This is a genomic window from Mycolicibacterium parafortuitum (genome assembly GCF_002086815.1).
Classification (GTDB): Bacteria; Actinomycetota; Actinomycetes; order Mycobacteriales; family Mycobacteriaceae; genus Mycobacterium; species Mycobacterium parafortuitum.
This window is the reverse complement of the sequence record NZ_MVID01000039.1, coordinates 1-45,703: the sequence shown is the minus strand read 5'-3', so window position 1 is coordinate 45,703 and position 45,703 is coordinate 1. Positions and strand designations below refer to the sequence as shown.

Below are 45,703 nucleotides of genomic sequence, written 5' to 3'. Positions count from 1 at the left end.
TTCCGCTGCCGCTACCTCCTGTTCAAAGGCGACTTCGCCCACAACACACCCAGCACCAGCCCGTTCGCCCGCTTCGTCAACAACCCCCTCGAACCCGAAACCCTCCCACCAAACTGGCAACCCCCACCACCACCAAACAACAACCCCGACGAACCACCACCCTTTTAGTACACCGCTGCCCAAGCGCGACGCCGGTCCGCGTCCGGGTCGGGCGCGATGACATCGCGGGTCGACGTGATCAACCGGGTCAGCCGCTGCTCGGCCGTATAGAGCGGCCAGTCGGTCTCGCCGCCGTGGGCGAAGTCGAGCCAGGCCCGCTGCATCCGGCGGCCCACCCCGGGTTGGATCCGCCGGCCCAGCGGATGGAGTTTGCGCCCGACGAACGACTCGTAGCTGTGGTGGATGTGCACGATCTCGCTCCCGTGGGTCGCGCCCAACCCGAGCATGCGCAGGCTCAGCCCGAAGTGGTCGAACCGGTACATCCGGGTCGGGCCGTTACCGCTGTACGCGTCGGCGAACGCCCAGGTGGGACCGCCGAACATCGCGTCGGCACCGAATTCGACCAGCGCACTGCGCCGTGGATACCTCGGATATGCCTGCAGCACTTGCGCTTTTGCATCTGGAGCGGTCCGTTCGAAGAACCCGTCGATCGCCGCCCTCGTGGTCGGCAGCATCGGCGGTTTGGTCCACGCGAACATCGACGCCTCGTGGCTGTTGGTCCCGATGATCAGCGGCACCGGCGCCATCGCGCCCTCGCGGGCGGCGTCGATCGGGTGCAGCGGCAACAGCTCAGTGCCGTGCGTCAGTCCGTACGCCAGCGTCGGGGTGGTCCCGGCGCTCGTGAGCTGGACCAAGCCCGCGGCGCGGCGCAACTCGCGTTGCGGAAGCGCCTTCACCGCGGAGGCGTCGACGCCGAGGCGACGCAGGAACTCCTGACTGTTGGCCGCGCGCAACTCACGGTCGGCGATCAGCGGCAGCGCCGGGCTCTGCGCGATCGCGCGGCCGAACAGTCCGTGCGCGGCCGGCGAGGCCATCAGAGCCAGCACCGACGTCGCACCGGCCGATTCCCCGAACACGGTGACGCGGTGAGGGTCGCCGCCGAACGCCGCGATGTTGTCGCGCACCCACCGCAGCGCGGCGATCTGATCGCGCAATGCCAGATTGTCGTCGAAGCCGTCCCCAAGATCCCCGAGCTCGAACCCGCCGAACACCCCGATCCGGTAGGTCACGTTGACGACCACGACATTCCCGTTGGCCGCCAGCCGAGATCCGTTGTAGAGCTGGAATTGGCCGGCTCCATAGACGAACGCGCCGCCGGGGATCCACACCATGACCGGAAGCGATGCGGTGGTGTCCGGGGACCACACCGTCAGCGTCAGACAGGCCTCGTCGCGGGCCTTCGGATCGTCGCGCCCACCGCCGACGAACGACTTGGTCTGCGGGGGCAGCGGTCCGTGCTCAGTGGCGTCGCGCACCCCGGTCCACCGCGTGAGCGGTTGCGGCGCGCCGAACCGGCGTTCCGCGACGGGCTGCTCGGCGTACGGCACACCGCGCCACACGCCGACACCGGCCTCGACCGTGCCCCGAAGGTCACCCGACGGGGTGTGCAGGATCGTGGGATCTCCGGCGACGACGGCCACGCCCGAAATCGTAGTGTGCGAAGCTTGACCAGCCCGCAGACACGGGACCCGGGTCGACTCACACGGAGGTGGCGCGATGACCTTCAACGAAGGCATGCGGATCGACACCAGCACCACATCCTCCGGGGGCGGTCGCGGGCCCGGACGGGGCATCGCGGTCGGCGGCGGCCTCGGCGGACTGCTGATCGTGGTGGTGGCGCTGTTCCTGGGCGTCGACCCGAGCACGGTGGTCCCCGAGCAGCAGATGGACACCCAGGGTGTCGATGCGCCGGGATTCGACCTGAGCCAGTGCCAGACCGGTGCCGACGCAAACAGCATCGTCCAGTGCCGGGTGGTCGCGACGGGCAATTCGCTCGACGGGGTGTGGGCGGAGCTCATGCAGGGGTACACCCGCCCACATGTCAGGTTGTTCACCGGCGGGACCAACACCGGTGGCTGCGGATATGCCAGCAGCGCCGTCGGCCCGTTCTACTGCCCCGGCGACAAGACCGCGTACTTCGACACCGACTTCTTCGACACGCTGGTCACCGAATTCGGCTCCAGTGGAGGTCCGCTCGCCGAGGAGTACGTCGTCGCCCACGAGTTCGGCCACCACATCCAGAACCTGCAGGGGGTCCTCGGCCGCGCCCAGCAGGACCCGACCGGCCCGACCGGCGGCGGGGTGCGCACCGAACTGCAGGCCGACTGCTACGCCGGGGTGTGGGCGCACTACGCATCGATCACCAAGCAGGAGGGTACGGACGTGACGTTCCTGAAGCCGTTGACCGACAAGGACATCGCCGATGCGCTGTCCGCCGCGTCCGCGGTCGGCGACGACCGGATCCAGGAGCAGGCCACCGGCCGGGTCAGCCCGGAATCGTGGACGCACGGGTCGTCCGAACAGCGCCAGAAGTGGTTCACCACCGGTTACCGGACCGGCGACCCGGCCAAGTGCGACACTTTCGCGACGAACAACCTTGGCTAGGCCGACCACGGCCGTCGACGCCGTCGCCGAACGTTATCTGGACGTCTCAGCGGCGCTCGATCCCTGCGCGGCAACGGAATCCGGGATCAGCGGCTTCGACGACCAGATCACCGACTACTCCCCCGACGGCGTCGCGGCGCGCGTCGACGCGGCGAAGGCGGCGCTGCGCGAACTCGACGCGACCGAACCGGCCGACGCCGCCGACGTCGTCACCGCCGCCGCGATGCGCGAACGCCTCGGCGTGCTCGTCGAGCTGCACGACGCGGGCCTCGACGTCGGCGAGCTCAACGTCATCGCGTCACCGCTGCAGACGATGCGCGACGTGTTCGACCTGATGGCCACCGACACCGACGAGGACTGGGCGGTCATCGCGCGGCGGCTCGATCAGATCCCGCAGCGGGTGAGCGGGTACGCCGAGGCGTTGCGCCGGGCCGCGGCCACCGGGCACGCGCCGGCCGCGCGGCAGGTCCGCCGCGGCATCCAGCAGGCGGGCCAGATCGCTGAGTTGTTCGTCACGATGGTCGCCGGCGCCGCTCCCGACAACCCCCCGCTGCGTGCCGAACTTCAGCAGCGGGCCCAGGATGCCGCGAACGCGTACGCGTCGCTGACCACGGTGCTGCGCGACGAGATCGGACCGCACGCCCGTGACACCGACGGGTGCGGGCGGGACGCGTACGCGGTGATGTCGCGGTTGTTCCTCGGTGCCGCCGTCGATTTCGACGAAACCTACGCGTGGGGCATGGATCTGCTGGCCCGCATCGTCGCCGAACAGGACGAGATCGCCGAGCGGCTCTACCCCGGCGCGTCGGCGGCCGAGGCGCTGCGCCGGCTCGACGGCGAGGAGCGCTACCTGATCCACGGCACCGACGCACTGCAGAGCTGGATGCAGGAACTGTCCGACCGGGTGGTCGACGCGCTGGCCGACGAGCATTTCGACATCGACCCGGCGTTACGGAACCTGGAATGCCGAATCGCGCCGACGCAGACCGGGGGCATCTACTACACAGGCCCTTCGGAGGATCTGAGCAGACCGGGCCGAATGTGGTGGTCGGTGCCGCCGGGCGTGCACACGTTCCACACGTGGCAGGAGATGACGACGGTCTTCCACGAGGGAGTTCCCGGGCATCACCTGCAGATCGGCCGTGCCGTCGTGCTGGCCGATCAGTTGAACCGGTGGCGCAGGCTGGGCTGCTGGGTGTCCGGGCACGGCGAGGGGTGGGCGTTGTACGCCGAGCGCCTGATGGCCGAACTGGGTTGGCTGGAGGATGCCGGTAACCGGATGGGAATGCTTGACGCGCAGCGTTTCCGGGCCGCCCGCGTGGTGATCGACATCGGGGTGCACTGCGGCCTGAAGGCACCCGACGGCGGCACCTGGGACGCCGACCGCGCGTGGACGTTCCTGCAGACCCACAGCGCGATGGCCGAGGAGAACCTGCGCTTCGAACTCGACCGCTATCTGGGCTGGCCGGGCCAGGCGCCGTCGTATGCGATCGGCCAGCGGATCTGGCAGCAACTGCGCGACGACACGCTGGCCCGGGGAGTCTCACTCAAGGAGTTCCACAGCCGCGCATTGGATCTCGGCGGTCTCCCACTGGAGGTTCTGCAGTCGGCGGTGGCCGCGGCCTGATTCGCCCCTATCTGTCCCGCCGCTGCGGGGCTACCATCGGGCCAGGCCATGCGAAGGAGGCCGACGATGCGCATCGCAGTCGCAGGAGCAACGGGCAACATCGGTGCCCGCACCGCCGCGTTCCTCGGGCGTGACGGTCACGAGGTGGTCCCGATCAGTCGATCACAGGGCATCGACCTGTTGACCGGCGACGGCCTGGACGCGGCACTGACCGGTGTCGACGCGGTCGTCGACACCGTCAGCGCTCCGCCCACCGACCGGGACCGCACCGCCGAGTACTTCGGCACCACCACCGCCAATCTGCTGGCCGCCGAGCAACGCGCCGGGGTCGGTCACCACGTTCTGCTCTCGATCGTCGGCATTCACGGCATCGAGGGCAACGCGCACTATGCGGGCAAACGCGAACAGGAACGCCTGGTCGCCGCGCCGCAGGTGCCGTGGACGATCGTGCCCGCCACCCAGTTCCACGACTTCGCGGCGATGGTCGCGAGTTGGACCGAACAGGACGGGGTCGCCCCCATCGCCCCGCTGCTGGTGCAACCGATCGCCCCCGACGACATCGCCGAAGTGCTCGCCGAGGTCGCCGCGGGCCCACCTCGGGGCCGCCACGTCGACGTCGCCGGACCCGAGACGCAGGACCTCGTCGACATGGCCCGCCGGACGCTGGACGCGCGCGGGCACCCGGTCAAGCTGGTGCCGACGTGGTCGGGGATGTTCGGCGTCGCGATGGCCGGGAATGTGTTGCTCCCCACCGAGGATGCCCGCATCATGCCGACCACGTTCGAGCAGTGGCTCGCGGCGGAGGCCGGCTAGCAGCTCGGATCCTCTACAGCCGCGACTGCTCCTTGATCGCGGTGTCGGTGGTGCGCAGCGGGCGGATCAGCGCGTCCTGGGTGAACGACGCGATCAGCTCGCCCTCTTCGGTGTGCACCGCACCGCGCACGTAGGACATGCCGGACCCGACCTGGGTGCTCTCGTGGGTGTAGAGCAGCCAGCCGCCCCAGGTGACCGGCTCGTGGAAGCTCACCGACACCGTCATCGGCGCGGTCGACACGGTCAGGTGCGCCTGGGCGGTCCCGATCCCCTCGTGCGCGCGCATCGTCGTCGAAATGCCAAGGTGGCCGGTGAAATACGCGACCAGCGCCTTGGCGAGGTCGTCGCGTTCCGGGATCGGGTCGTAGCGCAGCCAGGCGTAAAGCTCGGGCGGCCCGACCTCGTCGGGGCTGTTGACGTCGACCACGTCGACCAGGCGCAGTTCACGCCCGGTCATCGGCATCGGTGACTCGTTGGCCTCGGCGGGGCCGGCCACGTCGGGTTTCGGGAGGTGATGGCGGATCACGTCACCGGTCGGCACGTCGGCCAGGATCGTGGTCGTGATGCAGCGCTTGCCATTCTGCTTGGCCGTCACGATCGCCGTTGCCGTGGAGCGGCCTTCGCTGACCACGTCGATCTCCAGCTCGACCGGACCGGCGGCCACCATCACCGCGCGGGCGAACACCGAGTACACCGACCGGATCGACTTGTCCGGAAAACGCTTGGCGGCGGCGACGATCGAGGCCGCGAGGATCTGGGTGCCCTCGACCACCTGTCGCTCGTCCTCACCAGCGGGCCCGGTCTGGGCGGTGAACGCGTTCTCTCCCGCGGGTTGCGCGTCGAACAGGTCGAGCAGCCCCTGAACCGTCCACTGCACCGACTCCGTCGTCTGCGCCGATTCCGTCGTCATCTGCCCAACCCCTCCGCTAGGTGACCGTCGTGGGAACAGTAACCGAGGTTCGCCGAAAGCGGTAACGTCATTACCATGTCTGCGAGGGCTCAGCCGAATGCCGCGGCGCCGCGCGACGCTGCGACCCGGGAGTCCCGCGCTTCTCGCTTCATGCGCTCCGCATTGGACATCCTGGGCGAGACGGGCAGAACCGATTTCACCGTGCTCGAGGTCGTGGAACGGTCGAAGACCTCGCTGCGGGCTTTCTACCAACACTTCTCGACCAAAGACGAACTACTGCTGGCTCTCGTCGAGACGATCATGGCCGACTCCACCGAGCGCTGGCGCGCCGAGACCGATCCGCTCTCCGGCGACGACGCGCTACGCCTGTTGATCGATCGGATCAGCGCCCCCGCGCAGTCCAGCACCCAGGACAGCATCAACCGGGGCCTGACCTATTACAACGACCACCTGCTGGAGAGCAGGCCGAAGGAGTTCGCGAAAGTCCTGGCGCCACTGCACCGGCTGGTCGGCGACATCCTGCGCCGCGGCATCGCCGACGGGACGTTCCGCGCCGATCTCGACGTTGACACCGACGCCGCGATCCTGATGCAGACCGTGCTGGGAACCCGTCGGCTGCGCGACCTCGGCGCCGACCTCAACGGCGTGCCGATCGAGGGCGACCATGTGTACGAGTTCTGTCTGCGCGCCATCCGGCGATGACCCTCTGAACTGGGAAAACACCGGCGATCCGCGATCTGGTGTCGTTACACATCTGCGTGGTAATGTCGTTACCACCGAGCCGGTAATGTGATTACCGTTTAATGCAAACACGCATGTCAGGAGCAGGCTTCATGCCGTCACGCATACTCGACTATCCGGTGTTCGACGCCGACAATCACTTCTACGAGCCCAAGGAAGCGCTGACGAAGTTCCTCCCGGACAAGCGCAAGGGCGTCATCGACTACATCGACGTGCACGGCCGCACCAAGATCATGGTGCGCAACCACATCAGCGACTACATCCCGAACCCGACGTTCGAGGTGGTCGCGCGCCCGGGCGCCCAGGAGGAGTACTTCCGCCACGGCAGCGGCGGCAAGAGCTTTCGCGAGATCATGGGCAAGCCGATGAAATCCATCCCGGCGTTCCGCGATCCACAGGCACGGCTTGAGGTGATGGACGGGCTCGGCCTGGACTACACGCTGATGTTCCCGACGCTGGCCTCGCTGGTCGAGGAACGCCTCAAGGACGACCCCGAGCTGATCCACGACATCATCCATGCGCTCAACGAATGGATGTATGAGACTTGGCAGTTCAACTACGAGGACCGGATCTTCTCGACGCCGGTGATCACACTGCCGATCGTCGACCGCGCGCTCGAAGAGCTCGAGTGGTGCCTGGAGCGCGGCGCCAAGACCGTGCTGGTGCGGCCGGCCCCGGTGCCCGGCTACCGCGGCACCCGCTCGTTCGGCACCGAGGAGTTCGACCCGTTCTGGCGGGCCTGCGTCGACGCCGGCATCCCGGTGGCGATGCACGCCTCCGACAGCGGATACGCCCAGTACCTCAACGACTGGGAGCCGGCCGACGAGTTTCTGCCGTTCCGGCCCACCGCATTCCGGATGGTCGCGATGGGCAAGCGGCCCATCGAGGACACCATGACGGCGCTGGTGTGCCACGGCGCGTTCACCCGCAACCCGGACCTGCGCATCCTGTCGATCGAGAACGGTGCATCCTGGGTGCCGTACCTGTTCTACCAGTTCAAAGACGTGTATTCGAAGATGCCGCAGGAGTTTCCGGAAGATCCGGTGGAGGCGTTCCGGCGCTGCGTGTACGTCGCGCCGTTCTGGGAGGACGATTTCAAGAAGATGGCCGACCTGTGTGGGATCGACCGGGTCATCTTCGGCTCCGACTGGCCGCACCCGGAAGGGCTGGCCGACCCGATCAACCTCGTCTCCGACCTGGAGGCTCACGGCCTCGACGACGAGGGCGTCCGAAAGGTGATGGGCAAGAACATGGTCGACCTGTTCGGAGTCGAGAACAAGGTCGTCTACAAGCCCGACGTGCCCGCGCTTGCGCTCACCTGACCTGCCGACGAGCGCTTGCGCGAGGAGCAAAAAATGACCGACCTGGCCAATCCAGAACAACTGCTGTTCGTCTCGACCACCCAGACGTTTCTGGAGAAGCAGGCGTCGCTGACCCACGTGCGCGGGCTGCACGCCTCCGGCGTGGCGTTCCAGCCCGAATGGTGGCAGCGCGCCGCCGAGCTCGGCTGGACCAGCCTGCTGGTACCCGAAGAGCTCGGCGGCGGAAGCGTTTCCGGCGACGGGGTGGCGGATCTGGCGCTGGTCGCCGAGCAGGTCGGCCACACCGTCGCCCCCGGGCCGCTGCACCCGGTCAGTGTGGTGCTTGCCGGGCTCGTCGAGGCACCCGAGGGCCACGAGGAGTCCATCGAGGCACTGATCTCCGGTGAGCTGGTCGCGTCCTGGGCCGTCTACGAACCCCGGCAGCCGTTCACCACATCCGCAGCGGCGACCACCGCGACCCGCACCGGATCCGGGTACCGCATCGACGGTGTCAAGGACCGTGTCGAGGCCGGCGCCGACAGCGGCGCCGTGCTCGTCGTCGCGACCTGCGACGGGCAGCTGCGCCAGTTCCTGGTGCCGACGGACGCCCCCGGCGTCACCGTCACCCCCCAGGAGTCGGTCGACCTCGTCAAGCGATATGCCCGAGTGCAATTCGACGGCGTCGAGGTTCCAGAGTCCGCGGCGGTGGGTTCGGCCGGGCAGACCGCTGCGATCATCGAGCGGCAGCGTCAGATCGCACTCGTGCTGCAGTGCGCCGAGATCGTCGGCATCCTCGACGCGGTGCTGGCCATGACCTACCAGTGGCTGAACGACCGGCACAGCTTCGGCCGCCCACTGTCGTCCTATCAGGCGCTCAAACACCGCGCCGCCGACATGAAGACATGGTTCGAGGCGTGCCGCGGCACCACCGCCGGTGCGGTGCGCGCCGTCGCCGACCGCTCCCCCGACGCCGAGAAGCTGGTCAGCGTCGCGAAAGCCTATGTGGCCGAACGCGCCCCGGTGATGCTGCAGGACGCCGTGCAGCTGCACGGCGGGATCGGCGTCACCTGGGAGCACGACCTGCACCTGTACCTGCGCCGGGTGGCGCTCTACCGCGCGGTCTTCGGATCTCCCGAAGACCATCATCGCGCCGTCTACCGGCTGAGCAAGAAGGCAGGGGTTCCGGCATGACCGACACCGTGACGTCGACCGAGACCACGGAATCCGTCGCGGATTTCGCCGCGCGGGCGCGCGCGTGGCTCGCCGACAACATGCCGCAGATCGATCCTGACAACCCGCCGTTCTCCGTGCGTGCCGACCAGGTGTCCTGGGATCGCGCCAAGGAACTCCAGAAGCGGTTGTACGAGGGTGGATTCGCCGGCATCTGCTTTCCCCGCGAGTACGGCGGGCTCGGGCTGGACTACGCCTACCAGCGTGCGTTCAACGCCGAATGCCGCAGCTACGAGATGCCGTTGATCCTCAACGTCCCGACGTTCACGATCTGCGCGGCGACCATTCTCGACATGGGCACCGAAGAGCAGAAACGCGAACGCATCTCGGCGGCGGTCCGCGGTGACGAGATCCTGTGCCAGTTGCTGTCCGAGCCCAGCGGCGGCTCCGACCTGGCCGGAGTGATCACCCGCGCGGACAAGCAGGGCGACAAGTGGGTCATCAACGGCGCCAAGACCTGGAGCACCAGTGCCTTCGCCGCCGACTACGGGCTGCTGCTGGCCCGCACCGACTGGACCGTGCCCAAGCACGAGGGCCTGACGATGTTCCTGGTGCCGCTCGACGCGCCCGGCATCACGATGCGCCGCATCAAGGAGGTCAACGGTAACGAGGAGTTCTGCGAAGAGTTCTTCGACGGCCTCGAACTCGGTGACGACGCGGTGGTCGGCGAGGTGAACAAGGGCTGGGAGGTCGCCACCCAGCAGCTGCACCACGAACGCCGGGCGGTCGGCGGTGGTTCGGAGTTCGCCAGCGGTACCGCGGCCGAGAACGCCAACGAGATGCCGCCGGACCATGTCGGGCTGGCCGAGGCCACCGGGCAGGGCGACGATCCGCGCATCCAGGACCTGGCCGGTCGCGCGCTGACCCGCCGCATCGTCAAGGAACAGCTGATCGACCATGTGTTCCGCAGCATCGGCACCGGCGCGCTGCCGCCCAACGCGGGCACGCTGATCCGGCTGTTCCACGCCGAGACCACCGAACTCGAGGTCGACACCGCGCTGGCGATCGCCGGCACCGCCGGGGTGATCGACGAGGGCCCCGGCAAGGACTTGAATGGCGCGCCGGAGCTCGAGGGCCTGCTCGACATCGGTGTGCGCTATCTGTCCCGCCAGACCGGGTCGATCGGCGGCGGCACGTCGGAGATGGCGCGCAACGTGATCGGTGAGCGCATCCTCGGGTTCCCCCGAGAGTTGGCCGCCGACAAGGGTGTTCCGTTCAACCAGGTCAAGCGCAACAAGAGCTGAGTTCTGCCGCGGGCGGCTAGTTGTCGGCGGGGAGCTCGAACTCGCGCAGTGGCGCGTCCTCGCGGGCCCGCACTTCAACAGCGAGCATCGCACCGCAGCCGGGGCAGGCGTAGCCGTCGGCACGCAGGCCGGGGTGCAGGCTCACCTTGGCGCCGAGATCCTGCTCGCCCAGTTCGGTGTGGCAGGCCTGCGGCTTCCAGTTCCGTGCCGCGGGGGCGAGCACGGTGCCGCAGTCACACGCCCACACCGCGGATTCCAGGCCGCGGGCCAGCACCAGGTGATCGCCGACCTTGATCGTCTTCTCCGGCAACACCGCACGCAGGTCGTGCGCGCCCGAAATCCTCGGCCAGCTCCTCCGCTCGGCCCGGGTCTGCGTGCGCAGCGTCTCGGTGGCCTCGACATCGACGGCGTCCCCGTCGATCACGACCCGGTAGTACCGCAGAGCAGCGTCGGCCGTGATCCGGCCGGCGCGCACGTCGGCCAGCACCGACTTCGGGTCGGCGTCGAGCGGATCGCCCCAGCCACCGCCGCCGTGGAAGCTCCAGTCCACGACATCGCCCGCGGAGAACATCAACTCGCCGGGTGAGCCGGTGAACACCTCCCGCTGACCGTCCAGCCCCGCGGAGGTGACCGGGCTGTGTCCGGCGGCCATCCTCTCGGCGGCGTCGGAGCCGCGCACGATGGTGATCTGGTGGGTGGAGCCGGGCAGGCCGCCGTGCACGCCGTAGGTCGACGGCATCGACACGCTGTGGCCCGCCATCACCGCGTGCATCGCATCGGTGTGGTGCAGCATGAAGCTCGACGCGACCGACATACCACCGTGGTGGCGTCCCGCTCCCCCGCCGTCGGTGTTCGCGTAGCGACCGAGATAGAGCACCGGGAAGATCGACTCCTCACCCTCGACATTGTTGAACTGCGCGGTCAGGATCTCGTGCGGCCCACGGTAATCCACACCGTCGGCGCCCACGTTGGCACCGCCGCCGCCGGCCAGCACCTCGGTCATCGCGCCGCCGAACGGCTCGCCGTACTGGTTGCGCCCGGCGATGTGACACACCATCAGCCCGCCGGTGGTGCCGCCCCGGGCCTCGCTGCGCAGCGCCGCGTCGGCGCTGACCAAGGTCGACACCGCGGCGCTGGCGGTGTTGCACACCATCGCGGTCGCGCCGACGGTCGCGGCGCCGCATGGCGCCGGGTGCCTGGCGTTGACGATGCTGCCCTCGGGCGCGGTCACCTCGATCGCGCGCATCACACCGCTGTTCCACGGGATGTCGTGGGCCAGCAGCGGCAGGATCGACGAGAACACGCCGCCGCGCAGCCCGGACATCGTGCAGTTGAAGAAGCCGGGGAGCTGTTCGGCGGTGTTGCCGTAGTCGAACACCAGCCGGTCGCCGTCCTTGCGCAGCTCGACTTCGATTCTGGCCAGGGTGCTTTCGTGGCCGTTATGGTCGAAGTAGCTGCGGGCGCGGGTCACCGCGTCGGGCAGGGCAGCCAGCCGCTCGCGCACCAGCGCCTCGGAGCGGTCCAGCATCGTCGTCATCACCATGCGTACCGTGTCGGCGCCGTACCGCTCGACCAGTTTGAACAGCCCCTGCTTGGCGTGGGTGTTCGCGGCGATCATCGCCTTGAGGTCCAGCCCCAGGTTGGCGGGCAGCCGGGACGCGGCCAGGATCAGATTCCACACATCCTGGCGGGTGCGGCCACCCTCGACGATCTTGGTGGGCGGTAGGACCAGGCCCTCCTGGTAGATCTCGCGGGCCGTCGGCGACCAGCTCGACGGGGTCATGCCGCCGATGTCGAGCACGTGCGCGCAGGTGCCGACCCAGCCGATGCGCTCACCGTTGGAGAACACGGGCTCGAGCATGGTGACGTCGGGCATGTGCAGCGCACCCTTGTACGGGTCGTTGGTGATGAACACGTCACCCTCGTCGATCCCGATCGTGTCGGTGCAGTCGGCGATGATGTGGCTCACCACCGTTTCCATCGAGCCGGAGTGAAAGAGGTTGTGCGGACCCATCGCAACGACCTCACCGCCGGCCAGGTACACGCCGGTGTTGCAGTCGTTGGCCTCGGTCACCAGCGGGGAGCCGGACACGTTCTTGAGCACGGCGGACTGCTGGGCGACGATCGCGGTGAGCCGGTTGCGGATGACCTCATAGGTGACGACGTCCACCTCGGGGGCCGCCTCGGCACGGTAAGCGGTGGTGGTCATGGTCAGTTGCCCTTCGGGTCGTTGTTGATGACGGTGTTCTCCAGGTCGTCGATGACCGCGCTCTGGCCGAGTCCGACGAAGATGGTGGTGCCGGGGTGCTCGATGACCGCCGGTCCCCGCACCCGGTCCCCCGGCCGCAGCTCGGTGCCCCGCACGACGTCGGCCATCACCAGGCCGTGGTCGCGGCCGAGGTACACCGGGCGCGACGCCGGCATGTGACCCTGTCCGGCACCGGCGCTGACGACGCGGGTGACGCGCGGCTTGTCGAGTGCACCCTTGGCCTGCACCCGCAGCGACACGATCTCGACGCCGGCGCCCAGGAACAGCGCCTCGCTGCCGTAGAGCTCGACGAACTGTCTCTCGAACGCGGTCAGCAAGCGAGCGATCGCGTCGGAGTCGACGCGGCCGGGTTGCACTGGGACGCTGAGGGTTTTGTTCTGCATCCGGAACCGGACTTCGGCGAAACGGGCGATGCTGATCCGCTCGGGGGCCGCGCCGCCTTCGAGCAGTTCCTTGCCGACCTCGGCTTCGAGTTCGGCGAAGTGCCGGTTGAAGCGTTCCGGGTCGAACGCGTCGACCGTGCCGTGCCAGGTGGTCGAGTGCATCGGGTCGGAGATCTCGGCCGAGGTGTGCAGGTCGCTCATCGCGGCGCCGAACGCGGAGTGCACGGTCGCGGTGGCGGGCACGATGATCGACTGGGCGCCGAGTTCGGCGCCGAACTGGTGGCAGTGCGATCCGCCGGCACCGCCGTAGGCGAAGACGACGAAGTCGCGGGGGTCGTGGCCCTGTCCGACGGTCAGGGTGTCCAGCAGGTCGGCCATCCGGTGGTCGGCGATGGATTTGATGCCGGCCGCGGCTTCCTGCACCGAAATGCCCAGCGGCGCAGCGATCTTGTCGTGCATGGCGCGCTCGGCGCCGTCTCGGTCGAGCTCGAAGGATCCGCCGAGGAAGTAGGCGGGGTCGATGATGCCGAGCACCACGTCGGCGTCGGTGACGGTGGGTTCGGTGCCGCCGCGGCGGTAGCAGACCGGGCCGGGCATCGAGCCGGCGCTGGTCGGGCCGACGACGAGCTGGCCGCCGATCACCCGGGCGATGGATCCGCCGCCCGCGCCGATCGCGGTCACCTTCACGGCGGGCTTGAGCACCCGGTAGCCGTTGACCTCCTGGTAGGTCTGCACGACGGGCTCGTAGTCGGTGATCATGCCGACGTCGAAGGAGGTGCCACCCATGTCGGTGGTCAGCACGTTCGGGGTGCCGATCTGGCGGGCCAGCTGCGCGCTGGCCAGCACGCCCCCGGCCGGGCCGGAGGTCAGCACCGACACCGCGGTCTCGCCGCAGCGCTGCGGGGTGATGACGCCGCCGCCGGAGTCGAGGATGCGCAGCGAGCCTTTCAGCCCGCGCTCGCGGAGCGAGGCGTCGAGCTTGGTCATGTAGTCGCGCACGGCGGGTCCGAGGTAGGCGTTCAGCGCGGTGGTCGCGGTGCGCTCGTATTCGCCGAGCACCGGGGCGAGCTCGCTGGAGATGGTCAGGTACACGTCGGGGGCCATCTCGCGGACGATCGCGGCGACGCGCTGTTCGTGGGCGGGGTTGCGGAACGACCACAGCAGGCACACCGCGATCGCGCGCACGTTGTCGTCGAGCAGCGTCTGCACCTGCGCGCGGACGTCTTGTTCGTCGAGGGCGACGATGATGTCACCGCGATAGTCGACACGCTCGGTGACCTCGCGGATCAGCGGCCGGGGCACGACGGGTTCAGCGACGCTGCGCTGTGAGTCGTGCATGATCTCGTGCAGTTCGCGGCCGATCCAGTGGCCGTGCGCGCGCTGCATCAGGATCGCGTCGCCGAAGCCCTTGGTGGTGATGATGCCGGTGCGCACGCCTTTGCGTTCGATCAGCGCGTTGGTCGCGACGGTGGTACCGAGCCCGAAGTAGACGACCTCGGCCAGGATGGCACCCGGGGCCAGGCCGAGCTCCTGTTCGGCCAGCGCGAGCGCGTTGTTCACCCCTTCGGACGGATCATGGGGTGTGGTCGGCGTTTTCAGCAGCCGCGCGGTTCCCGAGTCGTCGAGCAGAACGGCGTCGGTGAACGTGCCGCCGATGTCGATACCGACGGAATAACGAGTGGACGCCGACATGGCGAGTAACCCCTGTTCTGAGATGGATTCCGGCCCGCAGATGTACGGCCGATAAACTCACTTTACATGCTGTTGCGCGAGTTTCCCCAGTGTAAAGTCAGTCACATGGCCACCCTGCGAGAGGCGCAGAAGCAACAAACCCGTCGCCTGCTACTCGACACCGGCCTCGCCCTGATCGGCGAAAAGGGTTACGCCTCAACGACCATCGATGACATCGCGGCAGCCGCGGGCACCACACGCACGACCTTCTACCTGCACTTCGCCTCGAAGGCGGCGCTGATCAAAGAACTTCTCGCCGAGGCCGACGCGATCCTGACCGCCGAAGACGACCCATCCCTGGCGGCCGTGGTGAAGTCCGGTGACCCGGAACTCGTACGGGACTGGCTCGGCCACAAGTTCGATCAATGGTCGACGGTGGGGCCCTACCTGCTGGCGGCACACCAGGCTGAGGCGAGTGAACCGGAGGTCGCGGCGACCATCGCGTCGTGGTTCGACGGAACGATCGCCGCGATCCGCTCCGGGCTGGACGAGGCACATCGCTTCGACGAACAAACCCGTTGGGCCCGAAGCGCTTTGGCGTTCGGGCAGTTCGAGTTCGTCTCGCGGCGGTTCTTCAGCAGGGGCTGGGAAGTCGACCGCCAGGTCCTGCTGACCACGCTCACCGACTCGTGGTGCCACCTACTGGTACAGGACTGAGCACCTGGGGGTCGTCGGCTTTCGCCGCGCCGCGGGCCAGTCCGAACAGTGCGGCAGCGGCCAGCACGGCACCGACGAACATCATCACGCCCATCGGGACGGCACTGTGCGAACCCGCCAGGCCCACCAGCGGCGACGCGGCCGCACCGGTGGCGTACTGCAGGAAGCCCAGCACCGCGGACCCGGTGCCCGCGGTGTCGCGAGCCTCACCGATCGCCAGCGTGGTCGCGTTGGCGTAGATGAACCCGAGGGTTCCCATGAAGCACGCCATCAGCGCGATGGTCGCCCACGGTGTCACACCGCCGACGGTGACGTTGAACAACTGCAGGGCCGTGATGACCAACATCGCGCAGATTCCGCCGGTCAACAGAGCCCGGGGCGCCACGGTGCGCACCAATCGCGCGTTGATCACCCCGGACGCCGCCACCGCCAGCGCGCATGCGCCGAAGGTCAGCGAGTACGCCCGCGGCGACATGCCGAGAATGTTCTGCAACACGAACGGCGACGCCGAGATATAGGAGAACATCGCACCCGACGCACAGCCCAGTGTCAGCGTGTATCCCATGAACCTGCGGTTGCCGAGCACCGAGACCGCGCTGCGCCCAAACGCTTTCAGCCCCGCCGGCCGGCGGCGGTGGGCGGGCAGCGATTCACCCGCCATGAAGTACGCGCCGAGCAGCATCAACACGTTGAGCATCGCCAGCGCGACGAACACCGCCCGCCAGCCGAGCGTGGCCACCACCTGCCCGCCCAGCACCGGCGCGATGATTGGAGCCAGCACGCCGATCACCATCATCACCGAGAACAACTGCGCGGCGCGGGCACCCTGGGTGCGGTCGGCGATGATCGCGCGGGCGATCACCACTCCCGCCGCGCCCGCGAAGCCCTGCACGAAGCGCAGAGCGATGAGAATCTCGATCGACGGGCTGATCGCGCACAGCAGGCTGGCCGCGAGGCAGATCACGATGCCGACCAGCAGTGGCGTGCGCCGGCCCAGCCGGTCCGACAGCTGACCGATGAACAGCTGTCCGCTGGCGAGCCCGATCAGAAAGGACGTCAGGGTGAGCTGAACCACCGAGGCCGAGGTGCCGAATTCCTCGGCGATCGCCGGAAACGCCGACATGTACATGTCGACGGAGAACGGGGTCACCGCGGTCAGCAGGGCGAGAATCAGGACGAGCGGGATCGTCGGTGGCGTGGTCGCCGGAGCAGGCGTGCGCAAGAACAAGACAACCTCGTGGTATCGGGAAGACAAATAGTTATCTTATGATACATATAACGACATAACTTCTGGAGTGTGAGATGGCCGACGATCCTCCGCCCGGTGCCGAGCAGCTCCGCGAGCTCGCGCTGGCACTGCACGACGTGTCCTGGCGCATCGCCCGTTTCGGCCCCGCCCAGGCCGGCGTCGATCCGCTGCCCGCCTCCGAACTCGCGGTGTTGCGCACGGTGATGGATCACCCCGACCGACCGATGTCCGAAGTGGCCCAGACGCTGTCGATGCAGCCGAGCAACGTCAGTGCCGCGGTGCGCAATCTGCTGGAGCGCGGACTCGTCGAGAAACATCCCCATCCCCACGACCGGCGGGTCAGCCTGCTCTCCCCCACCCGCAAGGCGCTGCGCAACCGCGACCGGATCGAGGAGACGATCGCGGCGACGGTGTCGGCCGCCCTCGGGGCGATCCCCGCCGAGCACGCCGAGGCATTGACCGGCGCCCTTCCCGCCCTGCGAGCATTGGCAGCCGCGCTCGGATCCCAGACCTGGCGGCTCTAGCCGGCCTCAGAACAGCGTCGGCTGGAGCGGTTCGACAGCCGCCGGCACCGCATCCAGGGCGGGGGTGCCCATTCGCGGCGCACCGACCAGGCCGTGCTTGGCCATCAGCGGTGCCGCCGTGCGCGCCAGTTCGGCGCGGTACTCGGCGGGCAGGTAGGCGCCGCGGCGGTAGAGCCGGCGGTACTCACCGACCAGATCCGGATAGGTCCGCGCCAGCCAGTCCATGAACCAGCCGCGGGTACTGCCCCGCAGATGAAGGCCGAACACCGTGGCGCTGGTCGCTCCGGCCGCCGCGATGCGACCCAGCAGGTCATCGAGATGATCGGCCGAATCGGTCAGCCCCGGCAGCACCGGGGCCACCATCACATGGCATCGCAGGCCCGCCTCGCGAATCGCCGAGATCAGCTGAAGCCGCGCCTCCGGGGTCGGGGTGCCGGGTTCCACGCGGCTGTGCAGTGTCGGATCCCCGACGGCCAGCGACACCGCGACGCTGACGTCGACCCGGCGCGCGGCATCTCGCAACTGCGGCAGGTCCCGGCGTAGCAGGGTGCCCTTGGTCAGGATCGAGAACGGAGTGCCGAAATCGGTCAGGGCGCCGATGATGCCCGGCATCAGCGCATACCGCCCCTCGGCCCGCTGGTACGGATCGGTGTTGGTGCCCAGAGCGACGGTCTCGCGCGCCCAGGACGGACGGCGCAGTTCACGGCGCAACACCTCGGCGACGTTGGTCTTGACCACCACCTGGGTGTCGAAGTCGCGACCGCTGTCGAACTCCAGGTACTCGTGGGTGGGCCGGGCGAAACAGTACCGGCACGCGTGCGAACACCCGCGGTAGCCGTTGACGGTGAACCGGAACGGCAGCATGGAGGCCACCGGGATCTTGTTCAGCGCCGTCTTGCACAACACCTCGTGAAAGGTGATTCCGTCGAATTGCGGGGTACGCACACTGCGCACCAGTCCGACACGCTGCAGGCCCGGCAACGCACCGTCGTCGACCGCGATGCCTTGACCTGCCCAGCGCATACGCTATGCGAACATACGTTCGATCGAGTGTCAAGTATCCGCTTCACCCTCCACCGTACCGCCGGGACCGGGACTTGCGGCAAGGCCGGGGTCATGGCGCAGAATCTCACCCTCAGCGCAAAACCGTAAGGGGCACATGTCAACTCAGAACCCGACTTCCTACCAGGCCGAGCTGCAGTCCGAACGCGAGTACGTCGACGGGCTCTACGCCCGGCTGGATGCAGAGCGGGCCCGGGTCAAGAAGCGGTACAGCGAGGCCCTGCGCGGGGACGTCGACACCCAGAACGGCGCGACCCTGCTGGCCCGCGATGCCGAGGTGCGCGCCACCGCGGCCCAGATGGACCGGCTCAACGTCGCCGATGCCGGGCTGTGCTTCGGTCGGCTGGACACCGTCGACGGTGAGCGCCTCTACATCGGCCGCATCGGGTTGCTCGACAGCGCGAACGAGCACGAATCGCTGCTGCTGGACTGGCGGGCGCCGGCGGCCCGGGCGTTCTACGTCGCCACCGGCGCCCACCCCGAGGGCATGCGTCGGCGCCGGCAGTTCCACAGCCTCGGCCGCCGGCTGCTCGACTTCACCGACGAGGTGTTCGGCCGCCCGCTCGACGGCGACGCCGGCGCCCAGCCGGACGGTTCCGACGTGGCCCTGCTCGCCGCGGTCAACGCCCCGCGCGGCGACGGGATGCGCGACATCGTGGCCACGATCCAGGCCGAGCAGGACGCGATCATCCGTCTCGACCACCCCGGTGTGCTCGTCATCGAGGGCGGGCCGGGCACCGGCAAGACCGTCGTCGCATTGCACCGCGTCGCGTATCTGCTCTATACCCAGCGCAAGCGGATGGAGAGCCACGGCGTCCTCGTCGTCGGACCCAACACCGCGTTCCTGCGCCACATCGGCCGGGTGCTGCCGTCGCTCGGTGAGACCAATGTGGTGTTCATGACGACCGGCGACCTGGTACCCGGCCTGCACGTCAGCGCCGAGGACGACCCCGACGCGGCGCGGGCGAAAGGCTCGCTGGCCATCCTCGACGTGCTCGCCGCGGCCGTCGCCGACCGGCAGTGCGTGCCGGACGAGCCGCTGCCGATCGACCTGTCCGACGTGTCGATCGCGGTCACCGCCGACATCGCGGAGTGGGCGGTGCAGGAGGCCCGTGCCACCGAGCAACCCCACAACGACGCGCGCACCACCTTTGTCGACGTGCTGACCTGGGCCCTGACCGAACGGGCGGTCGCCAAGATCGGCCGCGGCTGGCTCACCCGGCAGGACCGCGCGGCGTGGGAACATCTGCGCGCGGACCTGATCGACGAGCTCGAGGACAATGCCGCGTTCAAGGCCGCTTTGGATCGGCTGTGGCCGGCGTTGACACCGGAAACACTTCTCGCCGAATTGTATTCGTCACACGAGCGACTGAAGGCCGCAGGCGCGGACCCGGCGCTGTATCGCGAGGACGGCGCCGCCTGGACCCTGTCGGACATCCCGCTGCTCGACGAACTCGTCGACCTACTGGGCCGGGACCGGACCGGCGAGGAGGCCGCAGAACAGCAGCGCCGCGAGGAAGCGGCCTATGCCGCAGGCGTTCTCGACCTGATGATCGGGCGCGAGGACATCATGGACGACGAGGACCAGCTGATGGCCCAGGACGTCATCGCCGCCGAGGACCTCGCGGAACGCTTCCTGGAGCGCGACAACCGCGAACTCGCCGAACGCGCTGCCGCGGACCGGGATTGGACCTACGGGCACGTGGTGGTCGACGAGGCGCAGGAGCTCTCGGAGATGGACTGGCGGGTGCTGATGCGGCGGTGCCCGAGCCGGTCGTTCACCATGGTCGGAGATCTCTCACAACGACGCTCCCCCGCCGGGGCGACGTCATGGGACCCGGTGCTCGAACCCTATGTGCCCGGCCGGTGGGTATACCGGACGCTGACGGTGAACTACCGCACCCCGGCCGAGATCATGGACGTCGCGGCCGCGGTGCTCGCCGAGTTCGCGCCGGCCGTCGCCCCACCGGAATCGGTGCGCTCCACGGGTGTTCCGCCGTGGGCACGGCAGGTCGGCGACGACGAACTGGCCTCGGCGATCGACGATTTCGTGCGCGAGGAGCAGACGCGCGACGGCACGCACGTCGTCATCGGACCCCCGGGGGTGCCCGGCGCGGTGGCGCCGACCGAGACCAAGGGGCTGGAGTTCGACGCCGTGCTGGTGGTGTATCCGGAACGCATCCTCGCCGAGGGGTCGCGCGGGGCGGCCGACCTGTACGTCGCCCTGACCCGCGCGACACAGCGCCTCGGCGTGCTGCACCGCGATCCGTTACCGCCTTCCCTATCCGGGCTGCGGCGGGTCTAGATCGGGTCTAACTCTGGTCTAACTCACCACTGGCCGAGCTGGCAGCGCACGTTGTACGGGTCGTTGTGCTCGCTCTGGACGGCGCCGTCGACCGCGATGTCGCAGTGCGCGTTCGGGGCAGCCTGCCCGCCGCGGGTGGTGCTGCTGACCTGAAGGATCGCCCAGTTCGGGTCCTCCAGCGTGGTCTCGAACACCCACGGCGCGCCGGGGGCCACGTTCACCTTCTCGCGCTTGGCGTAGGCATACGCGTCGGCGTTGAACGCCTCCATGCTCGGCGGCTGGGTGGTCAGATAGAAAAGGTCGAACTCGTAGGCGCCGCCCGAGGTGAGCGTGTACCGGACCTGGTGCCCGGTCGGCTCCTGGGCGTACGCGGTGGCCTGACCGACGATGACCGAGGCAGCGGCCGCCAACAGTGACGCACCGACCGCCGTTCCTACCTTCGCTGAAGCTGATCGCATGTTGGACACATCGACCGACGCTACCGAAGCGTTACTCGCGGACACCCCGCCCGTCGGCACCCGGCATCGGCGGCAAACGAACTGTCGCGCCCGACAACAGGTTAACTTGGCCGTCACACACAGACATTTGGCAGAAACACGGGCGCTCTAACGTCCGGATTCGACACCGGGGCGGTGTTGAAACTTCGCCGTGCAGACCACCCTGACACGTGCTGAAATGCCAGAAAGGCCGTACATGCAACAACCTCGACGCCATTCCTTATCACGCTCGGCGCTGACCGCGGGAACTGTCGTGGCGGCGGCCAGCCTGCTGTTGGCCGGCTGCGGAAGCAAAGCAAGCGAAACAGACACAGCAAATGCCGAGTCATGCGTGGACACCTCCGGCGAGACCATCAAGGTCGGCGCGCTGAACTCGCTGTCGGGCACCATGGCGATCTCCGAGGTCACCGTCCGCAACGCGATCGATCTGGCCGTCGAGCAGATCAACGCCGACGGCGGTGTGCTGGGCAAGCAGATCCAGCTGGTCGGCGAGGACGGCGCGTCCGAGCCCACGGTCTTCGCCGAGAAGGCCGAGAAGCTGATCAGCAGCGACTGCGTCGCCGCGGTGTTCGGCGGCTGGACCTCGTCGAGCCGCAAGGCCATGCTCCCGGTGTTCGAGAGCGCCAACTCGCTGCTGTACTACCCCGTGCAGTACGAAGGCCTGGAGGCCTCCCCCAACATCTTCTACACCGGCGCGACCACCAACCAGCAGATCGTCCCGGCGCTGGACTACCTCAAGGAGAAGGGCGTCAAGTCGCTGTACCTGGTCGGTAGCGACTACGTCTTCCCGCAGACCGCCAACCGCATCATCAAGGCCTACGCCGAGGCGAACGGCATCGAGATCAAGGGCGAGGACTACACGCCGCTGGGCTCGACCGACTTCTCCACCATCATCAACAAGGTGCGCACCGCCGACGCCGACGCGGTGTTCAACACCCTCAACGGCGATTCCAATGTCGCGTTCTTCCGCGAGTACAAAAACGTCGGCCTGACCCCGCAGGACATGCCGGTGGTGTCGGTGTCGATCGCCGAGGAAGAGGTCGGCGGCATCGGTGTGCAGAACATCGACGGCCAGCTCACGGCGTGGGACTACTACCAGACCATCGACACGCCGGTGAACAACGAGTTCGTCAAGGCCTACAAGGACAAGTTCGGCGCCGACAAGCCCACCTCGGATCCGATGGAGGCCGCCTACGTGTCGGTGTTCCTGTGGAAGAACACCGTCGAGAAGGCCGGTTCGTTCGACGTCAAGGCCATCCAGGACAACGCCGACGGCGTGACGTTCGAGGCCCCCGAGGGTCTGGTCACCATCGACGGCGAGAACCACCACATCACCAAGACCGCGCGGATCGGCGAGATCCGGCCCGACGGCCTGATCTACACCGTCTGGGAGTCGCCCGGCCCGATCGAGCCGGATCCGTTCCTGAAGTCCTACCCGTGGGCCGCCGGGCTGTCCGGCTAGGAACACGTGGATGTCGTAATCGGGCAGCTGGCAACAGGATTGAGCCTCGGCTCAATCCTGTTGCTGGCCGCACTCGGACTGTCTCTGACCTTCGGCCAGATGGGCGTCATCAACATGGCGCACGGCGAGTTCATCATGGCCGGCTGCTACACCGCCTACGTGGTACAGCAGATCATCTCCAGCGCCGGTGCGTCGCTGCTGATCTCGCTGGTGGTCGGGTTCTTCATCGGCGGCGCCATGGGTGCGCTGCTTGAGGTCACCCTGATCCAGCGGATGTATCACCGCCCACTGGACACCCTGTTGGTGACCTTCGGGGTCGGCCTGATCCTGCAGCAGGTTGCCCGAGACATCTTCGGTGCTCCCGCCGTCAACGTCATCGCCCCGCCGTGGCTCTCCGGAGGTGTGGAGATCCTCGGCGCGGTGGTTCCCAAAACCCGCATCTTCATCCTGGTCCTTGCCGTCGTGTGCGTCGCGGTGCTCGCCGCGGTGCTCAAGATGAGCCCGATGGGACGACGCATCCGCGCCGTCGTGCAGAACCGCGACCTCGCCGAGACCAGCGGGATCTCGTCGCGCAAGACCGACATCACCACGTTCTTCATCGGCTCGGGCCTGGCCGCCGTCGCCGGGGTCGCGCTGACCCTGATCGGGTCGACGAGCCCGACGATTGGACAGAGCTATCTGATCGACGCGTTCCTGGTTGTCGTGATCGGCGGGCTCGGCCAGATCAAGGGCACCGTGATCGCAGCGTTCGCCCTCGGCTTCCTGAACTCGTTCATCGAGTACAACACCACCGCATCGCTGGCGAAAGTGATCGTGTTCGTGATCATCGTGGTCTTCCTGCAGGTGCGGCCGCAGGGTCTGTTCACCGTTCGGACAAGGAGTCTCGTATGAGAACCGTGCTGGGACGGTGGCAGACCTGGGCCGGCTTCGGCGTCGCGGCGCTGGTGCTGTTCGTGGTGGCGCCTGCCGTGTTGTCGGACTTCCGGCTCAGCCTGCTGGGCAAGTTCCTGTGCTTCGCCATCGTGGCGGTCGGCATCGGATTGGCCTGGGGCCGAGGCGGAATGCTGGTTCTGGGCCAGGGGGTGTTCTTCGGCCTCGGCGGCTACATGATGGCGATGCACCTCAAGATCGCCGACGCGGAACTGCGCGGCGACGCGGTACCCGACTTCATGCAGATTCAGGGCGTCCGCGAACTGCCCGGATACTGGACGCCGTTCGCCTCCCCCGTCGTCACGCTGATCGCGATCGTGGTGATCCCGACCGGGATCGCGGTGGCACTCGGGCTCGGCGTGTTCAAGCGCAAGGTCAAGGGCGCCTACTTCGCGATCCTGTCGCAGGCGCTGGCCGCCGCGCTGGCCATCCTGCTGGTCGGCCAGACCAGCCTCGGCGGCTCCAACGGGCTCAACAGGTTCCGTACGTTCTTCGGGTTCACGCTCAACGACCCGGTGAACCGCAAGATGCTGTACTTCATCGCCGCCGCGGTCCTGCTGATCGTCGTCGCCGTCGTGCGTCAGCTGATGCAGAGCCGCTACGGCGAACTGCTTGTCGCCGTCCGAGACGGTGAGGAACGCGTGCGGTTCCTGGGCTACGACCCCGCCAACATCAAGGTGGTGGCCTACGCGGTGGCGGCGCTGTTCGCGTCCATCGCCGGTGCGCTGTTCGCCCCGATCGTCGGGTTCATCGCACCGTCGCAGGTCGGCATCCTGCCGTCGATCGCGTTCCTGATCGGTGTCGCGATCGGCGGGCGTGCCACGCTGCTCGGGCCGGTGCTCGGCGCGATCGGTGTGGCGTGGGCGCAAACCCTGTTCTCCGAACGCTTTCCGTCGGCGTGGACCTACGGTCAGGGCCTGCTGTTCATCCTTGTCGTCGGCTTCCTGCCGGCGGGCCTGGCGGGCCTCGGCGTGTACCTGAAGCGCCGGCGCAAGGCCGACACCTCATCCGACAAGGCTCCCGACTCCGACCCGGACGCAGAGAAGGTGGGCGCGACCTCATGAGCGACATCGATGCGAGCACAGCGGGTAAGGAACCCGTCGAGGGTGGGAACGCCGGCATGGGCGCCCAGTACCTCGAAGTTCGGGGCTTGACAGTCGATTTCGACGGGTTCAAGGCAGTCAGCGACGTCGACCTGACCCTGTTCCAGGGTGATCTGCGGTTCCTGATCGGCCCGAACGGTGCAGGCAAGACCACGGTGATCGACGCGATCACCGGGCTGGTCTCGGCAACCGGCTCGGTGAACAAGTCAGGCGTCGAACTGCTCGGCAAGAAGGTGCACCAGATCGCCCGGCTCGGGGTCGGGCGGACCTTCCAGACCGCGAGCGTGTTCGAGGAGCTCACGGTGCTGCAGAACCTCGACATCGCCGCGGGCGCAGGACGTTCGGTGTGGACGCTGCTGCGGCGGCGCCACGGTGTGCTGCCCGCGATCGAACAGGCACTGCACACCATCGGGCTGACCCACCTGGCCGACAAACCGGCCGGCGTACTCGCCCACGGCCAGAAACAGTGGCTGGAGATCGGCATGCTGCTCGTGCAGAACGCCGACGTGCTGCTGCTCGACGAGCCGGTCGCGGGCATGAGCACCGAGGAACGCGAAGAGACCGGAAACCTGTTGCGCCGCATCGGTGCCGAACGCACCGTCGTCGTCGTCGAGCACGACATGGACTTCATGCGCGCGTTCGCGACGTCGGTCACGGTGCTGGCCCGCGGCCAGGTCATCGCCGAGGGTTCGGTCGCCGAGGTGCAGGCCAATCCGAAGGTCCAGGAGGTCTACCTCGGGACCGCCGCGGCCGGTGCCGACGGAATCGAACTCGCCGAGGAGAAGTCCTGATGCTGCAACTGGTCGATGTCCGCTCCGGCTACGGCCGCAGTGAGGTGATCCACGGGGTCAGCATCGAGGTACCCGCCGACGGCGTCGCCGCGGTGATGGGACACAACGGAGCCGGCAAGACGACGCTGCTGCGCGCAGCGGTCGGTCTGCTGAAATGCACTGCGGGGAAAGTCCTTTTCGACGGTGAGGACATCACCAAGCTACGCCCTAGCGCGCGGGTGAGCCGCGGGCTCGCGTACGTCCCGCAGGGCCAGCAGTCCTTCGGGCAGCTCACCACGGCGGAGAACCTGCAGGTCGTCGCCGACGGGCGCAAGAACGGCAAGGCGCTGATCGACGAGCAGCTCGACCTGTTCCCGGCTCTGAAGGAACTACTGAACCGTCGCGCCGGTCTGCTCTCCGGTGGCCAGCGTCAGCAACTCGCGATCGCGCGGGCGTTGATCACCACCCCGAAATGCCTGATCCTCGACGAGCCGACCGAAGGCATCCAGCCGTCGGTCGTGCACGAGATCGAAGAGGCCATCACCGCGCTGACCAACCGCGGCGATCTCGGCGTGCTGCTCGTCGAACAACACATCGGTTTCGCGCTGGAATCCGCGCAGCGCTACTACATCCTGGAAGCCGGCCGCGTCACCTCAAGCGGCACAGGCGGTTCCGCGTCCGAGGCCGACGTCCGCGCCGCGATGGCGATCTAGCCAATCCCCCGCGAGCGTGCGTGTCTGCGGGCGACACGCCATTGCTTTCTCGGCGAACGCGCACGCTCGCAGCGGGATTCGGCAATCACCCTAGTTCCCGGTGGTCCTGGTGGTGTTACTCCAGTTCACCCACGCGCGCGAGAAGTAGCTGGAGTCGACGACGCCGTTGGTGACCCGGTAGTAGCCGTCGTAGACCGTGTATCTCTGGTTACCGGTTTGCTGGGTGCCGGCGCCGTTGTTGTTGCCGCCCCAGCTCATCGTGTGCTGGTTGCCCGCGTTGACGGTGACGCTACCCCTCTCCAGGGTGTACCACGGGGCACCGGTGCCGTTGTTCGACGTACTCAAGGAACCGCTCAGGTTGTCGCCGTCCGGGTCGGTCGTCGTGATGGTGATGGTGCAGGAGGTGAACGCACACACCAGGCTGCCGAGGCCGAGCTGGGGATTGGCGTTGATCGCGTAGATCGGGACCTTGACCGTGAGCTGAGCGGTGCCTCCGAACCCGTCGGAGACAGTCATCGTGAATGCGTCATCCCAGGCGTTGAGCGCGACACCGTTGTACGTGGGGAGAGCGACTCCGGTGGCGGGGACTGTGCTCGTGGCCCCGATCCGGGCGACCGCGTGGCGCTGTGCCACTGTGAAGTTGCTCGTGTAGGTGAACGTGCCGTCGGCCGCAATGGTGACTGTTCCACCCTTCGCGCTGGTCACACTCGCCGGCCAGACCGGCGCGTCGCCGTCCGCGTCGTAGTACGTCAGCTTGCCGGTGCTGGTTTGCGTGGTGCCGTTGAGCGTGCCCACCGTCGGCGGCGTCGTCAGCGTCAGCGTCGGGTTGGTGGTGACCGTCGACGGCTTCACGTTCAGGCGGAGAGTCACCGACCGGCCGTCGGCGTCGGTGGCGATCATGGTGATCACGTCGTCGTTGTTCAACACACGGCCGACACTCGAGGTGTAGGTGAACGCGCCGGTGGCCGGGTTGAACGAGGTGACGGTGCCCTTCGTCGTGCCGCCGACGAGGGTGTAGCTGGTGAACGCCCCCGGCTTGTTGGTCGACGCCGGCGGCGTCCCGGTGACCACGTAGGGCGTCGAGGTGTTGACATTGCCCGGGGTGATGGAGGTGGTGTTGGGCACCGTGATCGTCACGATCGTGTTGCCGTAGTGCTTGTCATTGATCCGCACCTGGAAGCTCTGATTCGCGCCGGCCGTCGCACTCGACACGTAAGTGAAATCGCCGGTCGTCTCGTTGACTGTGACGATGCCGCCGTTCCCGGAGCCGTTCTTGGTGTAGGCCGAGTTGCCGGTCAGGCCGTTGACCGACGAGTCGACCAGATAGAACCTCAACGGGTCACCGTCGGAATCGCTGCCGTTGATCTTCCCCTTCACCACGCCCAACGCGTCGGTGTTCTGGCCCGTGACACCGGTGTAGACCGGGGCGGCATTCGTCCCGTTGATGATCTCGATTCCCACCCGGATGTTGTAGGGGACGCCGTCGGCGGAGTACGCCTGCACGGTGACCCAGTCGAACCTCTCTTCCGGGTCCTCCGCGGTGCTGCGGTGGCGGAACGCGGCGCCTTGAGCCTTGGGGTCCCACAACGCCGGTGGCGTGTAGGTGAAACCGCCTTGGACAGTATTGATGGTCACCAACGCATTGCCCTCAGTGGTGTACGTCCTGCCGAGGGTGCCGTCGGCACGGAACTCGATGGAGCCGCCATCGGGATCGACAGCATGGAACGTTCCGGCCGCGTACATGCCCAAACCGTTTGTGTAATGCCAACTGTCGTACGTCGTCCACGTGGTGAACGTCGTCAGTGTGGCCATCTCCTGGAACCGCTTGTACAGCGCCACCAGCGCCACATAGGTGGTGATCGTGTACGGGTTGACCTGCGCTGCGGTCCAGGTGGGAAGCGTGACATTCCAGGCCCGGGTCGGATCGTCGAACGCACCACCGTCACCGCCGACCAGGATCGCCCCGGCCTGAGCGGCCACGATCTTGTTCTGAAGCGCGGTGAAATTGTTGAGGTCCGATGCCGTGACGGTCGCCCCGGTGGTCGCCTTGATGATGTTGATCTCCCACTGGACCGGGTCGTAGATCCCGTTCAGCATGTCGCGGAGAAGCGTCGCCGCGCCGACCACGGCAGCGCCCATGATCTTGTAGTTCGAGATGACGTCTAGGGTGCCTGCCCCGTCGGCGATCTTGAAGGGCGGCATGATCTTGTTCAGGAAGCTGCCCCACGCGTTCAGGCTGTCGGTGTACGAGTAGTTGGGAAGTGCCGACAGCACGAACAGGCCCAGCACTCTGCCGAGATCGGGCAGCCAGACCGCCGGGCTGCCCGCAAAGGCGTTGGCGATCAGCACGTCGAGCTGATTGTTGGAGTTGTCCAGGGTCTGGTCGGTCACGCGATTCGTGATGTCGACGAAGTTCTTGGGTACACCTGGCCAACCCGCCAACCGGTTCACTGCCCGTTGCAGCACCCACAGGAAGTGCGCCTGCGTTCCCACCGGGGGCGGGGGCGTTGCTGCCGCCAACGTCGCCGCCTGCGCCGATGCGCCGACCGTGGCCGAATCACCGCCCCCGTAGAGCTTGCCCGCGGTGGGCGCGCCGACGACCGGTACCAGGCCGATGAGGTCGCGGCCGATATCGCGCAGTTCGTCGGCCACATCGGCGCTGTCGCCGCGCAGAATCGCAGAACCCAGCGCACCGAGGTTCCCGAGGAGGCTGACGACGTAGATTCCGGTTCCCACGAACGGGATCCATCCGATCGACGTGCTGAGTTCGGCGAGCGTCTTCTCGTTGGCGAGTTCGATCAACTCGCTGGTGGGGTTGGCCGTCTGCTGATCCTTGCGGCCGAGCCAGATCCCCTGCAGCACCTGCTCGATCGACAGGGGCGGGGCGGAGTCGCCACCGGGTGTCGTGGCTCCTCCGAACGCCTTCACCAACTCCTTGACGATGTTGATGATGAACGACGCTTCGGCCTCGTCCTCCGTTGCCGGCGTGGCGGGTACGGGGTCCGGCGCCGCGGTGGCTGGGTTACCTGTCGATCCGCCCGGCGCATTCGGAGCCGGTGCGGAACCCGAATCAGCGCTGCTGCCGACTGGAGCGGGGGCCGGCGGGTCGGTCTCCGTCGCGGTGGTCCCGCCATCCTGCGCCGGCGCTCCCCTGCCGGTCGACAGCGTGGGGCGCTCCGCGGCGCTGGGTTTGCGGGGAGCCCGCGTGGCTTCCGACCCGGCGGCGTCCGCCTCGGACGCGGTTTCCTCGTCCATCTCCTCGGCGTCGATCTCCTCGGCGTCGATCTCCTCGGCGGGTTCGAGCTCAGAATCCGGGTCGGAGTCCTCCACATCGGTGTCCGTGCCGATAGGGTCGGCGCCGGTGTCGGTTTCGGTGTCGGTCTCGCCGTCCTCGGAGGATGACGAGGGTGAGTCGCTCTGTCCGCTTCTCGCGACGGGGCGGTCGGCGGCGGCGTTACGTTTGCCCGGCGGAGTAGCACTGCTGTCGCCGGAAGCCGACCCGTCATCGGTACCTGCGGACGCCACACCCTGGCCGCTAATGATCGCCGCAGCCAGGCCCACACCGACGGCACCGACCCTCAACCAGTGCGCATGACCGCTGGGCTTCCGGTGACGTCCCGACGTGCGACGCGGTTTCCGTGGACTTGCAGCGGCCACCCCAGCTCCTTTGCTCCGCCACAGCCGGGTCGCGGGTGTCCGCGTTACGCTGCAGCTTCAGCAAATCAACCTAAGCGCTGACGGGACCCCTTTGATAACCGGCTATGCCCATTCCCTCTCGGTCTAGTGACGTATGGTGACGCACCTCTCGATGCGCCCCAGACGTGACAAAATTAACATACTCGACAATCTGGCGTGTGGACGCATTCCGGCCAAGTCGCCGTAATCAGCACGCTTACCAGATCTACCTGCGGCGATTGCGTTCATTGCCGCCGGGCGCGCCCACTCTGCCAAACCGGCGCAGTACATCGCATTCAATGGCTCGGCGCGAGGCGCCGAACGCCCACCGAGGGATTCAGTTTCCGTCATCGAGTGCAGGCACAGTCTCGACGATCATCCGCGCGGGGCTCCGATACCGAACCTGGGGATCTCGGCAAATAACCCGAAGGAAACAGAGGCGCCACGGCCTTCATCGCTGTCATTGACGGTGGGCGCGCAAAGCATGCACAAGGCATTCCTCCACCGCCGGCCTTCGGATGCGATCGAGTAGACACGCCTGTTCGGCACGCCAGCCGATGGCGATCGAGGATTTCGGCAACCCCTCGGCGCGGCCTCGAATCAGATCCGCCAACCCCAACCACGACGAGGTTCGGCACCAAGCGACGGACTAGCGAATCGCAGTGAAGCCCTTGCTATGCAACCGACTTCGACGACCAGCCGGTTACGCCGACGCGTTTGGGAAATCCGACCGCTGCGCTGAAACGGCCGCCCGCCCATTGCACCGCGCCACGATGAGCGTGTGCGCGAAGCTCCTCAGGCTGCTAGTTCCCGAAGCTCCTGCTGGTGCCGTTCCACTCGACCCACGCACGGGAGAAGTAGCTGGAATCGACCACGCCGTTGGTGACCCGGTAGTAGCCGTCGTAGACGGTGTACCTGTTGATACCGGTCTGCTGGGTGCCTGCGCCGTTGCTGTTGCCGGTCCAGCTCATCGTGTGCCCATTGCCCGAGTTGGCAGTGATCGAACCCCTCGGGGCCAGTGTCTGCCAGGCGTTGCCGTTACCCGGGTTCGAGGTGGGCAGGCCGCCGCTGAGACTGTCGCCGTCCGGGTCTGTCGTCGTGATCGTCACGGTGCAGATGCCGAAGCCACACGACAGGCCGGGCACGCTCAGAGTGGGGTTGGCGTTGATCGCATAGATCGGCACCTTCACCGTCACCTGAGCGGTACCACCGAAGCCGTCGGAGACGGTCGCGGTGAACGCGTCCTCCCAGGCGTTGAGGGCGACACCGTCGAAGGTGCTGCCCGCGGCCCCGATCCGGGCGACCGCGTGGCGCTGCGCCACGGTGAGGTTGCTCGTGTAGGTGAACGTTCCGTCCGCGGCGATGGTCACGGTGCCGCCGCGCGAGCTGGTCACGCTGGTCGGCCAGATCGGCGCATCGCCATCGGCATCGAAGTACGTGAACTTGCCCGTGCTGGTCTGCGTGGTGCCGTTCAGCGTGCCTACTGTCGGCGGCGTCGTCAGCGTCAGGGTCGGAGCGGTGTTGGGCACCGACGGCTGGACGTTCAGATGCAGCGTGACCTGACGGCCGTCGGCGTCGGTGCCGATGATCGTCACGATGTCGTTGGCCGTGGTGCTGTGCCCCAGGCCCGCGTTGCGGACGTACGTGAAGGCGCCCGTGGCCGGGTTGAACGACGTGACCGTGCCCTTCGCCGGAGTCCCGCCGAGGGTGTAGCTGACGAAGGTTCCGGGCTTGTTGGTCGAGGCCGGTGGCGTGCCGGTCACGACGCCCTGCGTGGGAGTGGTGACGTTCCCTGGGTTGATGCTGGTGGTGTTCGGCACGGTGATGGTGACGATCGTGTTGCCGTGGTGGCGGTCGTTGATCCGCACCTGGAAGCTCTGGTTCGCGCCGGCCGTCGCACTCGACACGTAGGTGAATTCACCGGTCAGCTCGTTGAGGGTGACGATGCCGCCGTTGCCGGCGCCGTTCTTGGTGTAGGCCGAGTTGCCGGTCAGGCCGTTGACCGACGAGTCGACCAGGTAGAACCTCAACGGGTCACCGTCGGAATCGCTGCCGTTGATCTTGCCCTTCACCACGCCCAACGCGTCGGTGTTCTGGCCCGTGACACCGGTGTAGGTCGGGGCGGCATTCGTCCCGTTGATGATCTCGATTCCCACACGGATGTTGTAGGGGACGCCGTCGGCGGAGTACGCCTGCACGGTGACCCAGTCGAATCTCTCTTCCGGGTCCTCCGCAGTGCTGCGGTGACGGAACGCGGCGCCTTGAGCCTTGGGGTCCCACAGCGCCGGTGGGGTGTAGGTGAAACCGCCTCCGACGGTGTTGATGGTCACCAACGCATTGCCCTCGGTCGTATACGTCCTGCCGAGCGTTCCGTCGGCGCGGAACACGATGCTGCCGCCGTCGGGATCGACAGCATGGAACGTTCCGGCCGCATACATGCCCAAAGCGTTGGTGTAGTGCCAACTGTCGTACGTCGTCCAGGTGGTGAACGTAGTGAGCGTGGCCATCTCCTGGAACCTCTTGTAGAGGCCGACGAGCGCGACGTAGGTGGTGACCGTGTACGGGTTCACCTGCGCCTCGGTCCACGTGGGCAGCGTGATATCCCACGCCCTTTCAGGATGGGTGAAGGCCCCGCCGTCGCCCAGGATTCCTCCCACGACTTTGAGAGCAAGCGAATCGAAATCCTGCAGGTCCGCTGCCGTGACGGTAGCTCCAGTGGTCGCCTTGATGATGTTGATCTCCCACTGAACCGGGTCGTAGATCCCATTCATCATGTCTTTCAACAGCGTTGCCGCGCCGACCACGGCAGCACCCATGATCTTGTAGGGCGAGATGATGTCGAGTGTGCCTGCACCGTCGGCGATTTTGAACGGCGGAACCACGCGGTTGAGGAAATCACCCATCGCGTTGAGAGTGTCCGAGAAGGTATAGCCCGGGATGGCCGAGATCAAGAAGAGCCCGAAGAGGCTCTGCGCGTCAGGAACCCAGCTGGCCGCACTTCCCGGCGGTGTGTTCGCGACAATGCCGTCGAGCTGATCGTCTGCGGCATCGAGAGTCCGGTCAGTTTGGTAGTTCGTGATGTCCACGAAGTTCTTCGGCGTGCCGGGCCAGGTCGCCAACCGGGTGACCGCCCGTTGCAGGACCGCCAGGAAGTGCTCCGGCGATCCCACCGGGGGCGCCGCCATCGCCGCCATCGCCACCGCCGACATGCGCTGGGACGCAGCGGCGCCGGCAGCACCGGCAGTGCCGGCGGACGCCAATTCGGCGGCAGACATCTCCATTTCGTAGAGCAGTGCTGCGGTCGGCGCACCGATGATCGGGATCATCCCGATCAGATCCCGTCCGAGATCCCGGAGTTCGTCGGCGATGTCGGCGCTGTCACCGCGCTTGATGGCCGCGCTCAACGCCCCGAGATTGCTGAGAAAATTGGCGCCGTACATGACCGAGCCGACAACCGGAATCCAGCCGACCGACACCGCGCCCTGGCCGAGCATGCGCTCGCCGAGCCCTTCCATGAACTCCGAGAACGACCTACTCGTCTGATTGTTGCGGTTGGACAGCCACAGGCCCTGGAGCACTTCGTCCAGCGAGACCGGTGCAACTGGTTCGCCGTCGACAGGAGCGCGGCCGATCGACCTCAGGATCTTGTCGACCCATTCGCGGACTGCAGCCTTGACCTCTTCGGGGAGTTCCTCGCCGTCCTCGGAATCGTCGGAATCGGCGGGTGACTCTGCGGAATCGTCCGGCGTTTCAGAGTCGGTGGGGTCGGACTCGTCGTCGGTGTCGCCTGCCGGCGTCTCCGATGAAGGCGTGTCGCCGGTCTGCTCGGACTCGGGCCCGGAGGCGGGCGCGGGCGTAGCGGAGCCGGTCGCCGCCGAGGACCGCCCGGCCGCATCGGGCTTTTGGTATGGGGTCGAGCTCTCACCGTCGTCGGTGGACGTGTCGGACGGCAGATCGTCCTCGTCTACCGGAGTCTGCGGTTCCTGCTCTTCCTCGACGAGTTCCTCGTCGAGGACTGTGTCGAGGTCGGCGTCCGCGCTGCCCGCGTCGTCATCGTCGCCGCCCGCGGGTTCGTCGCCGCTGTCGTCTCCCGCACCATCGGCGGGCGATGACGACTCGCCCTGGTCCGGTCCCGCACTCGGGCGACCGGCGATGCTGCTCCGCTTGCCACTGGCCTCGGAAGCACTGCTGTCGCGCGAAGCCGACGAGTCGTCGGTGTCCGCAGACGCCACGCCCTGCCCACTGATGATCGCTGCCGCCAGACCGAACCCGACAGCACCAGCCCGCAGCCACTGCGCACGGTGGCTGGACTTGCGGTGGCGGCCAGACGCCCGGCGCGGTTTCCGCGGACTCGCAGCGGCCAATGCAGCTCCTTTGCTCAGTCACACCCAAGGGTGTCGACTCCACGCCCCGCGCCTCACGTCCTAGCAAAACAATGCGGAGACGCCGAGTCGTACTTGGTTGACCGGATCCCCTGATTAGCAGGGCATCTGACGCGACGCACGCCGCCCCGGGGCGGGACGGCGCTCGCGCTGGCTAAATTAACATGCCTGACAATACAAAGGCCATCAGAATGATCGTTAACTTTTGGCAATGTGCTGAGCGTCTGCTCAGTTTTGCTGGGCGACATTCAGTTTTCGATAGAAAACGTGACAGCGGATGCCAGATGTCGGCTTCCGCCAGGATATTTCGGGCAGCAGGCGCGGTTTCGCCGCGATTCACCTTGCGTCGGTCCATATTTGGACCGGCACACATGGTGGTGGTGCGCTTTTCGTCCGAACTCTGAAGTTCGCCACTCTCCGTACAGCCCGAACGGCTTGCCCCTACCCGGTACACATTTGGACCAGAACATGACAGGGAATGTCAGATGCCCTTCTCTGACAACAAATCTCGTCTCCCGCGGCTATCGAGCGCGCGGTCTTGCACGGCCGACACGGAGTGTCGCCGGGCAGACGCGCGCGCTCGCGGTGCCAGGGAGCCTACGACAGTCGCGAGATCACTTCTGCGACAACGCTTTCCGTCGCGACATCGACCTGCTCTCCGGTCGCCATGCTCTTCACCCCGACCGTCCCCGCTTCCAGGTCACGGTCGCCGGCCACCAGCGCGATCGACGCGCCCGAACGGTCGGCGCCCTTCATCGCACCCTTGAGGCTCCGATCGCCGTACGCGACGTCGACACGCACACCCGCCGCCCGCAGCTGCGCGGCCAGCACCGCCAGTCGCTTCTTGGCCTCCGCGCCCAGCGGCACCGCGTAGACGTCCACCCGCGCGGACTCCCCCGCCGTCTTCCCCTCGGCGCGTAGCGCCAGCAGCGTGCGGTCCACCCCCAAACCGAAGCCGATCCCGGACAGGTCACGCCCACCGAGCTGGGCCATCAGGCCGTCATAGCGGCCGCCGCCGCCGATGCCGGACTGCGCGCCGAGCCCGTCGTGGACGAACTCGAACGTCGTCTTGGTGTAGTAGTCCAGCCCGCGCACCATCCGTGGGTTGATCACATACGGCACCGACATCGCGTCCAGGTGCGCCAGCACCGTGTCGAAGTGTTCCTTGGCCGCGTCGGAGAGATGGTCGAGCATCACCGGCGCGTCGGCGGTCATCTCCCTGACGTGCGGGCGCTTGTCGTCGAGCACCCGAAGCGGGTTGATCTCGGCGCGGCGCCGCGTTTCTTCGTCGAGGTCCAGCTTGAACAGGAATTCCTGCAATAGCTCGCGGTACTGCGGGCGGCACGTGTCGTCTCCGAGGGAGGTGATCTCCAGCCGGAACCCGTCCAGCCCGAGCGCGCGGAACCCGGCGTCGGCGACCGCGATCACCTCGGCGTCCAGCGCCGGGTCATCGACGCCGATGGCCTCCACACCGACCTGCTGCAGTTGCCGGTACCGCCCGGCCTGCGGCCGCTCGTAACGGAAGAACGGTCCCGAATAGCACAGCTTGACGGGCAGCTGGCCGCGGTCCAGACCGTGCTCGATCACCGCGCGCATGACACCGGCGGTGCCTTCCGGTCGCAGCGTGACCGAACGCTCACCTCGGTCGGCGAACGTGTACATCTCCTTGGAGACCACATCCGTGGACTCGCCGACCCCGCGCGCGAACAACGCGGTGTCCTCGAAGATCGGTAACTCGATGTCGCCGTAGCCGGCGCGTCGCGCGGACGCGAGCAATCCGTTGCGCACCGCGACGAATTCGGCCGAATCGGGCGGGAAGTAGTCGGGAACGCCCTTGGGCGCCTTGAACGAGTCAGTCACGGAGTCAAACCTTCGAGGAATGGATTGGTATGGCGTTCGATGCCGATGGTGGAGCGCTCGCCGTGCCCCGGTAGTACCAGAGTGTCGTCGTCGAGCACCAACAGCTTGGTCACGAGCGACTCCATCAGGTCGCGTCCACTGCCCCCGGGCAGGTCGGTGCGGCCCACCGACGACCGGAACAGCGTGTCACCGGTGAACGCGACGTGATCGGGGCCCTGCTCGACCCGGAACACCACCGAGCCCCGGGTGTGGCCGGGGGTGTGGTCGACGACGACGGTGATACCGCCGAGCTCGATCTTGTCGCCGTCGCGATCGAGTTCGAGGACCTGCCTGGGTTCCCGGAACACCGGGCTCAGCGCGAGCCGGCCCAGCCCGGCCAGGAAGCCCTGCCCGATGCCGCCGATCGGATCGGTGAGCATGAACCGGTCGGCCGGATGGACGTAGGTCGGGCAGCCGAATGTGTCGGACACCTTCTGGGCCGACCACATGTGGTCGATGTGGCCATGTGTCAACAACACCGCTGCCGGCGTCAGGCGGTTCTCGTCGAGGATCCGCGTCAACGAACCCATCGACCGCTGGCCCGGGTCGACGACGATCGCGTCGGCGCCCTGCCGCGGGGCCAGCACATAGCAGTTACATGCCAGGATGCCGGCCGGGAATCCGGTGATGAACACGCTCTCAAGCTTCCCATGCCCAGGTCGGCGCCCTGTTCACGAGGGTCGCGCGCTCGCACACAGCGGCAGCTGGCACACTCGGACCCGACCGGATCGACTGCCAAGGAGGACACCGGCCGTGCCGACGAACGAACAACGGCGTGCAACTGCCAAGCGCAAGCTGGAGCGTCAGCTCGAGCATCGGGCCGAGCGGGAACGCAAGCGTCGCCAGTACACGATCATCGGCTCCGCGGTCGGCGCGGTCCTCGTGATCGCCGCGGTCGTCGCGACGATCGTCCTCGTCAACCGCGATTCGGGCGACCAGACCGCGTCCGCGTCGACGAGCACCACGCAGACGTCGTCGCCGTTCGACGTGCCGCCGCCGGCCGAGGCTGCCGCGCTGCCCGAGTTCAGTGCACCCGAAGGGCTCGGCGGCAACTGCCAGTACCCGAAGTCGGCAGACGCGGCCAGCAAGCCGAACAACCCGCCGCGCACCGGCAAGGTTCCGACGGATCCCGCCGAGGTCAGCGCCAGCATGGAGACCAACCAGGGCAACATCGGGCTGCTGCTGGACAACGGCAAGTCCCCCTGCACGGTCAACAGCTTCGCCAGCCTCGCCCAGCAAGGCTTCTTCAACGACACCCCGTGCCACCGACTGACCACCAGCGAATCGCTGGGCGTGCTGCAGTGCGGTGACCCGACCGGCGAAGGCACCGGCGGGCCGGGCTACGAGTTCGCCAACGAGTACCCGACAGACCAGTTCCAGCCCGACGACCCGAAGCTCAACGCACCCGTGGTCTACCCGCGCGGCACGCTCGCGATGGCCAACGCCGGCCCGGGCACCAATGGCAGCCAGTTCTTCCTGGTCTACCGGGATTCGCAGTTGCCCCCGCAGTACACGGTGTTCGGCAAGATCGACGACACCGGCCTGGCGACGCTGGACAAGATCGCCGAAGCCGGTGTCGACGGCGGCGGCCCCGATGGCCCGCCGGCGCTCGCGACGACGGTCAAGAAGATTCAGCTCGACTGAGCCGAAGCGACTCCGCGTCGGCGTGCGCGTCGGCGACGCTGACCACCAGGCGGTCGTAGTCCTGGCCGCTCAGTTCGATCTGCACCGCCGGGCGGCCCGCCCGTGCGACGGCGAAGGTCTTGCCGCCGCGGCGGCGCCACGTGCCGATCTTGGTCCGGCCGGGCCAGTGCAGACCGGGCGCCCGCATACCGGTCACCGCGGCCAACGCGTCGTCGGCGACCTCGACGGACCGCACCGCTGACAACGGCACCCGGATGTCACCGTGCAGGCCGGCGATCTTCTCTGCCCGCGTCAGGTGCAGCCGCAACTGGTCACCTTCTATTCGGAGTTCTGCCATCACACTCCTCCTTTCTCATTGTTGAGAATGGTATCAAGGTTGATAATAGTGAGATGAACGCACTGGACCTCCTGCTCCACCCTGTCCGGATGCGCATCGTCCAGGCAATGTCGGACGGCAGCGAGTTGACCACGAGCGAACTACGCGCCGAACTCTCGGACATCGCCGCCGCCTCGCTGTACCGGCACGTGGCCGCGCTGGCCGATGCCGGGGTCCTGACGGTGACCAGTGAGAAACGCATCCGAGGTGCCACCGAGCGGACGTTCCGGCTCCACGTGCCTGCCGCTGTGGTCACCGCGGAGCAGGCGCGCACCATGAGCCGCGACGACCACCGGCGGGCGTTCGCCGCCTTCGTCGCGATGTTGATGGCCGATTTCGACCGCTACCTGGCAACACCGGATGCCGATGTGGCCGCTGACGGTGTGTCCTTCACCCAGGCGGCGCTGTGGCTGTCCGACGACGAACTACGGGAGCTGCGCGACGAACTCGCCGCGGTGATCGCCGCACGGCTCGATCATCCGCGTGCCGAGGGCCGCACCAGGCGTCTGCTCAGCACCGTCCTGATGCCGGGTGGCTCACGCCGCTGAGGTGACCCGGTAGACGTCGTACACACCCTCCACGTTGCGCACCACGTTGAGCACGTGGCCGAGGTGCTTCGGGTCGCCCATCTCGAAGGTGAACCGGCTGATCGCGACCCGGTCGTTCGACGTCGTCACCGACGCCGACAGGATGTTGACCTTCTCGTCGGCGAGCACCCGCGTGACATCCGACAGCAGCCGGTGCCGGTCGAGCGCCTCGACCTGGATCGCGACCAGGAACACCGACGACGGCGACGGCGCCCACTCCACCTCGATGATCCGTTCGGACTGTTGTTGCAGCGACGCGGCATTCGTGCAGTCGGTGCGGTGCACGCTGACCCCGCCGCCGCGGGTGACGAAGCCCATGATGTTGTCACCGGGCACCGGTGTGCAGCACTTGGCGAGCTTGGTCAGCACGCCCGGCGCGCCGGGGACCGCGACACCGACGTCCTCGCTGGTGCGCTGCCGCACCGGCATGGTCGCCGGGGTGGACCGTTCGGCGATCTCGTCGGCCGCCTCGTCGTCACCGCCGAGCTGCGCCAGCAGCCGCTGCACGACATGGCGCGCCGAAATGTGGCCCTCACCGACCGCGGTGTAGAGCGCCGAGACGTCCGTGTAGCGCAGCTCGCGCGCCAGCGCCGCCATCGTCTCGGCATTCATCAAACGCTGCAACGGAAGTCCGCCGCGGCGCACTTCACGGGCGATGGCCTCCTTGCCGGAGTCCAGCGCCTCCTCGCGCCGCTCCTTGGCGAACCACTGCCGGATCTTGGCCTTCGCCCGCGGCGACACCACAAAGCTCTGCCAGTCCCGCGACGGGCCCGCGTTCGGGGCTTTCGAGGTGAAAACCTCGACCACTTCCCCGTTTTCGAGTTTGCGTTCCAGCGCGACCAGCCGGCCGTTGACCCGGGCGCCGATGCAGCGGTGCCCGACCTCGGTGTGCACCGCGTAGGCGAAGTCCACCGGCGTCGACCCGGTCGGCAGCGTGATCACGTCGCCCTTCGGCGTGAACACGAAGATCTCTTGCACCGCAAGGTCGTAACGCAGCGACTCCAGGAACTCCCCCGGGTCTGCGGCTTCCCGCTGCCAGTCCAGCAGCTGCCGCATCCAGGCCATGTCGTCGATCTCGGTGGCAGTGTGGCCACCCGGAACCCCGTTGCGGCCCTTGGCCTCCTTGTAGCGCCAGTGCGCGGCGATGCCGTACTCGGCGGTCTTGTGCATGTCGATCGTGCGGATCTGCACTTCCAGCGGTTTGCCCTCCGGACCGACGACCGTGGTGTGCAGCGACTGGTACACCCCGAACCGCGGCTGGGCGATGTAGTCCTTGAACCGCCCGGCGATCGGCTGCCACAGCGAGTGCACCACACCGACGGCGGCGTAGCAGTCGCGCACCTCGTCGCACAGGATCCGGACACCGACCAGGTCGTGGATGTCGTCGAAGTCGCGGCCCTTGACGATCATCTTCTGGTAGATCGACCAGTAGTGCTTCGGCCTGCCCTCGACCGTCGCGTTGATCTTCGACGCGTTCAGCGTTGCGGTGATCTCGGCGCGCACCTTGGCCAGATAGGTGTCGCGCGACGGCGCCCGGTCGGCGACCAGCCGCACGATCTCCTCGTACTTCTTCGGGTGCAGAATCGCGAACGACAGATCCTCGAGCTCCCATTTGACCGTCGCCATGCCGAGCCGATGCGCAAGAGGCGCAATGACTTCCAGCGTCTCCTTGGCCTTGCGGGCCTGCTTCTCGGGCGGCAGGAAACGCATCGTGCGCATGTTGTGCAGCCGGTCGGCGACCTTGATCACCAGCACGCGCGGGTCGCGCGCCATCGCGATGATCATCTTGCGGATGGTCTCGCCCTCGGCGGCGGAGCCCAGCGCGACCTTGTCCAATTTGGTCACGCCGTCCACGAGGTGACCGACCTCGACGCCGAACTCGGCGGTCAGCGCCTCCAGCGTGTAGCCGGTGTCCTCGACGGTGTCGTGCAGCAGCGCCGCGATCAGCGTGGTGGTGTCCATGCCGAGCTCGGCGAGGATGTTGGCCACCGCCAGCGGGTGGGTGATGTACGGATCCCCGGATTTGCGCAGCTGATCGGCGTGCCGCTGCTCGGCGACCTCATAGGCCTTCTGCAGCAAGGTCAGATCGGCCTTGGGGTAGATCTCCCGGTGCACCGCGACCAGCGGTTCGAGCACCGGGTTGATCGCGCTGCGCTGCGAGGTCATCCGGCGCGCCAGCCGGGCCCGCACCCGCCGCGACGCGCTGGTCTGGGCAGGCTTGACGACCTCCATCGGCTGCGTCTCCGGGCTGGCCACCGCGGCCGGGCCGGGTGTCTGCACAGCCTGGCCGGACCCCGGGTTCGTGCGAACCTTGTCGGCCATGTTCACCTCCGGTCTGTGCTCTTCGAAGGATATCCCGCTCAGACGGTGTACAGGCTGGTGACCTCGAGTGGTTCCACCGCCGCCCGTCCGCCGAGCTCGGTGAGTTCCATCATCACCACGGCCCCGGTCACGTTCGCGCCGGCCCTGGTGAGCAGCTGGTGCGTCGCGGCCAGGGTGCCTCCGGTGGCCAGCACGTCGTCGATCACCACGACGGAGCGGCCCGCGAGGTCGACCCCGTCGGCGGGGACTTCGAGCGTGGCCGAGCCGTACTCGAGGGTGTAGGTCTGGCCCAGCACCGGCGGGGGAAGTTTGCCGCCCTTGCGCACGGCGAGCACCCCGATCCCGAGCGATATCGCGACCGCACCGCCGAGCAGGAAGCCGCGCGCGTCCACCCCGGCGATCAGGTCGGCGCCGCGGGCGCTGTCGGCGATCGCCTTGCTCACCCGGGCCAGCCCGTACGCGTCGGCCAGCACCGGCGTCAGATCCTTGAACTGGACACCCGGCTCCGGGAAGTCGGGGACCTCGCGCATCAGGGCCCGGATCACCTCGGCGATGTCGGAGCTGTCGTCGATGCTCACTTGCTCAACTTCCACCGGTCCATGTTCCATCCCGCTCCCCATCGCGTCGGGTTGCCCGTCACCGCGAACATCTTGGTCGAGGTCAGCAGTGTCCGTTGCTGACGGTACAGCGGCAGCGTCGGCATATCGCCCCACAGGATCGGGCCGGCCTCGCCGAGCAGACGCGCGAGCTCCTTGGGGTCGGAGGTCACCGCCAGCGTCGAGATGATCGCGTCGATGCGCTCGTTGCGGTAGCGGGGCAGGTTGTTGCCGTTGGCGCTGTGCAGGGTGTAGGCGTCCATCAGCGACGAGCCGGTCGAGCCGCTGCCCGCCGCTCCCCCGGTCGCGGCGATCAGCACGTCGATCTTGTTCTCCCGCAACGACAGCGGTCCGGTGTCGGCGGTCGCGACGTCTTCGACGGTGATTCCGGCCGGCGCGCAGGCCTTCGCGATGGTGCCGACGGTCGCCGCGAGCCGTGCATTGGGCGACTGGTAGCCGATCCGCACCGTCAGCGGCCGCCCGTCCAGCGCGTCGCGGGCCGCCTCCGGGTTGGCGACGGCGAACTCGTTGACCTGCGGGGTGGCCTCGGCGCCGGTGTAGGCGTCCTCGGTCGCGGTGTTGAGCCTGACGTTGGCCACCGGCGCCTCGGCGTTGCGCGCGATCACGTCGCGCGGCGTGCACAGCGCCACCGCCCGGCGGGCGGGCACCGCGGCCAGCGGGCCCTGGGGCGCGAAGATCAACTGTTCGACACCGGCCGACGGCGCGTCGCTGCGGACGTAGTCGTCGGGCAGGTTCAACGTGCCTGACGACCCTGCCGCGATGTCGACGACGTCGTAGGCGCCCTCGTTGACCCGGTCCTGGGTCTCCGGACTGCGCGGCCACACGGTGATCCGGGGCGTGATCGGCGGCGCACCCCACCACTTGTCGTTGGTCACCAGCACCACGGCGCCCTCGTCGGTGACGGACTCCAGCTTGTACGGACCCGACGACGGGAACTTCTTCAGGTCCAGGTCGGGTGTCAGGCTCCAGGTCGAGTTCCAGACCTGGGCGATGCGCTCCACGGCCGGGACGTCGTTGTCGAGCAGCGCCCGGGTGACCGCCCCGTCACCGAGGCCCAGGACGTCACCGATGACGTGCGACGGCATCATCGAGGTCGCGGTGAACAGCTGACCGTAATCGGTGAACGCGCGCTCCGGCGCGAAGGAGACGCGCGCCTTCTTCTGCCCCGGCGCGCAGTCGACGGTCGCGATGTCGGTGTAGCCGGCGCGACTGGCGGCGTCGAACATCGGGAACTTGCCCGACTGCGACGCCCACGCGAGCACCATGTCGTCACAGGTGATCGGTTTGCCGTCGGAGTAGACGGCCTCGGCCTTGATCTCGTAGTCCAGGATCAGCGGGCTCCGCCCGACCACCGAGATGGTGCCGAAGTCGAGGTCGCCGACGATCTGCCCGTCCGGGCCGTGGTAGTTGAACCCGGTGAGCACCCGCGCAAAGGCCTGCGGACCGCCCGACGCGGCGCCCGCGACGGTGTTGGTGTTGTAGGTGCTCAGCGCACCGTCGATGGCGTAGTCGACCGATTCCGCGGTTCCTTCTGCGCACGAGGTCAGCCCGAGGCCGCCCGTGAGGGCGAGCAGCGCTGCCAGCGTGCGCCAACGGCGAGCCATCGCCTACCGGTTCCGCGGGGTGCGCTTACCCGATGGTCGCCCGGTCCGGCTGCTGGTCGGCCGGATCGGGCGTGCGCCCGGCGCGGGCTTGTCCGGCGCCGGCGTCGACGGCCGGGCGGCCGCGGAGACAGGCTCGGCGTTGACAGTGCCCGCGTTGACAGTGCCCGCGTTGACAGTGCCCGCGTCGCCCGCGTCGTCCTCGTCCGAGACGTCGAGGCCCGCGGCCCGCGCCGCGGCGGTCTGGCGCCGGTTGAGCACCCGCCGGGTGTGCTTGCGGACCAGGTCGGTGCGCTCGCGCAGGCTGACCAGCAACGGGGTGGCGAAGTAGATCGACGAATAGGTGCCGACGATGACGCCGACCAGCTGGACCAGCGCGAGGTCCATCAGGGTGCCGACGCCGAGCAGCCACACCGCGACGACCATCAGCGCGATGATCGGCAACACCGAGATCAAGCTGGTGTTGATCGACCGCATGAACGTCTGATTGACGGCGAGGTTGGCCTGTTCGGCGAAGGTGCGGCGGGTGGTGTGCTGGAACCCTTCGGTGTTCTCCTCGACCTTGTCGAACACGATGACGGTGTCGTAGAGCGAGAAGCCGAGGATGGTCAGCAGGCCGATCACCGTGGCCGGGGTGACCTCGAAACCGACCAGTGCATAGACGCCCGCGGTCACCACGAGATCGAACAGCAACGTCGCCAGCGCGGCGATCGCCATATAGCGCTCATAGCGCACCGTGATGTAGATGGCCGCCAGCACCAGGAACACCACCAGCGCGATCAGCGCCTTCTGGGTGATCTGGCCGCCCCAGGTCTCCGACACCGCCGAATCGCTGACCGCCTGTTCGCTGGGCTGCCCGTCCGGCCCCTTCGGCTGGAACTGCTCGAACAGCGCCGAACGCAGCGCGACGATCTGGTCGTTGTCCAGGGTCTCCGAGCGGATCTGGAACGTCGCGGAGTCGCCGCTGCCGACGACCACCACCGACTCGGGCGGGTTGCCGATCGTGTCGTTGAACACGGTCTCGACCTGCTGGGTGGTCGCGGAGACATCGCTGCGCGGGAACGACACCTTGGTGCCGCCCTCGAAGTCGATGCCGAACGTGAAGCCCCGGATCAGCATCGCGCCGATCGACACCGCCACGATCAGGCCGCTGACCGCGTACCAGAGCTTGCGCTTGCCGATGACCTCGAACGCGCCGGTACCGGTGTAGAGCCGGACGAAGAACCCGTGCTTGGCCGCTTCGGTGCCCGACGATTCCAGGTCGGGGGCCTCGACGGCACCCGATTCGACGTCGGCGCGGTTACGTGTCGCCATAGGTCTATCCCCGTCCCGCCGCGTTCGCGGCCGCTCGGCGTTCACGTGCGATCTGCTGGACGGCCCCCAGCCCGTTGAGCGACGGCTTGGCCCACAGCGACGACTTCGACGCCATGAACACCAGCGGCCAGGTCACGAGGAACACGACGACGACGTCCAGGATCGTGGTCAGTCCGAGAGTGAACGCGAAGCCCTTCACCTGGCCGACCGCGAGGAAGTACAGCACGGCCGCGGCGAGGAACGTGACGCCGTTGCCCGACAGGATGGTCTTGCGGGCGCGGGCCCAACCACGGGGCACCGCCGACCGGAACGACCGGCCCTCACGGATCTCGTCCTTGATGCGTTCGAAGAACACCACGAACGAGTCCGCCGTCATACCGATACCGATGATCAGACCCGCGATACCCGCCAGGTCCAGCGTGTAGTTGATCCACCGCCCGAGCAGCACCAGGATCGCGAACACCATCGCCCCTGAGGCGACCAGCGACAGCGCGACCAGCACACCGAGGGCCCGGTAGTACAGCAGCGCGTACAGCAGCACAGCGGCCAGCCCGACGGCGCCGGCGATCAGGCCCGCGCGCAGCGACGACAGCCCGAGCGTCGCCGACACGGTCTCGGCCTCCGACGACTCGAACGACAGCGGCAGCGATCCGTACTTGAGCACGTTGGCGAGCTCGCGTGCGGAGTCCTGGGTGAAGCGCCCGGTGATCTGCGTCTTGCCGCCCGGGATCGGTTCGTTGATGACGGGGGCGCTGACCACCTTCGAGTCGAGCACGAAGGCCGTCTGCACACCGACGTTGGCAGCGGTGAAGTCCGCCCAGGTCTTGGCGCCCTGGCTCTTGAACTCCAGGTCGACGACCCACTCGCCGGCCTGCTGGTTCAGCCCGGACGTCGCGTTGGCGATCTCCTCGCCGGCGATGATCGACTTGTCCAGCAGGTAGACCTGGGTGCCGTCCTGGGAGCAGGTGATCAGCGGCAGGTTCGGGTCGTCGTTGCCCGCGAGCACGTCTTCCTGACCGCACTGGGACGCCTGCAACTGCATCGCCAGGATCTGGATCATCTGATCGCTGCTCTGCCGCCGCATCTTCTCCTGCTTGATCTGCTCGGAGAGGGGCAGCTTCTGCTCGTCGGCAGGCGCGGGCGGGGTGCCCGGGGCGGGGG

The 45,703-nt window shown here is 67.6% G+C and carries 34 protein-coding genes; 17 read left to right on the top strand and 17 right to left on the bottom strand.

Translation table 11 applies throughout. The features are described from left to right. Nucleotides 1–164 precede the first annotated feature (164 nt). Nucleotides 165–1,640: a carboxylesterase/lipase family protein gene (locus BST38_RS27335; RefSeq protein ID WP_083146671.1), complete on the bottom strand. Its 1,476-nt coding sequence runs from the start codon at nucleotides 1,638–1,640 to the stop codon at nucleotides 165–167. Nucleotides 1,641–1,716: 76 nt separating this feature from the next. Between BST38_RS27335 and ypfJ the strand changes: the two genes are divergently transcribed. From ypfJ to BST38_RS27320, 3 genes are all read left to right on the top strand, one after another. Continuing rightward, on the top strand, nucleotides 1,717–2,604 hold the full coding sequence (gene ypfJ, locus BST38_RS27330) for a KPN_02809 family neutral zinc metallopeptidase (RefSeq protein ID WP_083146670.1): 888 nt from the start codon (nucleotides 1,717–1,719) through the stop codon (nucleotides 2,602–2,604). Further along, nucleotides 2,597–4,231 (top strand): DUF885 domain-containing protein, encoded by a 1,635-nt coding sequence (locus tag BST38_RS27325; RefSeq protein ID WP_083146669.1) that lies wholly within the window; start codon nucleotides 2,597–2,599, stop codon nucleotides 4,229–4,231. The genes ypfJ and BST38_RS27325 overlap by 8 nt, the downstream gene beginning before the upstream one ends. 66 nt (nucleotides 4,232–4,297) lie before the next feature. Continuing rightward, nucleotides 4,298–5,044 (top strand): SDR family oxidoreductase, encoded by a 747-nt coding sequence (locus BST38_RS27320; protein ID WP_083146668.1) that lies wholly within the window; start codon nucleotides 4,298–4,300, stop codon nucleotides 5,042–5,044. 13 nt (nucleotides 5,045–5,057) lie between these two features. Here the strand turns inward: BST38_RS27320 and BST38_RS27315 are convergent, their stop codons facing one another. Next, nucleotides 5,058–5,954: an acyl-CoA thioesterase gene (locus tag BST38_RS27315; RefSeq protein WP_083146667.1), complete on the bottom strand. Its 897-nt coding sequence runs from the start codon at nucleotides 5,952–5,954 to the stop codon at nucleotides 5,058–5,060. A 75-nt stretch (nucleotides 5,955–6,029) separates the two neighbouring features. Between BST38_RS27315 and BST38_RS27310 the strand changes: the two genes are divergently transcribed. The 4 genes from BST38_RS27310 (at nucleotide 6,030) to BST38_RS27295 (ending at nucleotide 10,470) form a co-directional block, all read left to right on the top strand. Beyond that, the gene (locus BST38_RS27310) at nucleotides 6,030–6,656 is read left to right on the top strand and encodes a TetR/AcrR family transcriptional regulator (protein ID WP_083146666.1); all 627 of its coding nucleotides are present in this window, start codon (nucleotides 6,030–6,032) and stop codon (nucleotides 6,654–6,656) included. Between the two features lie 131 nt (nucleotides 6,657–6,787). Then, nucleotides 6,788–8,017, top strand: a complete 1,230-nt coding sequence (locus tag BST38_RS27305) for an amidohydrolase family protein (RefSeq protein ID WP_083146665.1) — start codon at nucleotides 6,788–6,790, stop codon at nucleotides 8,015–8,017. Between the two features lie 33 nt (nucleotides 8,018–8,050). Further along, nucleotides 8,051–9,187, top strand: coding sequence for an acyl-CoA dehydrogenase family protein (locus tag BST38_RS27300; protein WP_083146664.1), 1,137 nt, complete (start codon nucleotides 8,051–8,053; stop codon nucleotides 9,185–9,187). Further along, a complete protein-coding gene (locus tag BST38_RS27295; protein WP_083146663.1) occupies nucleotides 9,184–10,470 on the top strand; it encodes an acyl-CoA dehydrogenase family protein in 1,287 nt (428 codons plus the stop codon). Before BST38_RS27300 ends, BST38_RS27295 begins: the two co-directional genes overlap by 4 nt. Before the next feature lie 16 nt (nucleotides 10,471–10,486). On the opposite strand, the gene BST38_RS27290 is transcribed toward BST38_RS27295, so the two are convergent. Both BST38_RS27290 and BST38_RS27285 read right to left on the bottom strand, forming a co-directional pair. After that, the gene (locus BST38_RS27290) at nucleotides 10,487–12,679 is read right to left on the bottom strand and encodes a hydantoinase B/oxoprolinase family protein (RefSeq protein ID WP_083146662.1); all 2,193 of its coding nucleotides are present in this window, start codon (nucleotides 12,677–12,679) and stop codon (nucleotides 10,487–10,489) included. A gap of 2 nt (nucleotides 12,680–12,681) precedes the next feature. Then, nucleotides 12,682–14,814 carry a hydantoinase/oxoprolinase family protein gene (locus BST38_RS27285; protein ID WP_083146661.1) on the bottom strand — a complete coding sequence of 711 codons (2,133 nt, stop codon included), beginning with the start codon at nucleotides 14,812–14,814 and terminating at the stop codon, nucleotides 12,682–12,684. Nucleotides 14,815–14,880: 66 nt separating this feature from the next. On the opposite strand from BST38_RS27285, the gene BST38_RS27280 reads away from it, so the two are divergent. Then, nucleotides 14,881–15,510, top strand: a complete 630-nt coding sequence (locus tag BST38_RS27280) for a TetR/AcrR family transcriptional regulator (protein WP_237160939.1) — start codon at nucleotides 14,881–14,883, stop codon at nucleotides 15,508–15,510. On the opposite strand, the gene BST38_RS27275 is transcribed toward BST38_RS27280, so the two are convergent. Then, complete coding sequence (locus BST38_RS27275) at nucleotides 15,473–16,738, bottom strand: multidrug effflux MFS transporter (RefSeq protein ID WP_083146659.1); 1,266 nt, start codon at nucleotides 16,736–16,738, stop codon at nucleotides 15,473–15,475. The genes BST38_RS27280 and BST38_RS27275 overlap by 38 nt on opposite strands. A gap of 74 nt (nucleotides 16,739–16,812) precedes the next feature. On the opposite strand from BST38_RS27275, the gene BST38_RS27270 reads away from it, so the two are divergent. Continuing rightward, nucleotides 16,813–17,283, top strand: coding sequence for a MarR family winged helix-turn-helix transcriptional regulator (locus tag BST38_RS27270; protein ID WP_083146658.1), 471 nt, complete (start codon nucleotides 16,813–16,815; stop codon nucleotides 17,281–17,283). A 6-nt stretch (nucleotides 17,284–17,289) separates the two neighbouring features. Here BST38_RS27270 and BST38_RS27265 read toward each other — a convergent pair whose 3' ends face one another. Beyond that, the gene (locus tag BST38_RS27265; RefSeq protein ID WP_083146657.1) at nucleotides 17,290–18,306 is read right to left on the bottom strand and encodes an Rv2578c family radical SAM protein; all 1,017 of its coding nucleotides are present in this window, start codon (nucleotides 18,304–18,306) and stop codon (nucleotides 17,290–17,292) included. A 136-nt stretch (nucleotides 18,307–18,442) separates the two neighbouring features. On the opposite strand from BST38_RS27265, the gene helR reads away from it, so the two are divergent. Continuing rightward, nucleotides 18,443–20,650 carry an RNA polymerase recycling motor ATPase HelR gene (gene helR, locus BST38_RS27260; RefSeq protein WP_083146656.1) on the top strand — a complete coding sequence of 736 codons (2,208 nt, stop codon included), beginning with the start codon at nucleotides 18,443–18,445 and terminating at the stop codon, nucleotides 20,648–20,650. Between the two features lie 23 nt (nucleotides 20,651–20,673). Here helR and BST38_RS27255 read toward each other — a convergent pair whose 3' ends face one another. Further along, the gene (locus BST38_RS27255; protein ID WP_110782022.1) at nucleotides 20,674–21,108 is read right to left on the bottom strand and encodes an Rv2576c family protein; all 435 of its coding nucleotides are present in this window, start codon (nucleotides 21,106–21,108) and stop codon (nucleotides 20,674–20,676) included. Nucleotides 21,109–21,343: 235 nt separating this feature from the next. Here BST38_RS27255 and urtA point away from each other — a divergent pair, with 235 nt between their 5' ends. The 5 genes from urtA to urtE are packed head-to-tail and all read left to right on the top strand — an operon-like array spanning nucleotide 21,344 to nucleotide 26,125. Then, nucleotides 21,344–22,609 (top strand): urea ABC transporter substrate-binding protein, encoded by a 1,266-nt coding sequence (gene urtA / locus BST38_RS27250; protein ID WP_083146654.1) that lies wholly within the window; start codon nucleotides 21,344–21,346, stop codon nucleotides 22,607–22,609. Nucleotides 22,610–22,615: 6 nt separating this feature from the next. After that, entirely contained in the window at nucleotides 22,616–23,500 is an 885-nt protein-coding gene (urtB, locus tag BST38_RS27245) for an urea ABC transporter permease subunit UrtB (RefSeq protein ID WP_083146653.1), read from the top strand. Then, nucleotides 23,497–24,603 (top strand): urea ABC transporter permease subunit UrtC, encoded by a 1,107-nt coding sequence (urtC, locus tag BST38_RS27240; RefSeq protein WP_083146652.1) that lies wholly within the window; start codon nucleotides 23,497–23,499, stop codon nucleotides 24,601–24,603. Before urtB ends, urtC begins: the two co-directional genes overlap by 4 nt. Further along, nucleotides 24,600–25,433, top strand: a complete 834-nt coding sequence (gene urtD / locus BST38_RS27235; RefSeq protein ID WP_083146651.1) for an urea ABC transporter ATP-binding protein UrtD — start codon at nucleotides 24,600–24,602, stop codon at nucleotides 25,431–25,433. The genes urtC and urtD overlap by 4 nt, the downstream gene beginning before the upstream one ends. Next, nucleotides 25,433–26,125, top strand: coding sequence for an urea ABC transporter ATP-binding subunit UrtE (gene urtE / locus BST38_RS27230; protein ID WP_083146650.1), 693 nt, complete (start codon nucleotides 25,433–25,435; stop codon nucleotides 26,123–26,125). Before urtD ends, urtE begins: the two co-directional genes overlap by 1 nt. Nucleotides 26,126–26,215: 90 nt before the next feature. On the opposite strand, the gene BST38_RS27225 is transcribed toward urtE, so the two are convergent. The 4 genes from BST38_RS27225 to BST38_RS27210 form a co-directional block, all read right to left on the bottom strand. Then, the gene (locus tag BST38_RS27225; RefSeq protein ID WP_237160938.1) at nucleotides 26,216–29,650 is read right to left on the bottom strand and encodes an Ig-like domain-containing protein; all 3,435 of its coding nucleotides are present in this window, start codon (nucleotides 29,648–29,650) and stop codon (nucleotides 26,216–26,218) included. Between the two features lie 953 nt (nucleotides 29,651–30,603). After that, on the bottom strand, nucleotides 30,604–34,164 hold the full coding sequence (locus BST38_RS27220) for a hypothetical protein (RefSeq protein ID WP_083146648.1): 3,561 nt from the start codon (nucleotides 34,162–34,164) through the stop codon (nucleotides 30,604–30,606). A gap of 615 nt (nucleotides 34,165–34,779) precedes the next feature. After that, complete coding sequence (hisS, locus tag BST38_RS27215; protein ID WP_083146647.1) at nucleotides 34,780–36,042, bottom strand: histidine--tRNA ligase; 1,263 nt, start codon at nucleotides 36,040–36,042, stop codon at nucleotides 34,780–34,782. Continuing rightward, entirely contained in the window at nucleotides 36,039–36,716 is a 678-nt protein-coding gene (locus BST38_RS27210) for an MBL fold metallo-hydrolase (RefSeq protein WP_083146646.1), read from the bottom strand. The genes hisS and BST38_RS27210 overlap by 4 nt, the downstream gene beginning before the upstream one ends. 118 nt (nucleotides 36,717–36,834) lie before the next feature. Here BST38_RS27210 and BST38_RS27205 point away from each other — a divergent pair, with 118 nt between their 5' ends. After that, nucleotides 36,835–37,725, top strand: coding sequence for a peptidylprolyl isomerase (locus BST38_RS27205; protein ID WP_083146645.1), 891 nt, complete (start codon nucleotides 36,835–36,837; stop codon nucleotides 37,723–37,725). Here the strand turns inward: BST38_RS27205 and BST38_RS27200 are convergent. Continuing rightward, on the bottom strand, nucleotides 37,703–38,062 hold the full coding sequence (locus tag BST38_RS27200) for a hypothetical protein (protein WP_083146644.1): 360 nt from the start codon (nucleotides 38,060–38,062) through the stop codon (nucleotides 37,703–37,705). The genes BST38_RS27205 and BST38_RS27200 overlap by 23 nt on opposite strands. A gap of 53 nt (nucleotides 38,063–38,115) precedes the next feature. On the opposite strand from BST38_RS27200, the gene BST38_RS27195 reads away from it, so the two are divergent. After that, the gene (locus BST38_RS27195) at nucleotides 38,116–38,649 is read left to right on the top strand and encodes a helix-turn-helix domain-containing protein (protein ID WP_083146643.1); all 534 of its coding nucleotides are present in this window, start codon (nucleotides 38,116–38,118) and stop codon (nucleotides 38,647–38,649) included. Here the strand turns inward: BST38_RS27195 and BST38_RS27190 are convergent. The 5 genes from BST38_RS27190 to secD all read right to left on the bottom strand — a co-directional run. After that, nucleotides 38,638–41,010: a RelA/SpoT family protein gene (locus BST38_RS27190; RefSeq protein ID WP_083146672.1), complete on the bottom strand. Its 2,373-nt coding sequence runs from the start codon at nucleotides 41,008–41,010 to the stop codon at nucleotides 38,638–38,640. The genes BST38_RS27195 and BST38_RS27190 overlap by 12 nt on opposite strands. Nucleotides 41,011–41,048: 38 nt before the next feature. After that, nucleotides 41,049–41,618: an adenine phosphoribosyltransferase gene (locus tag BST38_RS27185; protein WP_420872537.1), complete on the bottom strand. Its 570-nt coding sequence runs from the start codon at nucleotides 41,616–41,618 to the stop codon at nucleotides 41,049–41,051. Beyond that, nucleotides 41,585–43,231: an ABC transporter substrate-binding protein gene (locus BST38_RS27180; protein WP_083146641.1), complete on the bottom strand. Its 1,647-nt coding sequence runs from the start codon at nucleotides 43,229–43,231 to the stop codon at nucleotides 41,585–41,587. Before BST38_RS27180 ends, BST38_RS27185 begins: the two co-directional genes overlap by 34 nt. 3 nt (nucleotides 43,232–43,234) lie before the next feature. Continuing rightward, nucleotides 43,235–44,542 (bottom strand): protein translocase subunit SecF, encoded by a 1,308-nt coding sequence (secF, locus tag BST38_RS27175; RefSeq protein ID WP_083146640.1) that lies wholly within the window; start codon nucleotides 44,540–44,542, stop codon nucleotides 43,235–43,237. A gap of 4 nt (nucleotides 44,543–44,546) precedes the next feature. Beyond that, the coding region (gene secD / locus BST38_RS27170; RefSeq protein WP_083146639.1) for a protein translocase subunit SecD at nucleotides 44,547–45,703 on the bottom strand (1,157 nt) is incomplete at its 5' end.

Bases quoted from the DNA above. Each gene is read 5' to 3' on its own strand.
- BST38_RS27320 (WP_083146668.1), top strand. From the start codon at position 4,298: ATGCGCATCGCAGTCGCAGGAGCAACGGGCAACATCGGTGCCCGCACC.
- BST38_RS27295 (WP_083146663.1), top strand. From the start codon at position 9,184: ATGACCGACACCGTGACGTCGACCGAGACCACGGAATCCGTCGCGGAT.
- BST38_RS27305 (WP_083146665.1), top strand. From the start codon at position 6,788: ATGCCGTCACGCATACTCGACTATCCGGTGTTCGACGCCGACAATCAC.
- secF (WP_083146640.1), bottom strand. From the start codon at position 44,542: ATGGCGACACGTAACCGCGCCGACGTCGAATCGGGTGCCGTCGAGGCC.
- BST38_RS27255 (WP_110782022.1), bottom strand. From the start codon at position 21,108: ATGCGATCAGCTTCAGCGAAGGTAGGAACGGCGGTCGGTGCGTCACTG.
- urtC (WP_083146652.1), top strand. From the start codon at position 23,497: ATGAGAACCGTGCTGGGACGGTGGCAGACCTGGGCCGGCTTCGGCGTC.
- BST38_RS27195 (WP_083146643.1), top strand. From the start codon at position 38,116: ATGAACGCACTGGACCTCCTGCTCCACCCTGTCCGGATGCGCATCGTC.
- BST38_RS27280 (WP_237160939.1), top strand. From the start codon at position 14,881: ATGCTGTTGCGCGAGTTTCCCCAGTGTAAAGTCAGTCACATGGCCACC.
- urtA (WP_083146654.1), top strand. From the start codon at position 21,344: ATGCAACAACCTCGACGCCATTCCTTATCACGCTCGGCGCTGACCGCG.
- urtD (WP_083146651.1), top strand. From the start codon at position 24,600: ATGAGCGACATCGATGCGAGCACAGCGGGTAAGGAACCCGTCGAGGGT.
- helR (WP_083146656.1), top strand. From the start codon at position 18,443: ATGTCAACTCAGAACCCGACTTCCTACCAGGCCGAGCTGCAGTCCGAA.
- BST38_RS27315 (WP_083146667.1), bottom strand. From the start codon at position 5,954: ATGACGACGGAATCGGCGCAGACGACGGAGTCGGTGCAGTGGACGGTT.
- BST38_RS27265 (WP_083146657.1), bottom strand. From the start codon at position 18,306: ATGCGCTGGGCAGGTCAAGGCATCGCGGTCGACGACGGTGCGTTGCCG.
- urtE (WP_083146650.1), top strand. From the start codon at position 25,433: ATGCTGCAACTGGTCGATGTCCGCTCCGGCTACGGCCGCAGTGAGGTG.
- ypfJ (WP_083146670.1), top strand. From the start codon at position 1,717: ATGACCTTCAACGAAGGCATGCGGATCGACACCAGCACCACATCCTCC.
- BST38_RS27300 (WP_083146664.1), top strand. From the start codon at position 8,051: ATGACCGACCTGGCCAATCCAGAACAACTGCTGTTCGTCTCGACCACC.
- BST38_RS27190 (WP_083146672.1), bottom strand. From the start codon at position 41,010: ATGGCCGACAAGGTTCGCACGAACCCGGGGTCCGGCCAGGCTGTGCAG.
- BST38_RS27310 (WP_083146666.1), top strand. From the start codon at position 6,030: ATGTCTGCGAGGGCTCAGCCGAATGCCGCGGCGCCGCGCGACGCTGCG.
- BST38_RS27185 (WP_420872537.1), bottom strand. From the start codon at position 41,618: ATGGAACATGGACCGGTGGAAGTTGAGCAAGTGAGCATCGACGACAGC.
- BST38_RS27180 (WP_083146641.1), bottom strand. From the start codon at position 43,231: ATGGCTCGCCGTTGGCGCACGCTGGCAGCGCTGCTCGCCCTCACGGGC.
- BST38_RS27290 (WP_083146662.1), bottom strand. From the start codon at position 12,679: ATGACCACCACCGCTTACCGTGCCGAGGCGGCCCCCGAGGTGGACGTC.
- BST38_RS27200 (WP_083146644.1), bottom strand. From the start codon at position 38,062: ATGGCAGAACTCCGAATAGAAGGTGACCAGTTGCGGCTGCACCTGACG.
- BST38_RS27285 (WP_083146661.1), bottom strand. From the start codon at position 14,814: ATGTCGGCGTCCACTCGTTATTCCGTCGGTATCGACATCGGCGGCACG.
- BST38_RS27270 (WP_083146658.1), top strand. From the start codon at position 16,813: ATGGCCGACGATCCTCCGCCCGGTGCCGAGCAGCTCCGCGAGCTCGCG.